The 54,037-nt window shown below is 62.1% G+C and carries 58 protein-coding genes and 1 tRNA gene; 21 read left to right on the top strand and 38 right to left on the bottom strand.

All coding sequences use genetic code 11. From position 1 onward, the window contains the following. Positions 1 to 2: 2 nt before the first annotated feature. The 5 genes from ACB030_RS13775 to glnK form a co-directional block, all read right to left on the bottom strand. A complete protein-coding gene (locus ACB030_RS13775) occupies positions 3 to 908 on the bottom strand; it encodes a Dyp-type peroxidase (RefSeq protein WP_371160508.1) in 906 nt (301 codons plus the stop codon). Between the two features lie 81 nt (positions 909 to 989). Next, complete coding sequence (locus ACB030_RS13770; protein ID WP_371160506.1) at positions 990 to 2,024, bottom strand: ABC transporter ATP-binding protein; 1,035 nt, start codon at positions 2,022 to 2,024, stop codon at positions 990 to 992. Between the two features lie 82 nt (positions 2,025 to 2,106). Next, positions 2,107 to 3,732 carry an ABC transporter permease gene (locus ACB030_RS13765; protein WP_371160504.1) on the bottom strand — a complete coding sequence of 542 codons (1,626 nt, stop codon included), beginning with the start codon at positions 3,730 to 3,732 and terminating at the stop codon, positions 2,107 to 2,109. Between the two features lie 39 nt (positions 3,733 to 3,771). Next, positions 3,772 to 4,779, bottom strand: a complete 1,008-nt coding sequence (locus ACB030_RS13760; RefSeq protein WP_371160502.1) for a Fe(3+) ABC transporter substrate-binding protein — start codon at positions 4,777 to 4,779, stop codon at positions 3,772 to 3,774. 242 nt (positions 4,780 to 5,021) lie between these two features. Then, positions 5,022 to 5,360, bottom strand: a complete 339-nt coding sequence (gene glnK / locus ACB030_RS13755) for a P-II family nitrogen regulator (protein ID WP_005332325.1) — start codon at positions 5,358 to 5,360, stop codon at positions 5,022 to 5,024. Positions 5,361 to 5,561: 201 nt separating this feature from the next. Between glnK and arfB the strand changes: the two genes are divergently transcribed. Together arfB and ACB030_RS13745 are read left to right on the top strand one after the other, a co-directional pair. Next, a complete protein-coding gene (gene arfB, locus ACB030_RS13750; RefSeq protein WP_005332323.1) occupies positions 5,562 to 5,978 on the top strand; it encodes an alternative ribosome rescue aminoacyl-tRNA hydrolase ArfB in 417 nt (138 codons plus the stop codon). A gap of 27 nt (positions 5,979 to 6,005) precedes the next feature. Beyond that, entirely contained in the window at positions 6,006 to 6,509 is a 504-nt protein-coding gene (locus tag ACB030_RS13745) for a methylated-DNA--[protein]-cysteine S-methyltransferase (protein WP_371160499.1), read from the top strand. Positions 6,510 to 6,742: 233 nt separating this feature from the next. On the opposite strand, the gene ACB030_RS13740 is transcribed toward ACB030_RS13745, so the two are convergent. From ACB030_RS13740 to ACB030_RS13705, 8 genes are all read right to left on the bottom strand, one after another. Continuing rightward, positions 6,743 to 7,939, bottom strand: a complete 1,197-nt coding sequence (locus ACB030_RS13740) for a NupC/NupG family nucleoside CNT transporter (protein ID WP_371160497.1) — start codon at positions 7,937 to 7,939, stop codon at positions 6,743 to 6,745. 182 nt (positions 7,940 to 8,121) lie between these two features. Further along, positions 8,122 to 9,057: a LysR family transcriptional regulator gene (locus tag ACB030_RS13735; protein WP_041204171.1), complete on the bottom strand. Its 936-nt coding sequence runs from the start codon at positions 9,055 to 9,057 to the stop codon at positions 8,122 to 8,124. Positions 9,058 to 9,139: 82 nt separating this feature from the next. Beyond that, positions 9,140 to 9,676 (bottom strand): glutathione peroxidase, encoded by a 537-nt coding sequence (locus ACB030_RS13730; RefSeq protein ID WP_371160495.1) that lies wholly within the window; start codon positions 9,674 to 9,676, stop codon positions 9,140 to 9,142. A 59-nt stretch (positions 9,677 to 9,735) separates the two neighbouring features. Next, the gene (locus ACB030_RS13725) at positions 9,736 to 10,299 is read right to left on the bottom strand and encodes an NnrU family protein (RefSeq protein WP_371160493.1); all 564 of its coding nucleotides are present in this window, start codon (positions 10,297 to 10,299) and stop codon (positions 9,736 to 9,738) included. A 202-nt stretch (positions 10,300 to 10,501) separates the two neighbouring features. Next, the gene (locus ACB030_RS13720; RefSeq protein WP_371160491.1) at positions 10,502 to 11,635 is read right to left on the bottom strand and encodes a glycerate kinase; all 1,134 of its coding nucleotides are present in this window, start codon (positions 11,633 to 11,635) and stop codon (positions 10,502 to 10,504) included. 9 nt (positions 11,636 to 11,644) lie between these two features. Continuing rightward, the gene (locus tag ACB030_RS13715) at positions 11,645 to 12,907 is read right to left on the bottom strand and encodes a GntP family permease (protein WP_025325674.1); all 1,263 of its coding nucleotides are present in this window, start codon (positions 12,905 to 12,907) and stop codon (positions 11,645 to 11,647) included. Between the two features lie 119 nt (positions 12,908 to 13,026). Then, positions 13,027 to 14,142, bottom strand: a complete 1,116-nt coding sequence (locus ACB030_RS13710) for a sugar diacid recognition domain-containing protein (protein ID WP_163135613.1) — start codon at positions 14,140 to 14,142, stop codon at positions 13,027 to 13,029. Next, positions 14,129 to 14,278, bottom strand: coding sequence for a sugar diacid recognition domain-containing protein (locus ACB030_RS13705; RefSeq protein ID WP_371160489.1), 150 nt, complete (start codon positions 14,276 to 14,278; stop codon positions 14,129 to 14,131). Before ACB030_RS13705 ends, ACB030_RS13710 begins: the two co-directional genes overlap by 14 nt. 209 nt (positions 14,279 to 14,487) lie before the next feature. On the opposite strand from ACB030_RS13705, the gene ACB030_RS13700 reads away from it, so the two are divergent. The 3 genes from ACB030_RS13700 to ACB030_RS13690 all read left to right on the top strand — a co-directional run bounded on the left by ACB030_RS13700 (position 14,488) and on the right by ACB030_RS13690 (position 16,233). Beyond that, positions 14,488 to 14,862, top strand: coding sequence for a YacL family protein (locus ACB030_RS13700; RefSeq protein WP_139436877.1), 375 nt, complete (start codon positions 14,488 to 14,490; stop codon positions 14,860 to 14,862). 50 nt (positions 14,863 to 14,912) lie between these two features. Beyond that, a complete protein-coding gene (locus ACB030_RS13695; RefSeq protein ID WP_025325671.1) occupies positions 14,913 to 15,209 on the top strand; it encodes a hypothetical protein in 297 nt (98 codons plus the stop codon). Positions 15,210 to 15,402: 193 nt separating this feature from the next. Beyond that, the gene (locus tag ACB030_RS13690) at positions 15,403 to 16,233 is read left to right on the top strand and encodes a lysostaphin resistance A-like protein (protein ID WP_371160486.1); all 831 of its coding nucleotides are present in this window, start codon (positions 15,403 to 15,405) and stop codon (positions 16,231 to 16,233) included. Positions 16,234 to 16,311: 78 nt separating this feature from the next. Here ACB030_RS13690 and ACB030_RS13685 read toward each other — a convergent pair whose 3' ends face one another. From ACB030_RS13685 to ACB030_RS13665, 5 genes are all read right to left on the bottom strand, one after another. Then, positions 16,312 to 16,731 (bottom strand): DUF4426 domain-containing protein, encoded by a 420-nt coding sequence (locus tag ACB030_RS13685; protein ID WP_025325669.1) that lies wholly within the window; start codon positions 16,729 to 16,731, stop codon positions 16,312 to 16,314. Positions 16,732 to 16,735: 4 nt separating this feature from the next. Then, complete coding sequence (gene yggU / locus ACB030_RS13680) at positions 16,736 to 17,044, bottom strand: DUF167 family protein YggU (protein WP_247627273.1); 309 nt, start codon at positions 17,042 to 17,044, stop codon at positions 16,736 to 16,738. Beyond that, positions 17,044 to 17,595, bottom strand: coding sequence for a YggT family protein (locus ACB030_RS13675; protein ID WP_202047429.1), 552 nt, complete (start codon positions 17,593 to 17,595; stop codon positions 17,044 to 17,046). The genes yggU and ACB030_RS13675 overlap by 1 nt, the downstream gene beginning before the upstream one ends. A gap of 22 nt (positions 17,596 to 17,617) precedes the next feature. Further along, complete coding sequence (proC, locus tag ACB030_RS13670; RefSeq protein ID WP_319917988.1) at positions 17,618 to 18,445, bottom strand: pyrroline-5-carboxylate reductase; 828 nt, start codon at positions 18,443 to 18,445, stop codon at positions 17,618 to 17,620. Positions 18,446 to 18,604: 159 nt separating this feature from the next. Continuing rightward, a complete protein-coding gene (locus ACB030_RS13665; protein ID WP_319917989.1) occupies positions 18,605 to 19,306 on the bottom strand; it encodes a YggS family pyridoxal phosphate-dependent enzyme in 702 nt (233 codons plus the stop codon). A 39-nt stretch (positions 19,307 to 19,345) separates the two neighbouring features. Between ACB030_RS13665 and tapT the strand changes: the two genes are divergently transcribed. From tapT to yaaA, 3 genes are read left to right on the top strand one after another with little or no spacing between them, the layout of a single operon-like run. Continuing rightward, the gene (gene tapT, locus ACB030_RS13660; RefSeq protein ID WP_139436883.1) at positions 19,346 to 20,380 is read left to right on the top strand and encodes a type IVa pilus ATPase TapT; all 1,035 of its coding nucleotides are present in this window, start codon (positions 19,346 to 19,348) and stop codon (positions 20,378 to 20,380) included. A 26-nt stretch (positions 20,381 to 20,406) separates the two neighbouring features. After that, positions 20,407 to 21,516, top strand: coding sequence for a PilT/PilU family type 4a pilus ATPase (locus ACB030_RS13655; protein WP_371160482.1), 1,110 nt, complete (start codon positions 20,407 to 20,409; stop codon positions 21,514 to 21,516). Between the two features lie 32 nt (positions 21,517 to 21,548). After that, positions 21,549 to 22,322 (top strand): peroxide stress protein YaaA, encoded by a 774-nt coding sequence (gene yaaA / locus ACB030_RS13650; RefSeq protein ID WP_371160480.1) that lies wholly within the window; start codon positions 21,549 to 21,551, stop codon positions 22,320 to 22,322. A 183-nt stretch (positions 22,323 to 22,505) separates the two neighbouring features. On the opposite strand, the gene srmB is transcribed toward yaaA, so the two are convergent. After that, positions 22,506 to 23,729 (bottom strand): ATP-dependent RNA helicase SrmB, encoded by a 1,224-nt coding sequence (gene srmB / locus ACB030_RS13645; RefSeq protein WP_371160478.1) that lies wholly within the window; start codon positions 23,727 to 23,729, stop codon positions 22,506 to 22,508. 128 nt (positions 23,730 to 23,857) lie between these two features. Here srmB and ACB030_RS13640 point away from each other — a divergent pair, with 128 nt between their 5' ends. After that, positions 23,858 to 24,568, top strand: coding sequence for a tRNA1(Val) (adenine(37)-N6)-methyltransferase (locus ACB030_RS13640; protein WP_371160476.1), 711 nt, complete (start codon positions 23,858 to 23,860; stop codon positions 24,566 to 24,568). 191 nt (positions 24,569 to 24,759) lie between these two features. Next, complete coding sequence (brnQ, locus tag ACB030_RS13635; RefSeq protein ID WP_371160474.1) at positions 24,760 to 26,067, top strand: branched-chain amino acid transport system II carrier protein; 1,308 nt, start codon at positions 24,760 to 24,762, stop codon at positions 26,065 to 26,067. 86 nt (positions 26,068 to 26,153) lie between these two features. Here brnQ and ACB030_RS13630 read toward each other — a convergent pair whose 3' ends face one another. The 3 genes from ACB030_RS13630 to zur are packed head-to-tail and all read right to left on the bottom strand — an operon-like array spanning position 26,154 to position 27,296. Next, positions 26,154 to 26,381: a hypothetical protein gene (locus tag ACB030_RS13630; protein ID WP_371160472.1), complete on the bottom strand. Its 228-nt coding sequence runs from the start codon at positions 26,379 to 26,381 to the stop codon at positions 26,154 to 26,156. 5 nt (positions 26,382 to 26,386) lie between these two features. Next, the gene (locus ACB030_RS13625; RefSeq protein WP_025325657.1) at positions 26,387 to 26,848 is read right to left on the bottom strand and encodes a chemotaxis protein CheX; all 462 of its coding nucleotides are present in this window, start codon (positions 26,846 to 26,848) and stop codon (positions 26,387 to 26,389) included. Next, positions 26,838 to 27,296, bottom strand: a complete 459-nt coding sequence (zur, locus tag ACB030_RS13620) for a zinc uptake transcriptional repressor Zur (protein ID WP_025325656.1) — start codon at positions 27,294 to 27,296, stop codon at positions 26,838 to 26,840. Before zur ends, ACB030_RS13625 begins: the two co-directional genes overlap by 11 nt. Positions 27,297 to 27,432: 136 nt before the next feature. Here zur and dusA point away from each other — a divergent pair, with 136 nt between their 5' ends. After that, complete coding sequence (dusA, locus tag ACB030_RS13615) at positions 27,433 to 28,419, top strand: tRNA dihydrouridine(20/20a) synthase DusA (RefSeq protein ID WP_371160469.1); 987 nt, start codon at positions 27,433 to 27,435, stop codon at positions 28,417 to 28,419. A 2-nt stretch (positions 28,420 to 28,421) separates the two neighbouring features. Further along, complete coding sequence (locus ACB030_RS13610; RefSeq protein WP_371160467.1) at positions 28,422 to 28,571, top strand: hypothetical protein; 150 nt, start codon at positions 28,422 to 28,424, stop codon at positions 28,569 to 28,571. A 76-nt stretch (positions 28,572 to 28,647) separates the two neighbouring features. Here ACB030_RS13610 and ACB030_RS13605 read toward each other — a convergent pair whose 3' ends face one another. Together ACB030_RS13605 and hupA are read right to left on the bottom strand one after the other, a co-directional pair. Next, positions 28,648 to 29,073, bottom strand: coding sequence for a hypothetical protein (locus ACB030_RS13605; RefSeq protein WP_205643102.1), 426 nt, complete (start codon positions 29,071 to 29,073; stop codon positions 28,648 to 28,650). A 113-nt stretch (positions 29,074 to 29,186) separates the two neighbouring features. After that, entirely contained in the window at positions 29,187 to 29,459 is a 273-nt protein-coding gene (gene hupA, locus ACB030_RS13600) for a nucleoid-associated protein HU-alpha (RefSeq protein WP_005305063.1), read from the bottom strand. 338 nt (positions 29,460 to 29,797) lie between these two features. Here hupA and rsd point away from each other — a divergent pair, with 338 nt between their 5' ends. Both rsd and ACB030_RS13590 read left to right on the top strand, forming a co-directional pair. Continuing rightward, complete coding sequence (gene rsd, locus ACB030_RS13595; protein WP_205643101.1) at positions 29,798 to 30,280, top strand: sigma D regulator; 483 nt, start codon at positions 29,798 to 29,800, stop codon at positions 30,278 to 30,280. 102 nt (positions 30,281 to 30,382) lie between these two features. Beyond that, positions 30,383 to 30,766 (top strand): PilZ domain-containing protein, encoded by a 384-nt coding sequence (locus ACB030_RS13590; RefSeq protein WP_371160590.1) that lies wholly within the window; start codon positions 30,383 to 30,385, stop codon positions 30,764 to 30,766. A 57-nt stretch (positions 30,767 to 30,823) separates the two neighbouring features. On the opposite strand, the gene radA is transcribed toward ACB030_RS13590, so the two are convergent. Beyond that, a complete protein-coding gene (gene radA / locus ACB030_RS13585; RefSeq protein ID WP_025325651.1) occupies positions 30,824 to 32,188 on the bottom strand; it encodes a DNA repair protein RadA in 1,365 nt (454 codons plus the stop codon). 100 nt (positions 32,189 to 32,288) lie between these two features. Between radA and ACB030_RS13580 the strand changes: the two genes are divergently transcribed. Next, positions 32,289 to 34,658 carry a PilZ domain-containing protein gene (locus ACB030_RS13580; RefSeq protein WP_371160464.1) on the top strand — a complete coding sequence of 790 codons (2,370 nt, stop codon included), beginning with the start codon at positions 32,289 to 32,291 and terminating at the stop codon, positions 34,656 to 34,658. A gap of 92 nt (positions 34,659 to 34,750) precedes the next feature. Here ACB030_RS13580 and ACB030_RS13575 read toward each other — a convergent pair whose 3' ends face one another. Together ACB030_RS13575 and serB are read right to left on the bottom strand one after the other, a co-directional pair. Continuing rightward, entirely contained in the window at positions 34,751 to 35,656 is a 906-nt protein-coding gene (locus ACB030_RS13575) for an alpha/beta fold hydrolase (protein WP_106885027.1), read from the bottom strand. A gap of 29 nt (positions 35,657 to 35,685) precedes the next feature. After that, positions 35,686 to 36,690, bottom strand: a complete 1,005-nt coding sequence (gene serB, locus ACB030_RS13570; RefSeq protein ID WP_371160461.1) for a phosphoserine phosphatase SerB — start codon at positions 36,688 to 36,690, stop codon at positions 35,686 to 35,688. 126 nt (positions 36,691 to 36,816) lie between these two features. Between serB and ACB030_RS13565 the strand changes: the two genes are divergently transcribed. The 3 genes from ACB030_RS13565 (at position 36,817) to ACB030_RS13555 (ending at position 40,549) form a co-directional block, all read left to right on the top strand. Beyond that, positions 36,817 to 37,455, top strand: coding sequence for an AhpA/YtjB family protein (locus ACB030_RS13565; RefSeq protein ID WP_371160459.1), 639 nt, complete (start codon positions 36,817 to 36,819; stop codon positions 37,453 to 37,455). Positions 37,456 to 37,931: 476 nt separating this feature from the next. Beyond that, positions 37,932 to 39,608 (top strand): DUF3300 domain-containing protein, encoded by a 1,677-nt coding sequence (locus ACB030_RS13560; protein WP_371160457.1) that lies wholly within the window; start codon positions 37,932 to 37,934, stop codon positions 39,606 to 39,608. Between the two features lie 11 nt (positions 39,609 to 39,619). After that, complete coding sequence (locus ACB030_RS13555) at positions 39,620 to 40,549, top strand: DUF2950 domain-containing protein (protein ID WP_371160455.1); 930 nt, start codon at positions 39,620 to 39,622, stop codon at positions 40,547 to 40,549. A 293-nt stretch (positions 40,550 to 40,842) separates the two neighbouring features. On the opposite strand, the gene deoD is transcribed toward ACB030_RS13555, so the two are convergent. From deoD to ACB030_RS13520, 7 genes are all read right to left on the bottom strand, one after another. Then, complete coding sequence (gene deoD / locus ACB030_RS13550) at positions 40,843 to 41,556, bottom strand: purine-nucleoside phosphorylase (protein ID WP_139436901.1); 714 nt, start codon at positions 41,554 to 41,556, stop codon at positions 40,843 to 40,845. 77 nt (positions 41,557 to 41,633) lie between these two features. After that, entirely contained in the window at positions 41,634 to 42,842 is a 1,209-nt protein-coding gene (locus tag ACB030_RS13545) for a phosphopentomutase (RefSeq protein WP_371160453.1), read from the bottom strand. 14 nt (positions 42,843 to 42,856) lie between these two features. After that, the gene (gene deoA, locus ACB030_RS13540; RefSeq protein WP_025325641.1) at positions 42,857 to 44,188 is read right to left on the bottom strand and encodes a thymidine phosphorylase; all 1,332 of its coding nucleotides are present in this window, start codon (positions 44,186 to 44,188) and stop codon (positions 42,857 to 42,859) included. Between the two features lie 82 nt (positions 44,189 to 44,270). Next, a complete protein-coding gene (gene deoC, locus ACB030_RS13535; RefSeq protein WP_303809455.1) occupies positions 44,271 to 45,044 on the bottom strand; it encodes a deoxyribose-phosphate aldolase in 774 nt (257 codons plus the stop codon). Positions 45,045 to 45,433: 389 nt separating this feature from the next. Then, positions 45,434 to 45,604, bottom strand: a complete 171-nt coding sequence (locus ACB030_RS13530; RefSeq protein WP_042652065.1) for a XapX domain-containing protein — start codon at positions 45,602 to 45,604, stop codon at positions 45,434 to 45,436. Between the two features lie 123 nt (positions 45,605 to 45,727). After that, positions 45,728 to 47,002 (bottom strand): NupC/NupG family nucleoside CNT transporter, encoded by a 1,275-nt coding sequence (locus ACB030_RS13525; protein ID WP_205643093.1) that lies wholly within the window; start codon positions 47,000 to 47,002, stop codon positions 45,728 to 45,730. Positions 47,003 to 47,211: 209 nt separating this feature from the next. After that, a complete protein-coding gene (locus ACB030_RS13520; RefSeq protein ID WP_371160450.1) occupies positions 47,212 to 48,003 on the bottom strand; it encodes a TatD family hydrolase in 792 nt (263 codons plus the stop codon). 40 nt (positions 48,004 to 48,043) lie between these two features. Between ACB030_RS13520 and tppF the strand changes: the two genes are divergently transcribed. After that, positions 48,044 to 48,658 carry a type IVa pilus pseudopilin TppF gene (gene tppF / locus ACB030_RS13515; RefSeq protein ID WP_371160588.1) on the top strand — a complete coding sequence of 205 codons (615 nt, stop codon included), beginning with the start codon at positions 48,044 to 48,046 and terminating at the stop codon, positions 48,656 to 48,658. Here the strand turns inward: tppF and ACB030_RS13510 are convergent. The 3 genes from ACB030_RS13510 to amt all read right to left on the bottom strand — a co-directional run bounded on the left by ACB030_RS13510 (position 48,627) and on the right by amt (position 52,002). Further along, on the bottom strand, positions 48,627 to 48,800 hold the full coding sequence (locus ACB030_RS13510; RefSeq protein ID WP_371160448.1) for a hypothetical protein: 174 nt from the start codon (positions 48,798 to 48,800) through the stop codon (positions 48,627 to 48,629). The two genes, tppF and ACB030_RS13510, sit on opposite strands and share 32 nt — an antisense overlap. Positions 48,801 to 48,987: 187 nt before the next feature. Further along, positions 48,988 to 50,340 (bottom strand): 23S rRNA (uracil(1939)-C(5))-methyltransferase RlmD, encoded by a 1,353-nt coding sequence (gene rlmD / locus ACB030_RS13505; protein ID WP_371160446.1) that lies wholly within the window; start codon positions 50,338 to 50,340, stop codon positions 48,988 to 48,990. Positions 50,341 to 50,574: 234 nt separating this feature from the next. Further along, positions 50,575 to 52,002, bottom strand: coding sequence for an ammonium transporter (amt, locus tag ACB030_RS13500; protein WP_371160444.1), 1,428 nt, complete (start codon positions 52,000 to 52,002; stop codon positions 50,575 to 50,577). Between the two features lie 560 nt (positions 52,003 to 52,562). Between amt and ACB030_RS13495 the strand changes: the two genes are divergently transcribed. Then, the gene (locus ACB030_RS13495) at positions 52,563 to 52,931 is read left to right on the top strand and encodes a VOC family protein (RefSeq protein ID WP_371160442.1); all 369 of its coding nucleotides are present in this window, start codon (positions 52,563 to 52,565) and stop codon (positions 52,929 to 52,931) included. A 210-nt stretch (positions 52,932 to 53,141) separates the two neighbouring features. Here ACB030_RS13495 and ACB030_RS13490 read toward each other — a convergent pair. Continuing rightward, positions 53,142 to 53,226 (bottom strand) — tRNA-Leu (locus ACB030_RS13490). Positions 53,227 to 53,368: 142 nt separating this feature from the next. Between ACB030_RS13490 and ACB030_RS13485 the strand changes: the two genes are divergently transcribed. Next, the gene (locus ACB030_RS13485; protein WP_289978797.1) at positions 53,369 to 53,887 is read left to right on the top strand and encodes an RDD family protein; all 519 of its coding nucleotides are present in this window, start codon (positions 53,369 to 53,371) and stop codon (positions 53,885 to 53,887) included. The last annotated feature ends 150 nt before the right edge of the window (positions 53,888 to 54,037 follow it).

Here is a 54,037-nt window from a genome sequence, read left to right as displayed (position 1 = left end):
GCTTAGTTGCCCCGGGCGACCAGAAAATCGATGGAGGGGGCGAAGAAGGCGGCCCCTGTCACCGCCCTGGTGAAGCGCAGCAGGTGATCGAAGTGGCTGCCCTCCCCCTTGTACATGCTGGCCAGCATGGCGTTGAAGTGCAGCGGGGTGCGGCAGCAGGAGATGAAGTAGAGCCCCTGCTCGGTCATGGTGCCCCAGGGCATGCTCTGGCGCAGTATCTCCATGGACTCTCCCTTCGGAGTCTTGAGGTTGACCCGCTTGATGTGGGAGGTCAGGGGTTTGTCGGCCGACTCGTACTCGATGTTGTCCGCCTTGGTACGGCCTATGATGTCCTCCTGCTCCTTCAGCGCCAGCTTCTCCCAGTCGCTCATGGCGTGCACCCAGCGCTGGACATGAACGTAGGAACCGCCGGCAAACTCACCCCCGTCGATCAGCGCCACTTCGGCCCTGTGCTCACCCTGGGGGTTCTCGGTACCGTCGACGAAACCGGTCAGATCACGGCAATCCTGGTTGCGAAAACCGCGGACTTCCTCGGCCAGCTCCACCAGTCCGGCCAGCAGGGCCATGACACGATGGCCGGCGTGATGGAGGACGTCCACCCGATCGGCGCGCAGCTGCACGAACAGATCGAACGGGGTGTTAGGCGCCTTGTTGCCATTGGCCTCCTGCGCCATAAAGCCACGGAACTGGGGCGGACGGGCGGCCGGGTAGATGGCATCCCAGCCCTCGGCGCCGACGGCGACCAGACCGCTGAAACCGGCGTCGGGGAAATCGGCGCTCACCGCATCCCACAGAACCGGCAGCCTGGCCAGACGGGTGGCCAGCTCGACACCGTCACCGGTGCGATTGAACATCAGATAGAGGGCATGCAGATTCGGCTCTGCGCAGATCCCGGCTTGGGCTTTCATTTCTCTCTCCAAAGACATTGGCTATGGGCGTGGCGCGATTATAAACCGGAACGGGGTCAATTCCTTGATTTCACATCACTATCAAGGCATCTGTTCGAACAGCACCAGGGCATGGGGGGCCACGGTCACCCGCGCCCTCTCCCCTTCGAGAGGCTCCCCTATGCTGGCCTCCAGCACCTGGCCGGCGCACTCCACCAGCACCCGGCAGTGATGGCCGAGGAACTGCTGCTCCCGCACCAGCAAGTCGCCGTCGGCGGCGGCCGCCAATGCCAGCTGCTGGGGCCTGAGCATCAGCTGCAGCCGCTCTCCCGGGGCGCGACCGTGCGGCTCATGGCCACAGATGACCCCGAGCGCTGTCTGCACGCAGTGGCTGTCCGCCACCTCGGCCGCCAGATAGTTGACCCCGCCGAGAAACTCCGCCACGAAGCGGTTCTCGGGGCGGCGATAGAGTTGCTCCGGCTGACCCACCTGCTCGATGCGACCGGCCCGGAACAGCGCCAGCCGATCGGCGAAGGCGAACGCCTCCTCCTTGCTGTGACTGACGAAGATAGCGCCTATCCCCTGACGCTTGAGCAGGGTGCGGATCTCCAGGATCAGCTTCATCCTCACCTGGGTATCGATGTTGGAGAAGGGCTCGTCCAGCAGCATCAATCTGGGCTTGCAGACCAGGGCGCGGGCAATGGCGACCCGCTGCTGCTGACCACCGGAGAGCTGATGGGGATAGCGATCCCCCAGCCCCTGCAGGTTGACCAGGGTCAGCGCCTCGTCGATCTGCTGCTGGCGGCTGTCGCGAGGCGCCCGGGTCAGCCCGAAGCCGATGTTCTCGGCCACCGTCAGGTGGGGGAAGAGGGCGTAATCCTGAAAGATCATGCCGATGTGGCGACGCTCAGGCGACACCGTCACGCCGGGCCCGTCCAGCAGGGTCTCACCGAGATGAATACGGCCTTCCGCCAGCGGCAGCAGACCGGCGACCGCCTTGAGCAGCGTTGTCTTGCCACAGCCACTCGCTCCCAGCAGGCAGACGATCTCGTTGTCGTCCACCGTCAGGGAGAGCTGCTCCAGCACGTTCTGGCCGTTGTAACGGCAGCTAACCTTCTCTACTTGCAAGCAAGACACGACTGACTTCCTCTCGTTTCTGGCGGTGCGCGGCCTTTCGGCCAAGCACACCGTATGCAATTTCATTGGCCGGCGTGGCGACTCAGTGCCCCGGACTGTCCAGGCTGCGGTTGACCCAGATAAGCGGCACCAGCCCCACCAGCACGATGACGATGGCGCCGAGCGCCCCCCGCTCCAGCATCTCGTCCGAGACGAACTGGTAGACATGGGTCGCCAGGGTCTCGAAGTTGAACGGCCGCAGCAGCAGGGCCGCGGGCAGCTCCTTCATGGATTCGATGAACACCAGCATGGCGCCGGCAAAGAGGCCCCGTCGCACCAGGGGCAGATGCACCCGGCGCAGCATGCCCCCCGTCCCCTGCCCCAGGGAGCGGGCCGCCATGTCGAGGCTGGGGGAGATCTTACCCATGCTGCTCTCCACCGAGCCGATGGCGATGGCCACGAAGCGCACCAGGTAGCCGAATACGATGGCGGTGAGGGTGCCGGTCAGCAGCAGACCTGGCCCCTGCATCCCGAGCCACTCGGCCAGATCGTTGAGACCAAAATCCAGCGCCGTCAGCGGCACCAGCACCCCGATGGCGAGCACAGTGCCCGGCATGGCATAGCCGGTGGCGGCGATACGCAGGGGCAGCAGGCTGCGGGTGCCGCCATCGAGGCGGCGGAAGAAGCCGAGCAGCAGGGCGATGGCCATGGCTAGCAGGGCAGTCAGGGCCGAGATAGCCAAGCTGTTGCCAGCGAAGCGCACGAATTCCGGCGTCCACGAGAGTTCGAAATAGCGCACCCCGTAATCCAGCAGGATCACGAACGGCAGGCCAAAACCGGCCAGCACCAGTCCCCAGCACCAGAACCCGGCCAGCAGACGGCTCGCCCCCTTGAGGGGGTAGCGCAGGGGCTGCTCATGGCCCATGGATTTCTGGAATACCTGCTGGCGCTGGCGGGAGCGGCGCTCCAGGGCGATGAGCAACACCACCGCCAGCAGCATCAGGCAGGAGAGCCGGGCTGCGGTGGCCAGGCTGCCGTAACCGAGCCAGGTGTCGTAAATGGCCGTCGTCAGGGTGTTGATGGCAAAGAAATGGACGGTGGCGAAGTCCGCCAGTGTCTCCATCGCCACCAGCGACGCCCCCACCATGATGGCGGGACGGGCCAGGGGCAGGCTGAGGCGACGAAAGCTCTGCCAGGGGGTGCAGCCGAGCAACCGGCTGGAGTGAATGAGGCTGACCGACTGCTCCAGGAAGGAGGCGCGCGCCAGCAGATAGACGTAGGGGAAGAGCACCAGCGCCAGCACCCAGGCGGCACCGCCGAGGGAGCGGATGGCCGGGAACCAGTAATCGGCCGGACTTTGCCAGTCAAACAGGGATCTCAGCCCCGCCTGCAGCGGGCCCGAGTAGTCGAGCAGGTCGGTATAGACGTAAGCCACTATGTAGGAGGGCATGGCCATGGGCAGCATCAGCGCCCACTGCAGGGCGCGGCGCCCCGGCACCTGGCACATGGCGACCAGCCAGGCGGTGGGCACCCCAAACAGCAGGCTGAGCAGCACTACCCCCAGCACCAGCCCTGAGGTGTTGCCAAGGTAGTCGATCAGTACCGTATCGGCGAGGTGGCGAAACAGCTCTCCGTCTGCCGAGAAGGCAGAGAAGATGAGGGCAAGCACCGGCAAACCCAGCAGCAGGGCGGTGGCCCAGCTGCCGGCAATCCATCCACAATTTTTCATGAGTCCACAGCGATTGATGGGGCCTTAGGCCCCATCTGATTACAAGTCGAATTTCACTTCATCCAGCAGCTGCAAGGCGTCCTTGCGGTGCTTGGCATAGTCGCTGACCGGCATGGGGTCAGACTTGAAACTGCCCCAGGACTTGACCATGGCAGAAGGCTCGACTCCGGCCTTGACAGGATACTCGGCATTCACATCCGCATACATGTGCTGGGCGGTGTCGCCAGAGAGGAATTCCATCAGCTTCTGGGCGGCTTCCTTGTTCTTGGCATACTTGGTCATGGCCACGCCGCTCACGTTGACGTGGGCACCGCGATCAGCCTGGTTCGGGAAGTTGATCTCGACCGCGTCGGCCCAGGACTTCTGCGCCGGGTCTTTCAACATGGCGCCCAGGTAGTAGCTGTTGCCCAGGGAGACATCACAGATACCGTCCTTGATCGCCTTGACCTGATCCCGGTCGTTGCCTTGCGGCTTGCGCGCCAGATTGGCCTTGACCCCTTCCAGCCAGGTCTTGGTGTCCGCCATGCCGTGATGGGCGATCATGGACGAAACCAGCGCCACATTGTACTCGTGCTTGCCGCTGCGGGTACAAATTTTTCCTTTGAATTCAGGCTTGACCAGATCTTCGTAGCGGATGGTGTCGAGCTTGCCGAGACGATCCTTGCTGGAGTAGATGGCGCGCACCCGGGTAGTCAGGGCGAACCACTTGTTGTCCGGATCGCGATAGATGGCGGGGATGTTCTCCTGCAGCGTCTTGCTGTCCACCGGCTGCACCAGATCCTTGTCCACCAGATCGGTCAGACGGCTGATGTCGACAGTCAGCATCAGATCCGCCGGGGAGAGCTTGCCTTCGCGCTCCAGGCGCTCGTTCAGCCCCTCTTTGGCAAACACCACATTGACCTTGATCCCGGTCTCTTTCTCGAACTGCTGGATGATGGGCTTGATCAGCTCATCCTGCCGATTGGAGTAGACATTCACTTCAGCGGCGGCAAAGGCCGACTGGGCGATCAGCGAGGAGAACACCAGCGCCAGCATCTTCATTTTCATCATCCATTCCTTGTCTGTGCATAAAGTGATAACCATTTTCGTTTGCATTCTGCATGAATCAGGATGAGAGGATCAAGGCGGTTTGCAGAGGTAGGGCCACATATTTAATCACTGCTAAAACAAAAAGACCGGATGGAATCCCACCCAGTCTCTCCATGATCACGCATTCTCTTTTGCTATCGACCCGGCAGGGCCTGAGCGCTCAACCCGGTCGGCTCAGTGGCCGGGGCCCTGGCGCGGGATCACAGCGCCTCGTCGTCGCTCTCGCCGGTACGGATGCGCACTGCCTGCAGCAGGTCATAGACGAAGATCTTGCCGTCCCCTATCTTGCCGGTATAAGCCGCCTTGCAGATGGCCTCGATCACCCCTTCCACGTTCTCGTCGGCGGTGGCGATCTCCAGCTTTACCTTCGGCAGGAAGTCGACCTGGTACTCGGCCCCCCGGTATAATTCGGTGTGCCCCTTCTGGCGACCAAAGCCCTTGACCTCGGACACGGTCAGCCCCTCGACGCCCAGGTTGGCGATGGCCTCGCGCACATCGTCCAACTTGAAAGGTTTGATAATCGCAGTAATCAGCTTCATCTGGTTGCTCCCAATCCATGGTATGTCATGAAGAGGTCATCAATTCTTGTGCCAAGTATTTTTATTGTTTATTTTCATAAAGATAGCCATTAACCCTTGGGCCATTTCGGCTCAGGATCACCAAGGAAGCGCATCTCGCCCCATAATGAGGCACCAAGCTGCACCAGACTCCCTTGATGCACCAAATGAGAGCATCACCCCATGTTAGTCATCTCCAACAGCGTGATCATTCCCTGGCATGAGCTGCAGTTTCAGACCATGCGCGCCCAGGGTGCCGGGGGCCAGCACGTCAACAAGACGGACTCCGCCGTCTGGCTGCGCTTCGATTATCGCGACTCCCCCAGCCTGCCGGATCTCTACAAGGAGGGGCTGGAGAAACTGAGCGACAGCCGGGTCCACGATGGTTTCATCCAGATCAGGGTCGAGACCCACCGCAGCCAGGACATGAACCGCAAGGAGGCCATGAGCCGCCTGACCGAACTGCTGAAAAAGGCCGCCTGGCGTCCCAAGGCCCGCCATGCCACCAAGCCGACCCGCAGCTCCCAGCGCAAGCGGGTCGACGCCAAGAAGCGCAAGGGCGAGATCAAGTCGGCCCGTGGCAAGCCCGGGATGGAGTGAGCCGTTCAGGCCGAGGAAAAGAGACTCATGAGATACAGCTTTTGTGACAGCGCCCAGGGCCCCCTGCTGGTCGCCATCGACCAGGATGGCCTGCGCTTCGTGGAGTTCGTGCGAGGGGAGCAGCCAGTGACCCCCAGAGCGCAGTGGCAGCGGGACGATGTGGCCCTGGCCCCCTACCTCGAGCAGTTCGAGGCCTATTTTGTCGGCCGGCTGCAGCACTTCACGCTGCCGCTCGCCGCCAGAGGCACCCCCTTCCAGCAGTCGGTGTGGCGCGCCCTGTGCGACATCCCCTACGGCGAGACCGTCAGCTACCTCGAGATTGCAGAGGCCATCGGCAACCCCAAGGCGGTGCGGGCCGTCGGGGCGGCCAACGGCCGCAACCCGCTCAGCATCATAGTGCCCTGCCACCGAGTGATAGGCAGCAGCGGCGCGCTGACGGGGTACGCTGGCGGCATCCCCATCAAGCGCTGGCTGCTGGCATTGGAGCAACAGACTGTCGACAACTTCACGCTGACGCCACCGGGCGTTTAGCAAAATGAACACAGCATGAAGAATCGCCTCAGAAGGGCTTCAGACTGGAAAAGGCATGATGCACTCACACTTGGATGGCACGGCTCATCCCTCATTCAAGTGGCACCCATGTGACGCTTCCAATCTGTCTTTTTCCCGCGCCTCCTCTGAGGCGCTTTTTTTTTGCCCGACAACGACCACAACAAAGCCCGCCGAAGCGGGCTTGGATCTGAAGGCACGAACCTCGAGGCCACTCAGAGGGCGAGGAACAGGCCAGCGAGCGAGGCGCTCATCAGGTTTGCCAGCACCCCCGCCAGGATGGCGCGCATGCCGTAACGGGCGATGAAGGACTTGCGCTCCGGCACCATGGCCCCCAGGCCGCCGATCAGGATCGCCATGGAGGAGATGTTGGCGAAACCGCACAGGGCGAAGGTGACTATAGCCTTGCTCGACTCGTTCAGGGTCTGATCCTGCACCAGGGCGATGAAGGCGACGAACTCGTTGATGACGATCTTGGTACCGATCAGGGCGCCGGCCGCCTGAGCCTGATCCCAGGGCACGCCGATGAGCCAGGAGACGGGGGCGAACAGCCAGCCCAGGATGATCTGGAAGCTCAGATCCAGCCCCACCAGATCACCGGCCCAGCCCAGCAGGCCGTTGAGCATGGCAATCACACCGACGAAGGCCAGCAGGGTCGCGCCCACCGCCACAGCGATATTGAGGCCGGACATGGCGCCATCAGCCGCCGCTTCGATCACGTTGGTGGCGCGAGGGATCTCCACATCTTCATGGTGATCTTCCTCATCGGCACCGGGCGGCACCAGGATCTTGGCCATGGCCAGACCGGCAGGCGCCGACATGAAGGCGGCGGCGATCAGGTATTTCAGCTCGACCCCGATGCTGGCATAGCCCACCAGGGTGCCACCGGCCACCGAGGCGAGACCGCAGCTCATCACCGCGAAGAACTGGGAGTCAGACATCCTGGAGAGGTAGGGCTTTACCACCAGGGGGGCCTCCACCATGCCGACGAAGATGTTGGCGGTGGCGGAGAGACTCTCGGCACGGCCGGTGCCCAGCAGCTTCTGCAGGCCACCTCCCAGCAGGGCGATGACCCGCGGCATGATGCCTATGTGGTAGAGGATGGCGATCACTGCGGAGAAGAAGATGATGACCGGCAGCACGTTGAACGCGAAGATGAAGCCCAGCTTGAACTTGGCCAGGTCGCCGAACAGGAAGGCAATCCCCTCCTGACCGTAGCCGATCACGCTGCTGACGCTCTCACTGACGCCGTTGAGCACGCTCTGACCGGCGGGCAGCCAGAGCACCAGGGCGGCGAAGAGGACTTGCAGGCAGAGGGCGAGACCCACTGTTCTCAACGGGATACGACGACGATTATCAGAGCAGAGTGCGGCTAACACCAGGATACTCAAGATGCCGAGCAGGGCGATCATAGGGATTCCATCTAGTGGGACTGAAGATGGTCGCGGATTCTGCTCCCCTGCCCCCATCACTGCAAGTCCACCTGGTTACAGCCCTGTTAGCAAAAACGTTTGCACGATATCGGTTGCGCCAACTGGCTGATTTGGCTCGTGTTTGGTATCAGGCGAAAGTCAGTGTTCTTGTATGGAAACGATTATTCCTCCACACCGGACAATCTGCCCCCCAGCCAGGGGGCCAGCCGCTGCGCCCAATAGGGTTCGGGGCCGAAGCTCTCCTTGAGGAAGTCGATGAAGAGGCGGATCTTGGGATCCAGGTGCTCCCGTCTGGCGTAGACGGCGTGCACCGCCATCTTCTGGTTCGGGCGCCACTGGGGCAGCAGGGGAATGAGCTGGCCGGATTGCAGCTCCTTGTCCAGCAGGTAGTTGGCAACATAGGCGATGCCAAGCCCGGCCAGGGCGGCATCCCGCACCGCCTCCGCCAGATCCACCCTGTAGTTGCCGGCCACCTGCACCGTCTGGCGCTCCTTGCCCTGGCGAAACGACCACTCGTGGTAGCGCCGCTCCCGGCTCTGGTAGGTGATGCAGTTGTGCCTGGCCAGATCCCTGGGGTGCAGCGGGGTGCCGTGGCTCAGCAGATAGTCCGGCGAGGCCACCAGCACGAAGCCGATGTCCGCCAGCCGCTGCCCCACCAGCCCCTCGGGCTTGTCCTCGTAGGTGGTGATCCAGAGATCCAGCCCCTCATCCACCAGGTTGGTGCGGTGATCGAACAGGGAGACTTCCAGCTCCAGATCGGGGTAGCGCGCCTGGAATGCCTTGAGCCGCGGGATCACGTGCAAGCGGCCGAAAGACTGGCCCACCCCCAGGTGCAGCACGCCGCTCACCTTGCCGCGCCGCTCCGCCACCATGGAGTCCGCCTCCAGGGCCACCGCCACCAGGGCACGGCAGTGGCGGGCATACTCCTGGCCGAGTTCGGTCAGGGAGAAACGGCGGGTGGTGCGCTGCACCAGCTGGGCGCCGAGCTCGGTCTCAAGCTGGGCCAGCTGCTTGCTGATGTGGGACTTGGAGACCCCGAGCCGCCGCGCGGCGGCAGAGATGCCCTGCTCGCGGACCAGGGCATCGAAGATCACCATTTGGGGAAGACGTTGCAGCACGGGATAACCAGAGTGAGTGGCGGGCCCCCATTATTCCAGAGCCGCCCGCCAGGGGGTAGGGTCAGCGTCCCAGCGCCTGGATCAGCTGCTCCTTGAGGGGATCATCGGCCGGATTCTGATTGGCGCCATAGCTCGCAATCAGCTTGCCATCGCGGCCCACCAGGTATTTGTGGAAGTTCCAGTTAGGCGCATCCCCATCGGCGGCGGCCGCCAGCCCCTTGAACAATGGCACCGCATCGGCGCCACGCACCGAGACCCGGTTGAACATGGGGAAGGTGACCCCGTAATCCCGGCGGCACACCTCGGCGGTCTTGTTCTCGTTGCCCGCCTCCTGCCAGAAGTCGTTGGAGGGGAACCCCAGCACCATCAGCCCCTTCTCCTTGTAGCTCTGATAGAGCGCCTCCAGATCCCGGAACTGGCCGCTGTAACCACAATAAGAAGCTGTATTGACCACCAGCACCACCTTGCCCTCGGTCAGCTGGCAGAGGTTGTGGCGCTGGGTGTTGTTGAGCTCCCGCATCTCCACATTGAAGTAGTCGGGACAGGCGGCAGATGCAGCGCCAGATCCGAGCAACAGCAGCAGGGTGAACCATTTCATTGACGTGACTCCTCGGGTTTTCTCCATCATACGCGAGATCCCCGAACAAGGTTCAGGGATCAGTGCAGCGGGATCCCGGTCAACCAGCCGTGGCCCCAGAAGATGAGCAGGGCCGTGAGCGCCAGACCGGCGCCCACGCTGATCCCCGTTCCCTGCCAGGTGGCCGCCGGCCTCGGCTTGGTGCGCCAGTCCCGCACCGAAATCCAGACGATGCTGACCAGCGCCCAGGCGCCCAAGCCCCCGAACAGCACCAGGGAGCGTGCCTCGCTGTTGACCGCCAGATGGGCGCAGGCCCAGAGCAGGGTGCCGAGCAGCTGGGGGTGTACCAGCCAACGCCTCAGGTGGTTGGGCCCCTGGCCTGCGCAGAGCAGGATCAGCGCGACCGGCATGGCCGCCATCACCAGCATGGGCCCCCAGGCAGGCAGGAAGTAGAGCGGCATGGGGCTGGCGCTGCGCCAGCCGGCGAGGATGCAGCCGATGGCGACGAACACCAGCAGCGAGAAGAGTCCCTTGTAACGGTTCTCCCCCAGCCGATCCCGCAGGCGGGCACGGTGCGCCACGGCGAAGCAGGGATAGAGATGGATCAGGGTAAATAGCAGTACCCCCAGGGTCAGCAAGATCATGGGTTGCTCCTTGTACTATGGGGGATCACTATGCCGCAAAGGCCCCTGGCAGAATACAAAAACCATATACAAGACAGCAGGATAATAAAAAAGCCGATCCTGGGATCGGCAAGGTGCGTCAGAGGGTCCGCCCTCAGGCGAGCAACCACATCCGCTACACGGGGCGGGGTGCGGCCGGTGACGGGCACCGGCCAGAAGAGGATTAACGACGCAGCAGATAGAGGGCGGCGACGTTGCGGGCCGTGAGCTGCAGGTTGGTGGTGGCGGTTGCGATCGCCTCCGGCAGGGACATGGCCCGGTTGACCACGGCGAACACGGCGTCGATGCCATGGTCATGGACCACGCCGCAATCGTCGGTGAGGCAGCCGGCGATGCCGATCACCGGTTTGCCAAACTGCTTGGCGCAGCGTGCGACACCGATTGGCGTCTTGCCGTGGATGGTCTGGCTGTCGATGCGCCCTTCCCCTGTGATGACGAGATCCGCGTCGGCTACTTCATCGGCCAGCTTCAAGGCTTCGATCACTATCTGGATGCCGGGCTTGAGCTCGGCCCCGAGCAGGCCGACCAGGGCAGCGCCCATGCCACCAGCGGCGCCCGCCCCCGGAATATCCTTCACCCGGCAGCCGAGGGCCTGCTCGATGCAGTCGGCGTAGTGGGCCAGATTGGCGTCCAGCTGGGCCACCATCTCGGGGGTCGCCCCCTTCTGCGGGCCGAACACGGCGGAGGCACCTTTCGGGCCGCACAGCGGGTTGTTCACATCGCAGGCCACCTCGATGACCAGCTCGCTCAGGCGGGGGTCCAGCCCGCTCAGGTCTATGGTGGCAAGCTCGGCGAGACCAGCACCGCCCAGGGCTATGGGGGTGCCATCTTCTTTCAAGAGCTTGCCGCCGAGCGCCTGGATCATGCCGGCACCACCGTCGTTGGTGGCACTGCCACCGATGCCGAGGATGAGGTGAGTGACCCCCATCTCCAGCGCGGCCAGGATCAGCTCGCCAGTGCCGAAGCTGGAGGTGAGCAGCGGATTGCGCTGCTCCGGTGCCACCAGATGGATACCGGAGGCCGCCGCCATCTCGATGACGGCACGCTTGCCATCACCCAGCAGGCCGACGAAACCCTGCACCTTGTTGCCAAGGGGCGCGGTCACCTCGACCGGCAGTATGTGACCACCTGTGGCATCCACCAGGGACTGCACAGTGCCCTCGCCGCCATCGGCCATGGGCAATTTGACATAGGTGGCATCCGGCAGCACCAGCTTGAAACCGGCCTCGATGGCATCGGCCACCGCCATGGCGCTCAGACTCTCCTTGAATGAATCGGGGGCAATAACAATTTTCATATCAATTCCTTAGGCGAGGCCAAACACGCCAAACATCAGGGTGGAGACAGTTGCAATGGTCAGACCGACCGCGGTTTCGTACGGGATGAGCTTGAGGCGCTCACCCACACCCATGTGGACGCTGCCACCGGTGGCATGGAAGAAGGAGCCGTGGGGCATGTGGTCAAATACGGTGGCACCGGCATGGATCATGGCGGCCCCCGCCAGACTGCTGATCCCAAGTTCAATCAGGGTGGAGCTGAACACGTTGGAGGCCACCACAGTGCCGGCCGTGGTCGAGGCGGTCGCGAGCGACATCAGGGCACCTGAGATGGGGGCCAGCAGGTAGGAGGGCAAGCCGGAGGCGGTCAGGCCGCTGATCAGCACATCCTTCAGACCCGAGTTGGCTATGATGCCCGCCAGGGTACCGGTCCCTAGCAGCATGATGGCCACCGGTGCCATGCGGGCCAGACCCGAGACCGCAAACTGGTTCACCTTGCTGAACTTGCCCATCATCAGGGCGCCGACCAGGCCGCCGAGGGGCAGGGCGATGAGGGGATCCACGACTATGCCGGCCACCGGGCGCAGGGCCAGCAGCAGTATGGCGACCAGGGGGGCGCTGATGGCGGCGAAGAAGCCGGGCAGCTTGCCACCGTCAAAGTTCACCACCTCGTCGGCCGCGACCTTGCTGCCCCGTTTGTTGAGGCGCTTGGCGAGCCAGTAGGCCATCACCAGACCGAACAGGCCCGGGATGATGCCAGCCGCCATCACAGAGGTGAGGGGCAGATGGAAGGCGTCGGACGCGGCTATGGCATTCGGGTTGGGGGACATGACGTTGCCCGCCTTGCCGCCCCCTATCATGGCCAGCAGTATGGCGGCCTTGGAGAGATCGGCGCGACGGGCGATGGCGAGCGCTATGGGGGCGACAGTGATGACGGCCACGTCCACGAAGACGCCGACCGCGGTCAGGATCAGGGTGGCCAGCGCCAGGGCCAGCAGGGCACGGGTCTCGCCGAGCTTGCGGACTATGGTCTCGGCGATGGTGGTGGCGGCCCCCGATTCGATCAAGACGCCTGCCAGCACACCGGCCGCCAGGATCCGCATCACGGCCGTGGTGATCCCCTGGGCGCCGCCGATCATCAGGGCGACGGTCTGGGTCAGGTCGGCGCCGCCGATCAGGCCACCGGCCAGGGCACCGACTATCATGCCGTAGGCGGGCGGCACCTTCTTCAGAATGAGGAAGATGGCGATGGAGAGCGCAGCGAGAGCACCGAGCGCGGATACAGGGATCATGACGGGCACCTTGAGTGGAAGTAAGTGGTGGCCATTATGGTGATCCCCACCCGGAATGCTTTGGCTGAAAAGCCAAAGCTTGTGCTTCAGGAGCCTTCTATTTTGTTCATATGAACAAATCAGCCGTCGAGATTAAGCCCGAGATAGAGCAGAAACTTGTCATCTAACTTGTTGAAATTTAAGCCAGTTATCTGCTCTATCCGGGTCAGTCGGTAACGCAGGGTATTGGGGTGGATGAAGAGCGTTTCGGCACAGGGATGCAGATCACAATCCTGCAAGAAATATTGGCGCAGTGTCTTTTGCAGCGTTCCCTTTGCATCCTCCTTTGCCAGCTTGAGCAGGGGGGCCCGCAGCTGATCCGCCTGCCAGGAGTCCGCCAGGCTCCCGAGCAGCACCGGCAGGCGGTAATCCTCGAAGAAGTAGACCTGCTTGCGCGGTGCCTGGCTCATGCCGCGGCGCAGGGTGTCGCGGGCGGTCTGGTAGGAGCGCGCCAACCCGCCCGTCCCGCCGAAGTAATCACCCACCCCGATGCGCACCTTGAAATGGGGTATGCGGGCCAGCAGCTGCTTGATGCGGTTGCGCTCCTGCGCCGATTGCCAGATGCCGTCGCTAAGCTGGGCCGGCTTGAGCACCACTATCTCGTCCAGGCCGTTGATGGCCACCAGATTGTCCCGCTCCGGATTCTCCAGCAAGTGCACCAGCTCCCGCAGCCGGGCGGGATCGGCCTCCTCCAGCGCCAGCACGGCGACGACGCGAGGCTGGGCCAGATCGAGATCGAGGAAGCGGGCCGCCTGCAGCAACTGATCGGCCCGCCCCTCGCCGCGGATGAGCTGCAGCACCAGCTCCTCCTTGTGACGCTTGTCCCACTGCAACTGCTCGGTGAGCGCCGCCTGCTCCAGAATGAGCTCGGCCGTCATCCGCACCAGCTCGGCGTAAGCACGCACTTCCTCCGGATCCCCCGAGATGCCGATGACCCCGAGCAACTCCCCCTGATAGGCGATGGGCAGGTTGATGCCGGGCCTCACCCCCTTGAGCTGCTGGGCGGTCGCTTCGCTTATTTCCACCACCCGATTCTCGGTCAGCGCCAGCACGGCCCCCTCGTGACGTTGATGGAGCCGCTCCGGGTTGCCGGAGGCGATGATGAGGCCGCGCTCGTCCATCACGTTGACAGAGAACGACAGTATCTTCATCGCCCGGCTCACTATCTGACGGGCAAGGGTGTCATTGAGCTGCATAACATCTCCGGATAGATGGCAGAGGGTTTCCGGAGGCGATGATAAGGCCCCTTTCGTCCATCACGTTCACCGAGAACGACAGTATCTTCATCGCCCGGCTCACTATCTGACGAGCAAGGGTGTCATTGAGCTGCATTGCCTCTCCATACCATTCGTTGACAGGGCCCCCGGGTGGCCTGGTTCGGGGGGACAGACCCGTTAAAGATCCCACATCATCAAGACAAGCGCGGGGGGGATCGCTAGAATAGGCCACTTTACGCTATCTGTGCCCCACCCTGGATCATGGATCCGGCGTCACGCCGTTCCGTGTTGTGGTGGCTCCACCCTTCCGATAGGGACTCCGCTATGGACTATGAATTTCGCCGCGACCCGTTCGGTGGCTATCGCGCCCGGTTCTCCATGGGCCATGAGGCCATAGGTCAGTGGCTGATCGATGAAGTTGGCAAGGATGAGGATACGCTCGACGAGCTCTTCTCCATCATCGACCAGCTCTCCAATCGAACCCGCACGGAGTACAGGCGTCACGGCGGTGACTATTCGCTGCTGCTCACCCCTGAGGAGGCCGAGGTGAAAGCCAACGTCCTCAATATCGAGCTGGATGAGGATCTCGACGATCTCGCCTACTACGATGATGAGCAGCTGGCCATGTGCGGACTGGAAGACTTTGCCCAGGTGCTCGGCTCCTGGCGCGCCTTTATCCGCAACGAGGATATGGGCTGAATACCCACATTTCGGGCGAGCATGCCCCTTGCAACCCAACAGGATTGACTATGTCCATTTACGATTTTGATGACGAACTGCCGGAAGACGAAGAACAGGAATCCAGCCAGAAAGCCGCCGTGCCTGCCAAGAAGAAAGGCAAGCAGGTGATGAATACCCAGGTCAACCTGAGCCCGCGCGATGCCAGCCGCCTGAACGGTCTGCACGTCGAAGCCATCACCACCCTGGACGACGTCAGCCTGCCGAAGAACGTCATCTTCAAGGCCGGCCTCATCGCCCTGGGCGAGCTGGAAGCGAGCAAGCGCGCCGACATCATAGCCCGCGTCATCGCCGAATCCGGCCGTTAATCTGGTCTGGGCCCCTTCACTCGGGCCACCACCTATCCCCAAAGCCGGAGCCTAGCTCCGGCTTTTTATTGCCCAGGCCGGTCAGCGCTGTCGGCAAGAAGGAGCCTGCCTGGGCTCCGACCAGTCCATTGCGCCTTGTGCCAGAGGCGAAGGCTCGTTAAGGTGCGCCCCTTGCAACCCACAAGGAGACTCAATGTTACCACTCCCTGACACCCTCATCTGGCTCGCCCTGGGACTGGCCGTGCTGCTCTGCCTGGCCCGCCAGCAGAAGAGCGGCCTGATCCTGCTGGGGGTCGCCCTGCTGACCGCGCTCTGGCTGGATCGACTCGGCCCCGTCGCCGCGCTGGTCAGCCTCGCCGGTCTCTTGCTGGCCTGGCGCACGCCCACCCTGCCCCAGCCCTGGCGTGGCGTCGCACTGACGCTGGTGCTGCTGTGGGCCCTGGCCCTGACGCTGCACCTGGTGCCGGGCTTTGACAACCTCAAGGTGCTGGATCGGGTGCAGGCCGGTCCCGCCAGCGTGCCGTTCAACATGTACCTCAATCTCGACAAGCCGCTGATCTTCTTCGGCCTGCTGCTGGCCTGGCCCGCCCTGCTCGGCCCGGGCGGCGCGATACGCTGGCGACCGCTGGCCCTGCTCATACTGCCGCTGGCGGCCCTGCTGATCGCCGCCTGGCAACTGGGGGCCCTCAAGCCCGAAGTGGGGCTGCCCCACTGGTGGTGGCTGTTTGCCTTCAACAACCTGCTGTTCAGCTGCGTGGCGGAAGAGGCGCTGTTTCGCGGCCTCATCCAGCAAGGGGTGGCGAGCCGAAGCAAGCCCTGGGTAGGTCTCCTGATCGCCAGCCTGCTGTTCGGGGCCGCCCACCTGGCCGGTGGTCCGCTGCTGGTGCTGTTTGCCGCCCTGGCGGGGGCCTGTTACGGCCTGGCCTTCCTGCTGAGCGGGCGCCTCGGCGTCGCCATCGCGATCCACTTCCTGTTCAACTTCGCCCACCTGGCCCTGTTCACCTACCCGCTGGCCAGCCGCTAACTGCGAAGGCTGGTTCTCGCCGGATAAAAAAATGCCCCGAACCTGCGGGCTCGGGGCATTTTCATCGCATCCGGACAGCTAGTCGACGTAGAAGGTCTGCTGGAAGGTGAGCGTCTGCTGCTGCCCCTCCCCCATGATCTTCAGGGTGAACTGGTAGGTGTCCTCGTTCCGGTAGGGCAGCACCGCCAGGTAGTAAATGGAGTCCCCCTCCTTCACCTCCTGGAAACTCAGGGTACGTATGGTGCCGGTGAGGTTCTTGGCCTCGCCGCTGATGCCCACCGCCTGAGCCACCCCTTGCTTGTTCTGCACCGCAATGTTGACGATGCCGTTGTAGCGGCTGCGCTCCAGGCCATAGGCCTTGGCCACCTCAGGGGTGAGGAAGCTGGAGTTGAAGGCGCTGTAGTGAACCTGCCAGGGGCCCAGCTCCTTCATCTGCTCGGCCCGCACCGGCAGCGTCATCAAGAGCGCCAGCAGGCAGCTCATCCAGACTGTTTTCATGATGTCATCCTTTTCCTGTTCCACTCTCCAGCAGGGCGGCGATCTCGGCGGGGATCTGTCTTGGTGCCTCGATGGCGACCGTCTTGTGCCGTCCCAGCTCCCCCCGCACTATGCGGACCTGCCCCTTGGCCACCTTGCACTGCTTGGCCAGATACTTGATCAGATGGCTGTTCGCCTGGCCATCCACCGGCGGCGCCGTGATGGCCACTTTCAGCTCGTCCCCGTGCAAGCCGACGATCTGATCCCGGCTCGCCTTGGGCTGGATCATCAGGTGCAGTATCAGCGCGTCCCCTTCCAGCAGGACGGCTGGCATCAGATCATCCACCACAGCTGACCGAACAGATCCCCCAACAGATAGTTTATGGCCTGCAGCGCGATGAAGGCGACCAGCACGGAGAGATCCAGGCCACCCAGCGCCGGCAGTATGCGGCGGATAGGGGCCAGGAAGGGTTCGGTCAGCTGATGCATCACATACTCGATGGGGTTGCGGCCCTGACTGACCCAGCTCAGGATGGCGCGGATCAGCAGCACCCAGAAGATCATGGAGCCCGTCTTCTTCAGCACAGTGAGCAGGGCAAACAGGCTGAGGGTCAGCCAGTCGGTCAGCAGCACGTTCATGCTCTTGAGCAGCGCCAGCTTGGCGAAGGCGATGATGAGCGCCAGCAGCACCGAGGCCATGTCCAGCCCGCCAAAGCCGGGGATGATGCGACGCAGCGGGATCACCAGGGGATTGGTCACCTTGACCACCATCTGGCTCATGGGGTTGTAGAAATCGGCGCGGGCCCACTGCAACCAGACGCGCAGCAGCACCACCATGAGGTAGAGATCAAAAATCGTGTTAATCAAAAAGTAAGCCGTGTTCATCCGGGCTCCTTGCTAAAAAGGTTCAGAAAAGGGTTTCCATCTCGGCGGCCCGGGTGACGGCCGCCTGCATGGCACGAGCGGTCAGTGGCTTCAGCCCCTGCTCCTGGAATGTCCTGACGGCCTCGGCCGTGGTGCCGCCCTTGCTGGTGACCTGCTCGCGCAGGGTCTGCAGGGAGAGCTCGGGGTTCTGCTCCACCATGGCGGCGGCGCCAAGGGCGGTCTGCTGCACCAGCAGACGGGCCTGCTCGGGAGTGAAGCCCATGGCCTCCGCCTCCTCGGCAATCCCCTGCATGAACAGGAAGAAGTAGGCCGGGGCGCTGCCCGCCGCGGCGATGACGCCGTTGATGCCGCTCTCCTGCTCGACCCAGAGGGTCTTGCCGACGGCCTGCATCATCTGCTCGGCGAAGTCGCGATCCGCCTGTTCTATGCCGCTCGGGGCATAGAGGCCCGTCATCCCCAATCCCAGCAGGGAGGGGGTATTGGGCATGGTGCGGATGATGCGGCCGTGGCCCCCCGCCATCTCCTGCAACCGCTCGACCTTGATGCCGGCGGCGATGGAGACGAGCAGCTTGCCCTCGAGGGAGCCCAGCTCGGCCACCAGCGCCTCCAGCATGGCCGCCATCAGCTGGGGCTTGACCGCCAGCACTATGACCTCGGCCTCACGGGCCGCCTCGGCGTTGTTCTGGGTGATGCGAATGCCGAACTGGTCGGCCAGCGCGTCCAGCTTGGGGCGGCTGGGGTTGGCGGCAGTGATCCGCCCGGCCGGATAACCGGCCTGGATCAGACCGGCAATGATGCTGCGGCTCATGTTGCCCGCCCCGATGAAGGCGATGGTTCTCTTATGCTGCATCTTGCACTCCTGCTGATGAAATGACTGCGGAGCCCTGCGTGCTCGCCCCGATAAAGGCGAGGGTTCTATGTTGCATCACACACTCCTGTTATTGGCTTCCAATACGGCGGTGTGCCCGCGCCGGCGAAGGCGGGGAGAGGCGGCACCGCGTGCTTCTGTTTATGAATAATCACGGGCACCGAAGATGGCGGTACCGACCCGGACCATGGTGCTGCCATGGGCGACGGCGGCCTCGAGATCCTCGGTCATACCCATCGAAAGGGTGTCGACGCTCGGGTATTGTTGCGCAAGCTCGGTGAACAGAGCCTGCATGCGTAGCATCTGCGCGGCCAGCACCGCCTCGTCGCGGGTGTGCTCCGGGATGGCCATCAGGCCACGCAGCACCAGTCGCCCGCTCTGGGCAACCAGGGCGGCCAGCCGGAAAATCTCTTGCTCCGACGTACCGGATTTGCTGCTCTCTCCGCTAATATTGATTTGCAGACAGACATTTAGCGGTGCCAACCCGGCTGGACGCTGGTTGTTGAGGCGCTCGATGAGTTTGTCACGATCGACGCTTTGCACCCAATCGAATCGCTCCGCCACCAGCCTGGATTTGTTCGATTGCAGCGGGCCGATAAAGTGCCACTCTATGTCTTGGCAGGCGGCCTGCTCACGCAGGGCATCAATCTTGAGCGCGGCCTCCTGGGCATAGGATTCGCCAAAGCGGCGCTGACCGGCGGCATAGGCGGCCTGGATGTCTTCAAGCGGCTTGGTCTTGCTGACCGCAAGCAGCTGGATATGATCGGCGCCACGGCCAACTCGCCGTGCAGCCTCTACAATACGTTCCTTTACCTGAAGCAGGTGCTGGGCAATCTGGCTCATATTTCGTTCGTGATCTTGTGATGGGAGAATAACAAATCTATGGATATCACAGAGTTATTGGCTTTCAGTGTAAAGCATAAGGCCTCGGATCTACACCTCTCGGCCGGGGTTCCCCCGATGATCAGGGTTGATGGGGAGGTTCGCAAGATCAATTTGCCCGCCCTGGATCACCGTGAAGTACATGCCCTCATCTACGACATCATGAACGACCACCAGCGCAAGGAGCTGGAGGAGAATTTCGAGGTGGACTTCTCCTTCGAGGTGCCCGGCATGGCGCGCTTCCGGGTCAACGCCTTCCAGCAGGCGCGGGGCTCTGGCGCCGTGTTTCGTACCATACCGAGCACAGTCCTGACCCTGGAAGATCTGGGGGCGCCGGAGATGTTTCGCAAGATAGCGGAGTTTCCCCGCGGCCTGGTGCTGGTCACGGGCCCGACCGGTTCGGGCAAGTCCACCACCCTGGCGGCCATGGTCGATTACATCAACGACAACTTCCACCACCACATCCTCACCATCGAGGATCCCATCGAGTTCGTGCACGAGAACAAACGCTGCCTGGTGAACCAGCGCGAGGTGCATCGCGATACCAAGAGTTTCGCCAACGCCCTGCGCTCGGCTTTGCGTGAAGACCCGGACATCATACTGGTGGGGGAAATGCGCGATCTGGAGACCATACGCCTGGCCATGACGGCGGCGGAGACGGGCCATCTGGTGTTCGGCACCCTGCACACCTCGTCGGCGGCCAAGACCATAGACCGTATCATCGACGTCTTCCCCGGCTCGGAGAAGGACATGGTGCGCTCCATGCTCTCCGAGTCCCTGCGGGCTGTCATCTCCCAGACCCTGCTCAAGCGGATCGGCGGCGGCCGGGTGGCGGCCCACGAGATCATGCTGGGGATCCCGGCGGTGCGAAACCTGATCCGGGAAGACAAGGTCGCCCAGCTCTACTCCATCATCCAGACCGGGATGACCCACGGCATGCAGACCATGGATCAGAGCCTCAAGCAGCTGGTCAACCGGGGCGTGGTTGCCGCCCTGGACGCCAGGGCCAAGGCGGCCGATCCCAACAGCATTTAAGACACTTTCACACCCAAGGAGTCGCTATGAACATGGATGTTCTGCTCGCCGCACTGGTTGAACAAAAGGGCTCGGATCTCTTCATCACGGTCGATGCCCCTCCCACCCTCAAGGTCAACGGGCGCCTGGCGCCACTCGGGGGGAGCCCGCTGGACAAGCAGGCAGCCCTGGCCCTGGTCAGGGAGAGCCTGGACGAGGCGCACTTCGAGCGCTACCTGCGCACCCGGGAGGCCAACTACGCCATCCACCGCGAGGGGCTGGGGCGATTTCGGGTCAGCGCCTTCTGGCAGCAGGACCTGCCGGGCATGGTGCTGCGCCGCATCGAGACCCGCATTCCCACCTTCGAGGAGCTGACGCTGCCCCCCATACTGCAGGAGGTCGCCATGGCCAAGCGCGGCCTGGTGCTGTTCGTCGGCGCCACCGGGGCCGGCAAGTCCACCACCCAGGCGGCCATGATCGGCTACCGCAACCAGCACGGCGACGGCCACATACTGACGGTGGAGGATCCGGTGGAGTTCGTCCACCAGCATGGGCGCTGCCTGGTGACCCAGCGGGAGGTGGGAATCGACACCGAATCCTTCGACGTGGCCCTCAAGAACTCCATGCGCCAGGCACCGGACGTCATCCTCATCGGCGAGATCCGCACCCAGGAGACCATGGAGCTGGCCATCCAGTTTGCCGAGACGGGCCACCTCTGTCTCGCTACCCTGCACGCCAACAATGCCAACCAGGCGCTGGATCGCATCCTCCATCTGGTGCCAGAGGCGAAACACCGCCAGTTCCTGTTCGATCTCTCCTTCAACCTGCGCGCCATAGTGGCACAGCAACTGCTGCCCTCCCTTCACGGGCAGCGCCGTGTCGCCGCCTTCGAGATACTGCTCAACACCCCGCTCATCACCGACATAGTCCGCAAGGGAGAGGTGCACAGGCTCAAGGAGGTGATGACCAAATCCGGCGAGCTCGGCATGCAGACCTTCGATCAGGCGCTGTTCGCCCTGTTCTGCGCCGGCCAAATTGGCTACAGTGAGGCCCTTGCCCATGCCGACTCCGCCAACGACCTGCGACTGCTGATCAAGCTGTCGGGTCGCGAGCAGCTGGGTGCAGGCACACTCGACAACGTGACCCTGGATGAATGAGGGGCGTGCGTCACCGCTAGTAAAGGACAGTTATGCTGATTGTGGTTTCCCCGGCCAAGACGCTGGATTACGAGTCGCCGCTGGTGACCTCCCGTTTCACCCTGCCCGAGCTGCTGGATCACTCCGCCCGGCTGATCCAAAGGGCCAGGCAGCTGGCCCCGGATCAGATCGCCAGCCTGATGAAGATCAGCGACAAGCTGGCGGGACTCAACGCCGCCCGGTTTGCCGACTGGCAGCCGGATTTCACCCCGAGCAATGCCCGCCAGGCGCTGCTGGCCTTCAAGGGTGACGTCTACACGGGTCTTGCCGTGGAGGATTTCAGCGAGGCCGACCTCGACTTTGCCCAGGGGCACCTGCGCATGCTGTCCGGCCTCTACGGGGTGTTGCGGCCGCTGGATCTGATGATGCCCTACCGACTGGAGATGGGGATTCGGCTGGACAACGAGCGCGGCAAGGATCTCTATCAGTTCTGGGGTGACATCATCACAGAGCACCTGAACAAGGTGCTGGCCGCGCAGGGCAGCGAGGTGCTGATCAATCTGGCGTCTGACGAATACTTCAAGTCGGTACGACCGAAAGCCCTGAAGGGCAGGATCGTCACCCCGGTGTTCAAGGACGAGAAGAACGGCCAGTTCAAGATCATCAGCTTCTACGCCAAGAAGGCCCGCGGCATGATGGCCCGCCACATCATCAAGCACCGGCTGACCGAGGTGACCCAACTGACCGGGTTCAATGAGGCTGGCTACTATTTCGTGCCACAAGAGTCCGACGATCGCACCCTGATGTTCAAGCGCGCTGAAAATTAATTACAAATGGAGGGAACCAAGTTCGGGATCCCCGGGTCTGAACCCATGAATCCTCTGTTGTAAGCACTTTTTGTTGGCCGACGTTAATGCGTCGGCTTTTTTCTGCGCGTCTATCTCCAAGGGCCCGGGTGACAGGCAGCAAAACGGCCATCCGAGGATGGCCGTTGCAGCGTCAATGGGGCATTACTTCTTTTTCTTCTTGGCGCTCTTTTTCTTGCCATCCTTCGGCTTTTTCTTCTTCACCGGCACCCGCGCCTCCTTGTGTCTCGGGCGCAGCTCGTCGATCACCCGTCGCTTGAGACGCTCCTCGGTGTAGCGCTCTATCTTGGCCACCATGGCCATGTCGTGGGCTTCTACCAGGCTGATGGCGCAGCCACGGTTGCCGGCGCGGCCGGTACGGCCTATACGGTGCACATAGACGTCGGTACCGTAGGGCATGTCGTAGTTGATGACGTGGCTGACGTTGGGCAGGTCGATGCCCCGGGCGGCCACGTCGGTGGCGATGAGGAAGGGTACCTCCCCTTCATGGAACTTGCGGATCGACTCGACGCGCTTGCTCTGCTCCATCTCGCCACGGATCCAGGCACAGGAGACACCGGCGGCCTGCAACTGGCCGGAGAGCTCCGCCAGCCGCTCGCGGGTCTTGACGAAGACGATGGCCTTCTGGGTCTGCGGATCCTTCAGAATGTGGATCAGCAGCGCCAGTTTGTGGGCGGCGTCATCGGCCAGGTGCACCCACTGGGTGATGGGGCGACGCTCGCTGCGGGGCGGCTCGGCGTGCAGCTCCACCGGATCTTTGAGGATCTCGTTGGCAAACTTGGTCAGGCCGGCTCCTTCCAGAGTCGCGGAGAAGAGCATGGTGTGCTTGCGGTAACGGGCCTCTTCCACGATGCGGTTCACATCCTTGATGAAGCCCATGTCCAGCATGCGGTCCGCTTCATCCAGCACCAGCACCTCGATGTCGTGGCTCTCGAACTCTTCCTTCTCTATGTACTCCAGCAGGCGACCCGGGGTGGCCACGACGATGTCGGTGGTCTTGGTCAGGGCCGGCAACTGCTCTTCATGGCTGACGCCGCCGATGATGGTCTCGATGCTGAGATGGGTATGCACCGCCAGCGCCCTGGCATGGGCACTGACCTGCAGCGCCAGCTCGCGGGTCGGGGTCAGGATCAGCATGCGGCACGGGCCCGGCTTGCGGCGCGGGAAGTCCAGCAGGTGCTGCATGGCGGGCAGCAGGAAGGCGGCTGTCTTGCCGGTACCGGTCGGAGCGGATGCCAGAATATCGCGGCCGTCCAGGGCTGGCTCCAGCACCATCTGCTGAATGGTGGTGGGGCGGGTGAAACCCATCTCGGCCAAGGCCCGGTTGAGGGCTGGATTCAGGTCGAAATCATCAAAGGACTGGCTCATGGCAATACTCGGTCATTTAGGAAACGGCAGATTATAGGCGATTATGCCGCCGGCTCCTATGGCGACTGTGGCTTAGCCGCTATAATCGCCGACCATTTTCGCCATGGCAGACGAGCAACGAGGGTCAGATGGGGCGTAGCAGCGGTTTTACCTTCAAACAATTTCACATCGACCATGACCGCTGTGCCATGAAGGTGGGCACAGACGGCATACTGCTGGGGGCCTGGGCCCCCGTTGCCGATGCGCGGCGAGTGCTGGACATAGGGACCGGCAGCGGCCTCATCGCCTTGATGCTGGCCCAGCGCAGCACGAACGACTGCCGGATCGACGGGGTGGAACTGGATAAGGATGCAGCCGAGCAGGCCAGGGATAATGTGGCGGCGTCTCCCTGGGCCGCCCGGGTCAGCATCATAGAGAGCGCCATTCAGGATTATCAGGCGGCCCCTTACGACCTCATCGTCTCCAACCCGCCCTATTTCGTTGCAGGTCAGGTATTTAGCGATCCGGCCAGGGCGCTCGCCCGCCACACTGGCGCGCTCGATCCCCATGCACTGCTGGCGGCAAGCCGTCGTCTGCTGAGTCAGGATGGGCGGCTGGCGCTGGTGCTGCCCACCGCCATGGCTGATGAAATTTTATGCATCTCGGCAGATTATGATCTGTACAGCCTTTGTTATACAGCTGTTATCACCAGGGAGGGGAAAGAGGCAAATCGCGTTTTATTGCTACTTAGCAGAGGATTAAGCAGGTGCGAGCAGGGTGAAATTGTGATCCATTCTACTGCCGGAGGCTATTCCGACAGATACATCCAACTAACCCACCCCTTCTATTTGAAGATGTAAATTTCGCCTTGAACTATTTTTTCACATCATTATGCTGACTAGCAAACGAGCGCCCGCTCAAGACCAGCTCAAACCACTGGTGGCGATGAAAAAAGCAGCGGGGCTCCTTTTTTTTACCCCTGAACAACGCCGGTCACTGACCAATAAAAAACTATAACAAGCAATAGTTTACAAGACAGACGAGGTGGAACTTGACGAAATCACTCACATTGTCCGATGTACTCGGATTGGGCTTCATGACCTTCGCCTTCTATCTGGGCGCAGGCAACATCATCTTCCCGCCCCTGGCCGGTTACATGGCGGGTGAGCACCTCTCCCTGGCCATGCTGGGCTTCCTGGTGACCGCAGTGGGCCTGCCCCTCATCACCATTCTCGCCGTCGCCAAGGCCGGCAACGGCTGGGCCGGCATGACCAAGTTGCTGCCCACCGGCGTCGCCACCGCGCTGGCCGTCGCCATCTACATCATCATAGGCCCGGCCTTCGCCGCCCCCCGTACCGGCCTGGTGGCCTACGAGATGGGTCTGAAACCCTTCCTCGGCGACATGGGTCAATCCGGACTGGCCGTCTACACTGTGGTCTTCTTCGGGATCGCCATCCTGGTCTCCCTCAATCAGGGCAAGCTGATGGATGCCATCGGCAAATACCTGACCCCGATGTTGATGCTGCTGCTGCTTACCCTGGCCATTGGCGTCTTCGTCGCACCGCAGGGCACCATGCCCGCCGCGTCCGGCGACTATCAGCACAGCCCCCTGGTGAAAGGGATCCTGGAAGGCTACAACACCATGGATACCCTGGCGTCCCTGATGTTTGGCGCCCTGATCGTCGATCTGCTGCGCAAGAAAGGCATCCAAGACTATCAGAGCCAGTTCAAGTACCTGGCCATCGCCGGCATCATCTCTGCCATCGGCCTGTCCGTGGTCTATGTCTCCCTGTTCCAGCTGGGTAACACCGCGGCCGGGGTCGCCACCGACGTCAGCAATGGCGGCGCCATCGTCAACGCCTACGTGCTGAGCCTGTTCGGCCAGCCGGGTCAGTTCATCCTGGCGGCCATCATCACCCTGGCCTGTTTCACCACTGCCGTGGGCCTGATCTCCGCCTGCTCCGACTTCTTCCACAATCTCACCGGCGTGAGCTACCAGAAGCTGGTGGTACTGCTGGGGGTCGTCTGTGCCGTGGTGGCCAACGTCGGCCTGAGCCAGCTCATCAGCCTCTCCATCCCGGTGCTGGTCGCCATCTATCCGGTGGCCGTGGCCCTGGTGCTGGTCACCTTCCTGAAGGGTTATTTCGGGCGTCCCCGCCTGGTGTTCCGCTCCGTGCTGCTGGTTGCCTTCCTGTTCGGTTGCCTGGACGGTCTGGGTGCTGCCGGCATGAAAATGGATGCGTTCGCCTTCCTGCCGCTGTTCGACAAGGGCCTGGCCTGGTTGCTGCCCACCCTGCTGGCCTGCGGCCTGGGCACCCTGGTGCGCGGTGGTGACAAGCTGGCCGCCGAAGCCGCCTGATCCTCATCCCAACGACATAAAAAAGAGGCCAGCTTTCGCTGGCCTCTTTCATTTCTGCAACTGTGCATGGCAAATCGGGTTTGTGCTCAGAGCACGGATGCCGGCTTGGGTTTGCCGGCCAGGCCGTACCAGTGGCTCTCGACCTGGCCGGCATGCCAGCGCAGGGTGCCCCAGGGCTGCTCACCCTGCCAGCGCGGGAAGTTGATCTGCACGCTGTTGTCTTCATACTTGTAGAGCGAGGTGCTGATCTGGATATCCGACAGGATAAGCAGCACGACTCCCCCGATGACACTCCATTTCAGCATCGTCCACATGGCGGTTACTCGAAGCAGATCTCTATGGTGGCACGGCCGTACTCGGAATCGAACGGCATCATGATCTTGGCACCGTCAGCCCTGTGGGTGATGGTGTGATTGGGGCCGGAGACGATGATGGGGGTCGCCATGTCGAACTCATAGCCCTTCTCCCCCAGCATGCGCTTGGCGCCACCGGTCACCATGTTGGTGATCTCGCCCACCATGTCGGTCACCTCTTCGTTGATGGTGGCCGGTGCCTCCCCCAGCATGCGGCGCATGATCTCCAGCGCCAGCCCCTTCTCGAAGCTGATGGAGAGAGAACCCCGGGTCTGCGGACCCACCATGCCGATGAGACCGGAGACATCCCCCCGCGCCAGCTCGTCCGTCTTGCGCTTGGGCGCGCCGGGTTTGAGCTCCAGTTGTGCCATGGTGGAGAGCACATTGAGCAGGGAGAGCAGGAACGGGTTTACAAAATCAGCCTTCATCTTCACTTCCTAGGGTGTCAGAGCAACGAGCACATTGACCATGGGCCTCTATGGTCTTGTTGGTAATAGTAAAACCATGCTGGTGAGCCTGCTCGGAAAAGGCGCTGTCGATGGCCGGATCGTGCAGTTCCACCACCTCCTTGCAGCGATCGCAGATCAACAGCTGCATGGGGTGGGCATGGTCAAAGTGGCAGCAGAAGATGAAGGCGTTGAGCGACTCCACCTTGTGGGCGAACCCCTGCTCGAGCAGAAAGTCGAGCGCCCGGTAGACGGTGGGGGGCTTGGCATGGGCCTCGGTCTGCTGCAACTGGGCCAGCAGATCGTAGGCGCTGATGGCATTGCCATGGGCGGCAAGCAGCCGGAACACCTGGCGCCGGGTCGGGGTGAAACGGATCCCCCGCTGGTCGCAGAGACGTTCCGCTCGTTGTAGAAGTAGGTCTTGATTCATGATCACGCAGATACCCTGTCAATTAGCCGGATACTATCACAGGGCCCCCTGTGCGCGGCGACAAAATTCATTTTCTGAGGCTGTCTCACCTTGTGGTAGAATCCGGCCCCTTATTTTGCCAACCCGGATGATTTTTATGCAGGCGCAGCGCTTCTCCATCGCCCCCATGCTGGACTGGACCGATCGGCATTGCCGTTATTTCCACCGTCTGATGACCCGCCAGACACTGCTCTATACCGAGATGGTGACCACGGGCGCCATCATCCATGGCAAAGGGGATTATCTGGGTTACAGCGAGCAGGAACATCCCCTCGCCCTGCAGCTGGGTGGCAGCAACCCGGCGGACCTGGCCCGTTGTGCCAGGCTGGCCGAGGAGCGCGGCTATGACGAGATCAACCTCAACGTGGGTTGCCCGTCGGATCGCGTCCAGAACGGCCGTTTCGGCGCCTGTCTGATGGGGGAGCCCGCCCTGGTGGCCGACTGCGTCAAGGCGATGCGCGATGTGGTGGGCATTCCGGTCACCGTGAAGACCCGTATCGGCATCGACGACCAGGACTCCTACGAATTCTTGCAGGCCTTCATCGAGCAGGTGCGCGATGCCGGTTGCGAGACCTTCATCGTCCACGCCCGCAAGGCCTGGCTGAGCGGCCTGAGTCCGAAAGAGAACCGCGAGATCCCGCCGCTGGACTACCCGCGCGTCTATAGGGTCAAGCAGGACTATCCCGAGCTGACCATAGCCCTCAACGGCGGGGTCAACTCCCTCGAGCAGACCCTGGAGCACCTGCAGCAGGTGGACGGGGTCATGATGGGGCGCGAGGCGTACCAGAACCCCTACATCCTGGCCGAGGTCGACAACCGGGTATTCGGTCTGGGGGGCGAGGTGCCGAGCCGCCACGAAGTGGTGCGGATGATGCTGCCCTACATGGAGCAGGAGCTGGCCAAGGGCAACTACCTCTCCCACATGACCCGCCACATGCTGGGCCTGTTCCAGAACATGCAGGGAGCCCGTGCCTGGCGTCGTCACCTGAGCGAGAACGCCTGCAAACCGGGTGCTGGCATCCAGGTGGTGCTGGACGCCATGGCCAAGGTGCCCGAGTTCGCCCCAACAGAGTCGGTGGAGTAAGCATGTATCGCTTCACCGGTTCCTGGCTGCACAAGGCGCTGGTTCGCCTCTGTGCCGGCCTGCTGGCCATCCTCGGCATCAAGCTCAGCGCCTTCTATTTCATCGGGCTCCTGATAGTGCTCGGTCTGCACAGGGAGCAGTTGCTCGGCTGAATCCCGCCAGCCACTCAGGCAAGAAAAAGCCGGAACAGCGATGTTCCGGCTCTTTTATCTGGATGGTGGCGCCCGTTCACTCTTCCTGCGCCACAAACTGCAATTCAGGAGGGGAGGAGGTCAGCACGTCGGCGCAGTAATCCCAGGTCGAGATGCGATAGTGCTGCAAGTCCTCATCCAGGTGCAGGCCATCAGACTCCTGATGGAACCAGCTGGCGAAGCGGGACGGCGTGATCAGCTGGATCTGCTCCTCGATGACGTGGCTGTCACGCCCTTCCGCCAGATCGCAATCCTCCATCACCCGCACGGCGAAGATATGGCGGAAACTGACCCGGCACAGCGGCTGCGGCGGCAGATCTATGCTGCGGGCGCGCCCCAACACGACCGTCAGATTGTCACTCCAGATATCCTGATGCAGTTCGGCCACAACCAGGCCGGGGGGAAGTTGGCGGGAGGGTGCCCAGGGCACGGCCACCTGCCGGATGGCATTCTTCTGTTCCATATCCACCTCACTACAGCGCATGCCATATCCTGAGTGTATCTGAAACAAATTCTAACGAAGATGGCAAGAAAAAACCCGGCAGGTGCCGGGTTTCATTTGATTACTTTACGCGATTACTTGACGGCGTCTTTCAGCGCCTTGCCTGCCACAAAGGACGGCACATTGGCGGCTGCAATCTGGATCTCTTTACCAGTTTGCGGGTTGCGACCGGTGCGGCCCGCGCGATGGTTGACCTTGAAGGTACCAAAACCCACCAACTGAACGGCATCGCCCTCTTTCAGGCTCTGGGTAATACCATTGATGATCTCTTCCAGAGCGACTTTGGCCTGAGCTTTGCTCAGGTCTGCTTTGGCGGCAATTGCATCGACAAGTTGAGCTTTGTTCATAACATTTCCTTTATGATCGGGCATTTAGCACCGGGCCACTCTATTCAAAAAAAAACACTCAGGCAAAGGCTTTATCAGCCGGATTGGCTTGAATGCTGGGGTTTTCATCAAGATCTGCGGAAATAGTCACATATCTCGCCCCTGCGCCCTCCTGACAGGGGACACGGGACCAGAAACCGACGGAGACTTGTATGCAAACCCCCGCCTGATGTAACAATATCCCCACACTCCTATTGACGGTCAACAGGATTTTCCCTAGTTATAGGAGTGTCGTCAGTCGCTGAGAATGACCGAAGGCCTGCAGCCATCGCGCTTCATGCCATGCCCATGGAGGGACTATGTTAACTGAACTGGAACAAACCAAGCGCGCGTTGGCAGGCAAGCACAGGGCAATCGATGACTGGCTGGATGCCAGGCAGGCATTGCTGGTCGAGTACATGCGACTGGCCGGGCTCATGCCCACCAAGTCCAAGCAACGCTCCCTTCCCGGTCATGTCGAACTGCAACGCTTCTGCGAGCAACTGGTCGACTACGTCAGCGCCGGTCATTTCGAGATCTACAACCACGTGGTCACCGCCTTCGAGCAAGCCAGCGGTGACAAGCTGGAACTGGCCAAACGCATCTATCCCCATATCCGTGCCTGCACCGAGTTTGCCCTGGAGTTCAACGACAAATACAGCAATGCCGACGAGGCCCAGCTGTTGCAGCTCGATGAAGATCTGAATCAGCTGGGTCCCGTGCTGGAGGACAGATTCAAGCAGGAAGACAGGCTGGTCAAGGCGCTTCAGGTGGTCGAATCCCTCAGTCACCAGCGGGTCTGATGCTCAATATCGGAGCCAGTTCAACATCCTGGTGCACCAGCTAGATTACACTCTGGGGCACGGATGATTAGCACTGTGCTCCCACGCAGACCGGAGATGAACATGGCCGAGCGCCGCCACTTTACCCGAATTTTCTATTTGACCGCCGCCAAACTGACGCAGGGGGTGCGCCAGTGGCATACCCAGCTGGTGGATGTCTCCCTGCAGGGCGCACTGCTCATCAGGCCCGAGGATTGGGTCGGCAGCGACGACAAGGAGTACGAGATCTGCTTCATGTTGGGCGGCAGTGACATCGAGATCAAGATGCAGGTCGAACTGACCCACGAGGCCAGCAAGAAGCTGGGTTTCTATTGCCATCACATCGACATCGACAGCGCTACCCATCTCAAGCGGATGATAGAACTGAACATAGGTAAAGAGCAGCTGCTGCATCGCGAGCTGGAGCAGCTGCTGCAAGAGCACAGGGAGCACAATTCCCCCTCCTGATCCGCCATCAATGAAGAAGGAGCCTCACAGGCTCCTTTTTTGTGCTCTTTTGCGCTGTTACAAGGCCTCGAGGGCGTCGGACAGCTTCTTCACCGGCACCACTTCCATCCCCTCGATGGGATGCTTGGGCGCGTTGGCATGAGGCACTATGGCACGTCGGAAACCGTGCTTGGCCGCCTCCTGCAACCGCTCCTGGCCAGAGGGCACGGGCCGGATCTCCCCAGACAGCCCCACCTCGCCGAACACCACCAGATCCTTGGGCAGGGGCTGATCCCGGAAGCTGGAGACCATGGCCAGCAGCAGCGCCAGATCCGCACTGGTCTCCTCGACCTTGACCCCGCCGACCACGTTGATGAAGACGTCCTGATCCGCCATCTGCAAGCCGCCGTGACGGTGCAGCACCGCCAGCAGCATGGCGAGGCGGTTATGATCCATGCCCACCGCCACCCGGCGCGGGTTGGAAACCTGGGAGTAGTCCACCAGCGCCTGCAACTCCACCAGCAGGGGGCGCGTCCCCTCCCAGATCACCATGACGATGGAGCCGGGTGCCTGCTCCTCGCCACGGCTCAGGAAGATGGCGGAGGGGTTGCTCACCTCCTTCATCCCCTGCCCCGTCATGGCGAAGACGCCAAGCTCGTTGACCGCACCGAAGCGGTTCTTGTGGGAGCGCAGGGTCCGGAAACGCGAGTCGTGGGCGCCATCCAGCAGCACCGAACAGTCGACGCAGTGCTCCAGCACCTTGGGGCCGGCCAGGGTGCCGTCCTTGGTGACATGGCCCACCATGAAGATGGCGACATGGTTCTGCTTGGCATAGCGGGTGAGCAGGGCCGCAGATTCGCGCACCTGGGAGACTGAGCCGGGGGATGACTGCACATCCGCCACATGCATCACCTGGATCGAGTCGATGACCATGATCTGCGGCTGCTCCTGCTGGGCGATGATGCAGATCTGCTCCACGCTGGTTTCCGACAGCATGCGCAGCTTGTCGGTGGGCAAGCCCAGCCGGCCGGCCCGCATCGCCACCTGTTGCAGGGACTCCTCCCCGGTCACATAGAGGGTCTTCATCCGCTGGGCCAGGCCGCACATGGTCTGCAGCAGCAGGGTCGATTTGCCTGCCCCCGGGTTGCCACCGATGAGGATGGCCGAGCCCGGCACCACACCGCCGCCAAGCACCCGGTCCAGCTCCTTGAAGCCCGAACTGAAGCGAGGGATCTCTGTGGTCGCCACTTCGGCCAGGGTCTGCACCTGGCTGCCGACGGCGCCGGCATAACCTGTGTAGCGGGCACTCTTGCCGGGGGTAGTGACGCCCAGCCGGACCTCGGTGATGGTGTTCCACTCCTTGCACTCGCTGCACTGGCCTTGCCAGCGGGTGAAGTCGGCGCCACATTCGGAACAAACATAGGCGGTTTTGTTTTTGGCCATGGATAACTCGGGGACAGGATGAATTCCTGCTTGATATACTGGTTTGCGACCGGCAGATCAAACCCAGAATCGGAAAAATGACTTTCCGCGGCAGGAATACATGGATTCAGAACAACCACTCCACCTGATAGAACAACTTGTCCCCCTGCTCCGGGAAAAGGACTTCGACGAGATCTTCAACCGCCTGACCCAGAACGAGAATACCAACGGCCGCTTCCTGCTGAAGATGGAACTCAAGCGCAAATGCACCCCCTGTCGGCGGGTGATCGACATGCGCAACGAACTGGGCCCCCTCTGTCAGGTGCACGAGTTCGAAGGGGTGACCCACTTCATGCCCGTCGAGGCCGTCGAGCAATTCCAGTCCCAGTGCTACCTCTACCGGGACAGCTACACCCTCGGGGTCTACGAGGCGCTGCAAGCCTGGTACAAGCTCAATCAGGGGCGCAGCGAGAGCCTCTCCCTGCCCGTCAGCCCGTTCAGCCCCTTCGACGTCAACGCCATCCCCTTCGCCAGCCACTACGGCCGGCAGGAGGAGCGGATGCACTTCAGCTCCCCCATGGTGCTCAAGCTGGCGAGCGGGGAGAAGCTGCAGGCCAAGAGTTCGGACATCTCTCTGGGCGGGATCCGGGTCTCGGTCCCCTATCTGCCCGACTACCAGATGGGCGATCACATCGAGGTCTTCTTCACCGGCCTGGAGCGCGAACATCCCCACCCCCTGCTGCGTAACTCGATCAGCTACCAGATCCTGGGAGAGGAGCAGAAAGAGGGGAAATTCTGGCTGCGGCTGGTGAAAAGCGGCGAGCATCCCGCCTTCGACGAGTTCCTGCGCGACTTCATCGAGCGCAACCGCAGCCGCTATCGGGTCAGTGTCGATTACCTGCTGTCGGCCGCCATCATCAAGGGATACGAGCAGTTCTACCTGCCGCGCATGACCGGCATGCCGCTCTACTTCGGCCAGGGCGACGCCCCTCGCCTCGAGATCGCCCTGCGCACCGAGAACAACCAGCACATCCTCGAGTACTGGCGTGACGCCAAGAACCGCGACATGCTCGCCAGCCTGTTCACGGCTGCGCGCATGCCCTCCCTGTTGCCCGCCAAAGGGGGGCTGCGCGAGACCCTGATCTACAGCTTCACCCACTCGGTACGCAGTCACCTCTACTTCTTCTCCGCCACCCGCGAAGAGTTGCAGCAGAGCGGCCTGGCCGCCCTCTTCTTCCAGGTCGGTGCCCGTCGCCCCAGCTGGCGCGTCTACAAGTTCAGCCTGGAGGCCTGCACCCTGGCCGAGGCCGACCTCGACAGCCAGCAGGGAGAGTCGCACCAGTTGCAGGACTTACTGCTGCGCGAGCGCCTCGGCCAGATAGGCTATGTCGGCCTGCTGCAGGAGATAGGGCTGGACCACCAGCGCGGCGAGTTCCGCTACGATAACCAGCAGCCCAACGCCAACGCCTTGCAACGCTTCGGCCACGACACCCAGGCCGCCCCCTTCGAGATAGAGACGCTGCACTATGTGCAACTGCGCAAGGAGGCCCGCTACGTCCACAAGACGGCGATCGTGCTCAGGCACAAGGATCGCGCCTGGATCGGCTGGACCCGTGACATCTCGGCCCATGGCATGCAGATCGAGCTGGAGGAGGCATTCGAGGGGGAGAAGGGAGAGACAGTCACTGTCGCCCTGCCCAGGTTGCAGGAGCTTGCCAAGACCATGGACTTGCAGCGCCTGCCCTATCGGCTGGTCAGCCTCAATTTGAGCCGTACCGTGCTGCATCTGTGCATCGAAGGCACGGCGGAGCGCCACATCGGCCATCAGTTCTTCAGCCTGCTGATCGAGAGCAACCAGAACAAGCTCAAGACCACCCGGGAGCACAAACGCTACCGCGGCATGGCACGGGCGCTGCGCAACCTCTATACCCACCACCTGTTCAACTCGCCGGTCTATGTCAAGAAGCTCAAGGCGGCTGCAAGGCCTGCCGCCGTGGGCATGGCCCCCCGACCGCGCAGCCTCTCCCGCCTGCTGCAGGCCTGCGCCGGGCAGGAGAAGCAGCTGAACCTCTACCCCCTGTTCCAGGGTGCCCTGCTCAAGACTGTGCTGCTCGACCCATTGCGCACCCTGGCGCGGGAAGACAAGCCGGAGGAGGAAGAGGTCTACATCGCCAGCCTGCACTCCCAGGGCGGCGCCCCCCTGTTTCGCAGCCACCTGGCCAGCAGCTTTGCCTCGCCGGAGCAGAAGCGCCGCTTCATCGAGCTGGCCCTGCAGCAGGGCGAGTTCTATTCGGTGCTGGTCGGCATCTCCCGCACCGGTCGCCCCGACACCAGCTTCATCGCGGGGGAGCTGGACTACATCGCCAAGTTCGCCATTCACAAGGCCAAGCAGCTGGAAGAGGAGCTGTGGAGCGTGGTGGGGGTCGGTGAGCTGACCGATACCACTGAGGCCACCCTGTTCCGGCTCGGCATCAAGCCCCCGGCGAAGTAGCCCAAAAGAAGCCGCCCCCGGGTGACCTCAGCCATCAGGTGTCGGTATCAGGGACAGGTAGTGGGCAGATGGCTGCCCGTTTCAGCTAGCGCTCAGGCCGCCTGGGGGTTGAGCAGCCAGGCGAGGATCTCGGGGAAGTGATCCTCCTGGGCCTGGGGCGCCGTCAGCATGTTGATGTGATCGTAATCGAGCCGGTTGCCGTTATCCCGACCGAGGCGGGTGTGGCGGGTCGCCGACCCCATCTCGGCACTGAAGCGGCGCACGTCTGTGGGGTGCCCCAGCACCTTGTCCGCCTTGGCCGAGATCATCCAGAGCGGCGGCCAGCTCACCCTGGCGGCGGCCTCGTCATAGGCAAAGCCGTCGTGGGGATCCTGCCAGGGCCCGCATTTCACCCAGGGAATGGTCTCCTGCAGGTAACGCAAGGGCTCGTCATCGGCCCCTATCTTCAACTTGCGGGCAGCCAGAAAACCCTGGCGGCGCGCCAGCCAGGGCGCCAGCCGGTTCCAGATCAGGTCCACCTTCAGCCAGCGCTCGGGGCTCTGCACCGAGACCCCCCGCTTGGTGCCGAAGAACACCAGGCTCGCTATCTGATCCGCCAGCTCGGGGAAGCGCACCAGGGTCGAGGCCATGATGACCCCGCCCCAGGAGTGGGCCATCCAGTGCACCCTGGCCGCGGGATGACGCGCCGCCACCCAGTGCTGCAGCGCCGGCAGATCCTCGGTGATCAACTCATGCTGGCCGTGGCCGGCACGCTCGGCGATGGCCGGTGTGCTCTGGCCTCGTCCACGCAGATCGGCCACGTACACCTGATAGCCGTGTCTGGCCAGAAAACAGGCCAGCCCCTTGCCGGATTCGGTGTAGAAGATACGCCCGTTCTCGATGGCGCCGTGCACCATCAGGATGGGATCGGCATGGACGGCGACACCTGGCTGAATATGGCGCACGTGGAGCCGATGTTCGCCACAGGGGACAAACAGGGATTGTTGCAACAGTTCCATTTTGTTTTCTGCTCCTCCTTGAGCGGGTTTCAACTCCAGCGCCGGTCGCGGCAGGCGAGCGCACCGAGCAGGCAGAGCACCCCTTCCAGATCATGGTGATTGAGGGTGGCGGCCGCCTGGGCTCGCACCAGGGGCTTGGCGTGGATGGCGATGCCAAGCCCGGCCACCCCCATCATCTTGAGATCGTTGGCGCCATCGCCGACCGCCACCGTCTGGCTGGCGGGGATCCCATGCTCCTGTGCCAGTTGTAGCAGCGCCTCGGCCTTGGCGGCGGCATCCACTATGGGGCCGCTCACCTGACCGGTCAGCAGGCCCCCCTCCACCGCCAGCTCGTTGGCGAAGATGGCGTCCAGCCCCAGCGCCTGCTGCAGTTCGCCGGCGAAACGGGTAAAGCCGCCGGAGGCGATCGCCACTGTCCAACCCGATTGCTTGAGGGTGTCGACCATCAGCTGCAAGCCGGGCATCCAGGGCATGGCGGTCGCCACCTCATCGAGGATGGCGACAGGGGCCCCCTTCAGCAGGGCGACCCGGTTGCGCAGGCTGTCGGCAAACTCCAGCTTGCCCTGCATGGCCGCCGCCGTCACCGCCGCCACCTGCTCACCCACCCCGGCCAGACGAGCTATCTCATCGATGCACTCGATCCGGATCGCGGTGGAATCCATGTCCATCACCAGCAGCCCGGGGATCGCCAGGGTGGGCAAGGCGGCGAGATGGCAGGCATCTATGTCCCACTCCAGCCCCTTGAGGGCCTGCACCAGCTCGGGGGAGAAACGGCTGGCGCCGAGCAGCAGCAGGGGCACACCGGCCTGCTCCCCCAGGGGATAGAGGCTGGTCTCGACTCCATGGTCTGCCAGCAGCCTCGCCACCTGTGTCAGGTGGCGGGCACAGAGCGTCTTGCCAAACAGCACCAGCCAGGCGCCGTCATGGGCACTGGCCGCGGGCAACAGGGCCTCGGGGGTGAGCTGCCAGCAGGGAGCACCGCACAGAGCCTGGGACCAGTCGTGCGGGGAGCGGGGAAGTTGGGACAACAACATAAGAGAGACGCCTTCCTTGGGGATCATGGGGTTCATCATGCGGGCCCAGAGTAGCGTATTGCTTTTTGTACAGGCAAGCGCCAAGATCCCTCACCATTGTTCATCCACCCCGAGAGGCTCAGCGCTGTGCGTCATCTCCCCATCAAACGTGTTATCAGCCTGGCGGCAGGGATCCTGCTCGGTCTCTGGGTGCTGGTGCTGATGGTCCACATGCAGGGAGCAAGCCAGGCCGCATTGCACAGCGCGGCGCGGGACAGGGCCCAGGCGCTGGTCGCCTACGCCGCCCGGGACATGCGGCGCTGGCTCAAGGAAGACAAGGAGAGCGAGCTGGAGCGGCTGGCACAGGATCTGGCCGCCGAGCCCGAGATCCTCGACGTCACCCTCTACGACGCCCGCGGCATTCCCCTCGCCCAGTCGGATCAGGCCGTTCCCCTCGAGAACCTGTTGCCCATCGGCACCGACAACAAGTCCCTGCCGGAGCAGGGCAAGGGGCGCACCCAGTTCGTGCAGGAGATCCAGGAGGGTAACCTGACCCTGGGCTACCTGAGGATCACCCTGGAGGAGCAGAAGCTGCTCGCCGCGCAGGATACTCATCTCAAGGTGAATCAGGAGAAACAGCGGCTGATGCTGCTGGTGATGCTGCTGGCCGGCCTGCTCATCTCCTACGGGGTGCGCCGCAACTACATGCGAGTGCGCAAGCACAAGAAGCGATCGGTGCAGAGTCAGACCTCTGCCGACAACGCCCCGCCACCCGGCATCGAATAAGGCGCCGTTCGCGAAACCCCTTGGTCCTGTTATTGCCCCCAGCGGTTCGAGTCTCTGCTCGAACAGGGCATCGTGACGCTTGGCGCCGCTGAAGCGCTCGTTAACGACGTGACGTGCCACGATCACCTCATGCCGTAGTTCCTCGACCAGCCTGTCCAGCCAGCTGTGCTGCGCCTCGATCTGCTCCATCCCCAAGTGCCTTGATTGAATCTCGATCACCACCGAAGGCGGTATCCCATAACCCTTAGCTTCTCAGCTCTGCCCACCTGACCTTGGTGACATCCAGGATGTCAGGCGTAGCTTGAGACAGAAGCAAAGGAATTTTTTACCCCTTTCCAGCCGGTTTGGGGTGTGAACTCGATTCGTGGTTTATGTTTTCGGTATGAGACGCCCGCATTGAGTGCAATGAGATACAACGTTTGTGGACATCTTCAGGCAAAGGCGCATCAGCCACTCCAGCAGAAGGAAACAAGGTCATGAAGCACCCCCTATTTCGCCGTAGCGCGTTGGCGGCCGTGATCGCCCTCGGCACGATATTGGCTGCCTGCAAGGAGGAGCCCCCTCCCGTCACGCAGAGTGTCCAGCCCAGCGCGGCCTCCAGCACAACCAGCGCTGCGGTCGCACCGCAAGGGCAGCCTCAGCCTATTGGCACACAAGCATCCAAATATACCCCAGAGGCGCTCGAGACCCTGCTTGCGCCCATAGCCCTTTACCCCGATGCGGTATTGGCTCAGGTGCTGGCCAGCGCCACCAATCCGCAAGAGGTGCTCGATGCCGGCAACTGGCTGGTCGCCCACCCCAATCTCAAGGGGAAAGAGCTGACCGCCGCCATTGCGCCGCTGGGCTTTACGCCGCCCACCATGTCGTTGATGCACTTCCCGACCGTCATGGACATGATGTGCTTGAAGATGGAGTGGACGACCGAGCTGGGCAGTGCCTTCCTGGCCGATGAGCCGGGCGTATTGGCAGCCGTTCAGCGTCTGCGCCAACAGGCGATGGAGGTGGGCAACCTGAAAGACTCAGAGCAGATGAAAGTGGCCAAGGATGAGCAGAACAATCAGCAGATCGTCACCATTGCGCCTGCCAACCCTGACGTCATTTATGTCCCGCAATACGACCCAACCGCCGCCTATAGCCCGCCGGCTGCCGGACCGGCTGCCGCGCCGGTGACCACAGCAACCACGACAACGACCGCGCCTGCGACAACCACCACGACAGTGGTGGAACATGATGACGACGACGAGGATGAATACGACCGCGGCGATATGGTCTTGACGGGCTTGCTCGCCTTTGGTGCGGGCATGTTGGTCAACGAGGTCTTCAACGACGATGATGATGAGGGCGATTACTATTACCCGCGGTGGGGTTCGGGTTATCCCGACGGCTATGTTCCCTATCGGTATAACCCCAACTATGGCAATGGTTTCCGTCCCGCCAATGGCTACAACCGTCCGGTCAACTATCAGCGGGGCTCCAACAACAATATTTATATCAACGCCCAGGGGGACGACTACTTCAACAAGTTTGAGCGCGGCCCCAACAACTACCTGCGCCAGGCCGACAGCCCCATCACGGCGGCGCGCCCCCAGCGCTCTGAGCTCGCTACCCTGGAACAACGCCCGCTGAGTAACGCGGCAGGAACGGCCCGACGAGATGCCGCACCGAAGGGGAGTTATGCGGGGGCCAATCGCCAGCCTGAAGGCGAATACGCCGGCGCACCGCGCGCGGTCAACGAGGCGAACAGAGAGGCTCGCGCAACCGCGCCGAAGGGAAGCTATGCGGGAGCCAACCGCCAACCCAAAAACGAAACTGCCAACGCGACGCGCGACGCCAGACAGGCGAACAGGGAGGCGAATGTGGCCCAACGCACGCCGCGCCAGGGCGACTACGCAGGAGACAGGGTCAAGCGGCAGCAAATCACACCACAGACCGCTGGAGCGCGTGATCGCGGCCATGTCCAGCCACGCGCCACTCACAGCAAGAGCGCAGCACAGACGGCGACGCGCAGAGCACCAGCTGCCTCAAAGAGTGCCTTCCAAGGGGTACAGAATACGGGTAGAACCGAGCGCGCCGCCAGCCAACGTGGGCGCGAGAGTGTGGCTAGTAGCGCGCATGCCGGGCGCAACACTCAACCCAGACGGAGTACGCGATAATGAAGCCTTTGTTGAAATGGAGTTGGGCCCCCTCATGGGCGTTGGCCCTGCTGGCTCTGACCGTTGCCTGCAACGCAAGCGCCATGGCACAGCGCACCTTCGCCACTCCGGATGAGGCGGTGCAGGCCCTGTTCACGGCCCTGGAGCGGAACGATGTCACCGCACTGACGCTGTTGCTCGGCGAAAATAGTGCGGAGGCCATCACCTCGGGGGATGAGGTGGCCGATGCCAATGATCGCGCCGCCTTCGTCGCGAGCTTCAAGAGCAAGCACCAACTGGTGGCCGACGGTAAGGATAAAATGATCCTGGTCGTGGGGGAGTCGGATTGGCCACTGCCCATCCCCCTCGTGGCAGCAGATGGCAAGTGGTATCTCGATGGCGCCGCAGGGGCCAAAGAGATCGTCTATCGCCGCATCGGCCGGAATGAGTTGGGGGCGATTGCGGTGTGCCGTGGTTTTATCGACGCACAGATAGAGTACGCCGCCATGGGGCATGATGGCCAACCCGCGGGACTCTTTGCGGCAAAACTGCGCAGTGATGCAGGCCAACAAAATGGACTCTATTGGCCCGTAGGCGAGGGGGAACCAGCCAGCCCGGCCGGAGAGGAGGTCGTCAGTGCCGCTGCAGAGGGCTACAAGGCCGTGGTCGGCCAACGTACCCCCTATCATGGCTACTACTACCGTATCCTGTATGCCCAGGGGGCTGCGGCCAATGGGGGGAGTAAAGAGTACTTTGTCGAAGGGCAATTAAGAGACGGTGTCGCCCTGATCGCCTGGCCAGCCGATTATGCCAACAGCGGGGTGATGACCTTCATGGTGAATCACGAGGGGCGGGTTTATCAAAAGGATCTCGGGGCTGACACGGCAACGGCCGTTGAGGCAATTCAGCTGTTCAATCCCGATGAGAGCTGGTCGCTGGTGGTGAGCGAAGAGGGTGATTAGGGCTCTTTATCCACCATCGAATTTTGGCGAATAGCATGGGTCGAGAGCGGCGTGATTGAGATCACAGGAGGGGATGCAGGACCAGCCGCTCCCTCGCTGGCCAACGCGATGTTCGGCATCAGAATGACGAGCAACTGAGTCAGAATATGCCGTCGTTTCATGGTGTTGAACTCGTGGTGGGCGGCCAGAAAAGATAGATGGCACAGCGGGCCCTCCGGGCTGACTCCCCCAATGAGGCATAAAAAACGGCGACCCCAGGGTCGCCGTTTTGCATGGAAGCCGAAGCCGCGGGATCAGTCACCCAGCAACACGGAGTCCAGCGCGATTTCGATCATGTCGTTGAAGGTCAGCTGACGCTCTTCGGAGCTGGTCTGCTCGCCGGTACGGATGTGATCGGAGACGGTGCAGATGGTCAGGGCACGGGCACCGTACTCTGCGGCCACGCCGTAGATGCCGGCGGCTTCCATCTCGACACCCAGGATGCCGTATTTTTCCATGACGTCGAACATGGAGGGGTCCGGGGTGTAGAACAGGTCGGCGGAGAAGATGTTGCCCACGCGCACCGGCGTGCCCTTGTTCTTGGCGGCCTGCACGGCATTGGCAACCAGGTCGAAGTCGGCGATGGCGGCGAAGTCGTGATCCTTGAAGCGCAGACGGTTGACCTTGGAGTCGGTGCAGGCACCCATGCCGATCACCACGTCACGCAGTTTCACGTCTTCACGCACGGCGCCACAGGAGCCCACGCGGATCAGGGTCTTCACGCCGTAGTCGGTGATCAGCTCTTTTGCGTAGATGGAGCAGGATGGGATGCCCATGCCGTGGCCCATGACGGAGATGCGACGGCCCTTGTAGGTACCGGTGAAGCCGAGCATGCTGCGCACGTCACACACCTGCTCGACGTTCTCGAGGAAGGTCTCGGCGATGTACTTGGCACGCAGGGGGTCGCCCGGCATCAGCACTGTGTCAGCAAAGGCGCCATCTTTTGCATTGATATGAGGAGTTGCCATTCTCTTGATTCCTTCACACTAGGTTGAGTTTTATTGTTTTATAAAATTGCCCGCCGCCGAAGTGGCGGGCGGGTCAGTTACAGGAAACTGGTGCCGTATTGCAGCTTGGGCAGACCGTGGTAGGCCGCTATGCTCTGGCCGATGTCGGCGAAGGTCTCACGGCGGCCGACGGAACCGGCCTTGACCGGCTTGCCGTAGAACAGCACCGGAATGTATTCACGGGTGTGATCGGTGCCATTCCAGGTCGGATCGCAGCCGTGGTCGGCGGTCAGCACCACCACATCGCCATCTTGCAGTATCTCGAACAGCTCCGGCAGGCGGGAGTCGAAATACTCCAGCGCATCGGCGTAGCCCTTGACGTCACGGCGGTGGCCGTAGGAGGAGTCGAAGTCCACGAAGTTGGTGAAGACGATGGTGTTGTCACCGGCCGCTTTCACCTCTTCCAGGGTTCTGTCCCACAGCTCGGTCAGGCCGGTGCCCTTCACCTGCTTGGTGATGCCCTGCTGGGCATAGATGTCGGCAATCTTGCCGATGGAGACCACCTGGCCCCCCGCATCCTTCATGTAGTCCAGCACGGTCGGCGCCGGCGGCAGCACTGAGTAGTCGTGACGGTTGCCGGTGCGCTTGAAGTTGCCTTTGCCGCTGCCCACGAACGGACGCGCGATGACGCGGCCGATATTGTAGGGCTCCAGCAGCTCACGCACTATGTGGCACAGCTCGTACAGCTTCTCGAGGCCGTAGGTCTCTTCGTGGCAGGCGATCTGGAACACGGAGTCGGCAGAGGTGTAGAGGATCGGCTTGCCGGTCCGCATGTGCTCTTCGCCCAAGTCATCCAGTACCTGGGTGCCGGAGGCGTGGCAGTTGCCGAGGTAACCCGGCAGACCCGCCTTCTCGACGATGGCGTCCAGCAGCTCCTGGGGGAAGCTGTTATGGTGATCGTGGAAGTAACCCCACTCGAACAGGACGGGCACGCCGGCGATCTCCCAGTGGCCGGACGGGGTGTCCTTGCCGGAGGAGAGCTCCTGGGCGAAGCCGTAGGCACCGACTACCTCGATATCTTTCTTCAAGCCAGCCGGGAAGTAGCCGGAAGCCTGCTCCCCTGCGTGGCCCAGACCCAGCTTGTTGAGGTTGGGCAGGTTGAGGGCGCCACGGCCTTCAATGTCACCCGCAGCGCAGGCCTTGGCGATATGGCCAAGGGTGTTGGCGCCCACATCTCCGAACTTCTCGGCATCGGCGGCAGCGCCAATACCGAAGGAGTCCATCATCAGAATAAAGGTACGTTTCATGGGTCTTCCCCTTGTTACAAATCGGCCAGACCGATGCGACGGTAAACCTCGGGCAGTGCCTCTGGTCGGGTGTCACCGATCTTGACGGCTGCCTGCACCATGCGGGCGGCCTCGGCAAATTGAGCTTCTGTCTGAGCGTGGATCAGCGCAAGCGGCTTGTCAGCCTCGACGCTCTGCCCCAGGCGGATAAAGTCGGTCAGACCGACCGCATAATCGAGTTTGTCCCCGGCGGCGCGGCGACCACCGCCCATGGCGACCACGGCCAGGCCCAGTTCACGGGTATCCATGGCGGTCACGAAGCCGCTCTGCGCCGCATACACGGGGCGCACTATACCGGCCTTGGGCAGGTAAGCGTCGTAGCGCTCCATGAAGTCCGCCGGACCACCGAGGCCGGTCACCATGCGACCGAAGATCTCGGCGGCCTTGCCGTTGTCCAGCACCGCCTGCAGCTTGGCACGGGCGTCCTGCTCGTCGCTCGCAAGCTTGGCGGAGATCAGCATCTCGGCACAGAGCGCCATAGTCACTTCGTGGATGCGCGGGTTGCGATACTCACCGGTCAGATAGCGCACCGCCTCGCGCACTTCGACCGCGTTGCCTGCGCTGGAGGCCAGCACCTGGTTCATGTCGGTCAAGAGCGCAGAGGTGCGGCAGCCAGCACCGTTGGCCACGGCCACTATGCTCTTGGCCAGCTCTTCGGACGCTTCGAAGGTCGGCATAAAGGCGCCTGAGCCCACTTTCACATCCATCACCAGGGCTTCGAGCCCGGAGGCGAGCTTCTTGGAGAGGATGGAGCCGGTGATCATGGCGATGGATTCGACGGTGGCCGTGATGTCGCGTACCGCATAGATACGCTTGTCCGCCGGGGCCAGATCGCCGGTCTGGCCAATGATGGCCACACCCGCCTCTTTCACCACCTTCAGGAAGCGATCGTTGTCGACCGAGGTCTGGTAGCCGGGAATGGCGTCCAGCTTGTCCAGGGTGCCGCCGGTGTGGCCCAGGCCACGGCCGGAGATCATGGGCACGAAGCCACCGCAGGCGGCGACCATGGGGCCCAGCATCAGGGAGACGACGTCACCCACGCCGCCGGTGGAGTGCTTGTCGACGATGGGGCCGCCCAGATTCAGGTGATCCCAGGTCAGCACCATGCCGGAGTCGCGCATGGCACAGGTCAGGGCGACCCGTTCATCCATGGTCATGTCCTTGAAGTAGACCGCCATGGCCAGCGCCGCAATCTGGCCCTCGCCGATGCTGTTGTTGGTAATGCCCTGGACGAAGAATTGAATCTCTTGGGTACTGAGCGCTTCACCGTTGCGCTTCTTGCGAATAATTTCTTGAGGCAAAAACATCTTTCATTCCCTCCGTGCGCCTTGCACGAACACAGACCGAACTGGATCCGAAGAGGGGGCGGCAGGCCGCCCCCTACACCGCTTAGTAACCGCTGGTATTGGCCGGCTTGTCGCCGTGGCCCAGGGTCGCCAGCAGGCTGGCCAGCAGGCTGGAGGCGCCGAAGCGGAAGGTGCGCGGGGAGACCCAGTCCTTGCCCAGGATCTCTTCGGCCATGGCCAGGTACTGACCGGCAACGGCTGCGTCTTTCACGCCACCAGCAGGCTTGAAGCCCACCTTCGGGTTCTTGGCCTTGATCACTTCCATCATGATGCGGGCAGCGATCGGGGTCGCATTGACCGGCACCTTGCCGGTGGAGGTCTTGATGAAGTCGGCACCGGCGTCGATGGAGATCTCGGAGGCACGACGGATCAGCGCCTCTTCCTTCAACTCGCCGGTCTCGATGATCACTTTCAGCAGTGCCTTGTCGCCACAGGCTTCCTTACAAGCTTTGACCAGATCGAAGCCGACCTGTTCATTGCCGGCCATGAAGGCGCGGTACGGGAACACCACGTCCACTTCATCGGCACCGTAGGCGACGGCGGCGCGAGTCTCAGCCACGGCGATCTCGATGTCGTCGTTGCCGTGAGGGAAGTTGGTCACGGTGGCGATGCGCACGTCGGCGGCGCCGATCTCACGCAGGGTCTTGCGAGCAATAGGGATGAAACGGGGATAGATGCAGACGGCGGCGGTGAGGCCGGCCGGGGACTTGGCCTTGCGGCACAGGTCGATGACCTTCTGATCGGTGTCGTCATCGTTCAGGGTGGTCAGGTCCATCAGGTTCAGGGCGCGTTGGGCGGCCAGTTTCAGATCAGTCATTTTGTTCTCCAAAGTCTCGATAAGTCCCTCCACCCGCGATCCGCCACCACCGAACACACAGGATCGGCGAGGAAAGATCCCGGACGAACGGGATATGGAATTACAGCGCAAATGCACAGGCAATACGGCTGCAAATAAGGCAAGAGCCCTGTCACTTTCTTACAAAAGTGCGGACTTGGTTCCATGAAGACTTGAGAAAGGCCGACAACCGCAGACCCGACTTCCCAATCAATTCCATTTGACCGCCAACACCCACCTCATGTGGGTATTAGTCAATGCCAGCACCCTGCTGGCATCGCCTATTTCAGCCGAGATACCCCCTGTTTGCAAGCCGGATTTGCCAATTTCAGAGGTACCTCACACCCGGCAAATCCAGCACTGAAAGGTGCTTAAGAGAAGAAGCGGGTCAGGATCCAGGAGTAGGCAATCCCCCCCAGATAGACCCCCACAATCCCCATTACCCCCGACAGTACGGGAGGTGCCGGGATCGGCAACTTGAGGAAAGAAAACAACAGGCCAACGATAAAGCCGGCCGCAATCGCCAGTAGCACTTCATTCATAAAACCTCCGATTTGACTCATTTTATTATTAGTCTAGAAAGGAAAACGGTTGTCACCGCCCCAAACGAGAACGCCACAGCTTTTCGCTGTGGCGCTCGTTTCAACTTGTCTGTCAGACAAGCATTACATGGCTGTCAGTGCCAGGAAGAAGCCTGCGATGGTGGCAGACATCAGGTTGGACAGAGAGCCGGCCAGCACGGCCTTCAGACCGAACTTGGCGATGGTGCCGCGACGGTTCGGTGCCATGGAGCCCAGACCACCCAGCAGGATGGCAACGGAGGACAGGTTGGCGAAGCCGCACAGGGCGAAGGAGATGATGGCCTTGGTGTGGTCGGACATGGCCACGCCGTTGATCAGCACTTCATCCTTCAGATAGGGGGCGAAGTTCAGGTAAGCCACGAACTCGTTCACCACCAGCTTCTGACCGATGAAGGAACCGGCCACCACGGCTTCGCTCCAGGGCACACCGATCAGGAAGGCCAGCGGGGAGAACAGCCAGCCCAGCAGCAGCTCCAGGGAGAGCTCAGGCATGCCGAACCAGCCACCCACGCCGGAGAAGATGCCGTTGATCATGGCGATCAGGCCGATGAAGGCCAACAGCATGGCACCCACGTTCAGGGCCAGTTGCAGACCGGCGGAGGCACCGGCAGCGGCGGCGTCGATCACGTTGGCAGGCTTGTCATCCAGATCGCCATCGGCATTGTTCTCGTCGTAGCTCGGGGTCTCGGTTTCCGGTACCAGCAGCTTGGCGAACAGCAGACCACCCGGGGCAGCCATGAAGGAGGCGGCGATCAGGTATTCCATCTTGACGCCCATGGAGGCGTAACCCGCCAGCACGGAGCCGGCAACGGAGGCCAGGCCACCACACATGACGGCGAACAGCTCGGAGTCGGTCATCTTGGAGATGAAGGGACGCACCACCAGCGGGGCTTCAGTCTGGCCGACGAAGATGTTGGCAGTGGCAGACAGGGATTCGGTACGGGAGGTACCCAGCACCTTCTGCAGACCACCACCCAGCAGCTTGATCACCCACTGCATGATGCCGAGGTAATAGAGAACCGCGATCAGGGAAGAGAAGAAGATGATGACGGGCAGTACACGGAAGGCGAAGATGAAACCACCGCCACCGAACACTTCGAACATCTTGTTGCTGACCAGACCACCGAACAGGAATTCGATGCCGTTCTGACCATAACCGATGACGCTGGAGACGGCGCTGGACACGCTCACCAGAATATCCCGGCCAACCGGGACGTACAGCACGAAGGCACCCAGACCAGCCTGAATGGCAAAGGCGCCACCCACGGTACGAATTTTTATTGCCTTGCGATTGCTGGAGAACAGCACCGCAATCAGGATGAGCGTCGCCATCCCTACCAGACCCATTATCAGATTCATTATTAACACTTCCTCTTTGGTAGCACCTGCCAGCTTGTTAACGTTTTGTGTATTAAAGCCGCTAATCAAGGGTGCGCATTATACTAATTACGGTGCGACAAAATAGAATACTGGTCACATTTTATAAGCCTGAAATGGGTTGAACGTCGTTTAATTAGACCGCAAACGATTTTTATGGGCCCTGTTTTTTATCACATCGGCATCACAGGTTAATAATCCGTTAAATCCATGGTCGCCCGCGGGAAAAGCCGCAGAGTGGATTCATGTAACACCGAAATAACATCCGCCAACGGTTGCTGCCGCAATTGCGCCAACAACCGGGCTATGGTTGGCAGACTGGCTGGAGTGTTGATCTCTCCCTGGCGCCCCTGCAGCGGCATGTCGGGGGCATCGGTTTCCAGCAGCAAGGCCTCCAGCGGCATGTCGCGGATCGCCTCCCGGGTCTTGTTGGCCCGCTCATAGCTGATGACGCCACCTATCCCCAGCCTGAAACCCAGCTGCCAGAACGCCTCGGCCTGATGCAGAGAGCCGCTGAAGGCGTGGATGACGCCCCCCCTCGCCGGTTTGAAGCGCCGCAGGATCTTGGCGACAGTGTCATTGGCCCGCACCGAGTGGACGATGAGGGGCAGATCATGGGCCATGGCCAGCCTCACTTGCGCCTCGAACAGCTCAAGCTGCCCCTCCTGGGGCACCTGGGTGCGCAAGTCCAGCCCGCATTCGCCGATGGCCACCAGCTTACGGGGCTTGTCCGCCAGCAGGGCCGCCAGCCTTGCCAACGCCCCCTCCGTCTGGGCCCCCACATACCAGGGATGTATCCCCAGAGCATAACGAATATCATCATGACGCTCGGCCAGCGCCATCACCCGCCCCCAGTTTTCCTCTCCCACGGCGGGGATGATATACTCGCCCACCCCCAACTGGCGCCACTGGGCCAGCAACGCCTCCCGATCGGTATCGAAGACCGGAAAATCGAGGTGGCAGTGGGTATCGATCAGTTGCATGTCGCTTTCACCTGTTTGTCGTACTTGATGGGTCTACTCAATAATGAAACGCTCGAACCATGGCTTTACCCTGATAGAACTGGTGATGGTCATCATAGTGCTGGGGGTCCTGGCCGTAACGGCGATGCCCCGCTTTATCAATATCAAGGATGATGCGCTCAAGAGCACGGTTGCCGCCACCGCCGGCAGCTTCGCCAGCGCGGTGCAGCTTGCCCATGCGGGCTGGGCGGTCAAGGTGAAGGGGGAGCCGTTGGCACTCTATAACTTTAGCGGCATGGGCAAGCAGGATCTCGACATCAACAGCCACGGCTGGCCGGTGGGCACCAAGGAGGATCAGGATGGTCAGGGGCCTGATGTCGTATTTCCCGGTGGCGACAGCGATCAGATCTCCGTCAACAGCTGGGATGACTGCGAGAGCCTGTTCGGCGCCCTGCTCGACACCGATCTGACGGCGGCCGATGAACTCCATACCGATTCAAAGAGTGATTACATCTCCCGGCTCATCCAGGCAAACGGGCAGGCTGATGGCACGCTTCGCCACGACAACTGCCGCTATACCCTGCGCGATTCCATTGGCCGCTTCCCAGCCTACCCGGATGGATTGAGCTTTGACTACAACAGCGTCAGCGGCGCCGTGACGCGCAATTTTCAGTGAGGCCGCCCTCGCCCTTGTCTGACTTATCCTCGTCCTCATCATGACGCACCGGCGCGCAGCAGCGCCGGTTCTCGGGCACCAGTCCCCACTCCTGACACCAGGCATCGTAGCGAGCCAGCCAACGCAACAACACGCCTTTCATAAGATCCCTCCTTGCTTCGGTCACTCTCCTGACACCACCTGCCCCGGGCACCCTCACCGGGCCAGTGCTACCGGATCGGCGGCATCCTCCACCTCGGCCAAACGATGCTCATATCAGGCTCCCGGCCGGCCATAAAAAACGACTCCATTTGGAGTCGTTTTTATCAGAGCCATCTGGCTAATGCCATTTATTCCTTGGCCGGCAGGCTCAGGCGGGCGACCGCTTCCACGTGCATGGAGTGCGGGAACATGTCCACCGGCTGCACCTCGTCCAGTACGAAGCCCTGCTTGACCAGCCAGGCGAGATCCCGGGCCAGGGTCTGGGGGTTGCAGGAGACATAGACCAGACGGCGCGGCGCCATGGCGACCAGGGTCTGCAGCACCGCCTTGTCACAGCCCTTGCGGGGCGGATCCATCACCACCACGTCGGCGGTCACGCCCTGGGCGTGCAGCTCGGGCATCAATTGCTCGGCCTTGCCCACGTGGAATTCGGTGTGCTCTATGCCGTTGAGGGCGGCGTTGCGGCGGGCATCGGAGATGGCGCTCTCCACCGACTCTATGCCCACCACCTTGGCGGCCTTGCCAGCCAGGAACAGGGAGATGGTGCCGATGCCGCAATAGATGTCGAACACCGTCTCGTTGCCGGTCAGCTCGCTGTATTCCAGCGCCTTGGAGTAGAGCACATCGGTCTGGCTCGGGTTGTTCTGGAAGAAGGAGAGGGGCGAGATCTCGAACGCGAGCTCGTGGATCTTGTCGCGGATCACCCCTTCCCCCAGCAGCACGCGGTTGCTCGTCCCCAGGATGCGGTTGGTGCGCTCGTCATTGATGTTCTGCACCAGGGTAGTGATGGGCAGATCCCTCAGGGCCGCCAGCAGTTCGGCCTCGAAGGGCAGCGCCTCACCCAGGGTCACCAGCACCACCATCAGCTCGCCGCTTTTGAAGCCCTTGCGGGTCATCAGATTGCGCACGCAGCCGGTGTGGGCCACCTCGTCATAGGCGGCAATGTCATGCGCGCGCATCCAGCCGCGCACCCGGGCATTGAGCTCCACGTGCAGGGAGTCCTGCACCGCGCAGTCGTCGGCGGTGATGAGGTCATGGGAGTGCTTGCGATAGAAGCCGATCTCGGCGCCCGCCTCGCTGCCACGCACGGCGTACTGCGCCTTGTTGCGGTAGGCGAAGGGGCTGTCCATGCCGAGGATGGGGTTGACGGTGGTGTCACCCAGCCCGACCTGCTCCAGCGCGCTCTGCACCAGGGATTGCTTCAGCTTGAGCTGGGCCGGATAGGCCAGCGGGCGCACCTGGCAGCCGCCGCACTCGGTGTTGGGGCAGAAATCGGGAACCCTGTCGGCGGACGGCTGGGTCAGCTCGACCAGCTTGCCGTGCAGATAGTTCGGCTTGACCTCGGTCAACTCGACCAGCGCCTGCTCACCGGGCAGCAGACCCTCGACAAACAGGGGGCGATCGAACAGGCGACCCTTGCCATCCCCCTTGTCGGTCAGTTCCTGAATATCGATCTGATGTTGGTGTCCCACTAACGGCATGAGCGGCTCCGAAGGCATAGAAGAAAGGGTGGAAGCAGGGCTGACCCGGCTACCCCAAATAAAGGGTGGCAGAGTTTAGCGGAGATCCGGCCAAATTGCAGGCATAAAACATCCCTTGAAGGAAATAACAACGGGCAGGATCAGGGAACTCTGGATGGGCGGCGCCTCATGGGCCGCCATAAAAAAACCGCCGGACAAGGCCGGCGGCAGGTGGTCAACGGGCGCCTGAGGGGATCACAGGCTGTAGGCTTTCTCCCCATGGCTGGTGACATCCAGCCCTTCCCGCTCGGCATCTTCCTTGACCCGCAGGCCAATCAGCAGATCCACCAGCTTGTAGGCCACGGCGGAGACCAGGGCAGTCCATGCCACCGTCACCAGCACACCTATGACCTGGATCTTCACCTGGGTCAGGATGGAGTAGCCCTCGGCCACCTGGTTGGTCACATAGTCCCACACCCCGGTGCCCCCCAGATCCGGGCTGGCGAACACCCCGGTCAGCACGGCCCCCAGGATACCGCACACCCCGTGCAGGCCGAACACATCCAGGCTGTCATCGGCCCCCAGCAGGCGCTTGAGACCATGCACCCCCCACAGACCGGCCACACCGCTCAGCAGACCTATGATGAGGGCACCACCGACACCGACGAAACCGGCGGCGGGAGTAATGGCCACCAGGCCCGCCACCGCACCGGACACGGCGCCCAACAGGGAGGGACGACCCTTCATCACCCATTCGGCCAAGGTCCAGGAGAGCGCGGCACCCGCCGGCGCCAGCCAGGTGTTGACGAAGGCCAGGGCGGCCGTGCCGTTGGCTTCCAGCGCGGAGCCGGCGTTGAAGCCGAACCAGCCGAACCACAGCAGGGCGGCCCCTATCATGGTCATGGTCAGGCTGTGGGGGGCCATGGGATCACGACCGTAGCCGACCCGCTTGCCGACCATGAAGGCACCGACCAGACCGGCGACCGCCGCGTTGATGTGCACCACAGTGCCGCCGGCGAAATCGAGGGCGCCGTGCTGGAACAGATAGCCTGCGGTGGCACCGGCGGCCTCGGCGGCGGCGGCATCCGTGTAGGCATCCGGACCGGCCCAGTACCACACCATGTGCGCCATCGGAATGTAGGCGAAGGTGAACCAGATCACGGCGAACAGCAGCACGGCAGAGAACTTCATCCGCTCGGCGAAAGCACCGACGATGAGCCCGCAGGTGATGGCGGCAAAGGCCCCCTGGAACACCACATAGATGAACTCGCTGATCCCCACCCCCTTGCTGAAGGTGGCGGCGATCGACTCAGGCGTCACCCCGACCAGCAGCAACTTGTCGAAGGAGCCGTAGAAAGCGCTACCCTCGGTGAAGGTCAGCGAATAGCCGTAGATGACCCAGAGCACTGTGATCAGGCAGAACAGGGTGAACACCTGCATCAGCACGCTCAGCATGTTCTTGGCGCGCACCAGGCCACCGTAGAACAGGGCCAGCCCCGGGATGGACATCAGGATCACCAGGGCGGACGCCAGCATCAGCCAGGTGTTGTCCCCCTTGTTGATGGTCACGGTCGCGGCAGCCTGCACCACCTCGGCCTGCACGGCCACCTCTTCGGCCCAACCTGGGGCGGCCATGGTGGCGCTCAGCGCCAGCAGGCCAGTCATTACGAGTCTCTTGAACATACAGCCCTCTCCTTGTCGTCCCGGCACCCGGCCGGGTCCATTTCCTGATATGAATGTCAAACTTGGCCACTTGCACCCATCGTCACATCCAGCTTGCCCGCCCCCTCGGGCATGACGCGGCGGGCTCTTCATGGCGATATGGTTTGTTTAAAGCATAAAGCAGGCCAATAAATTTAAACCTTTATTTTCAGTTGTTTATGTAAAGGCAGCCTCATTGACGCACCATCTTGGCGCACCCTGCCCACTAACAGTCAGGGGGGCGCACTTCGGCTGTGCAGTGCCGGGGGGATGCACCAAGATGGCACAATGGCAGGACTGGCGGGGGATGGCCCGGGGCAATGGGGGCTCGGCTGGCCCGTTTTTCCCTCGCGATCATTTATTAAACAAATGAAAGATGCCTTTGCATGAAAAAATCAAATGATGGCAGCGGGTGGGCATCACCCATCTGAGGGGAAGGAGGGGATCACAGAGGGGGATGCAACGCCGGATCTGGCCTGCCCCCGATCTGCCGGGCCATACTGGCGCAACCAGGCTTGCCCTGTCAGCCGAACGAGGAACCCATGCCCAATCTCACCGTGACCGAAATCAAGGCATTCGTGCCTGCCCGCGACTTCAGCCTCTCCAGGCAGTTCTATCAGGATCTCGGGTTCACCCTGGCCTCCGACGGCGACGGGGTGGCCTACTTCCATTTCGGGGAGGTGAGCTTCCTGCTGCAGGACCATTACCACGAGGCGCTGGCCGAGCACTTCATGATGCATATCCTGGTGGAGGACGTGGCCGCCTGGCGGGCCCAGGTGGAGGCGAGCCAGGTCGCCAGTCGCTACGGCGTCCGGGTGACCGAGATCGCCACCCAGCCCTGGCGCATGAAGGAATTCTGCCTGTACGACCCCTCCGGCGTGCTGTGGCGCATCGCGCAGAATATCGACTGAGGGTCTGAGGGTCTGAGGGTCTGAGAGTCTGAGAGTCTGAGAGTCTGAGAGTCTGAGAGTCTGAGAGTCTGAGAGTCTGAGAGTCTGAGAGTCTGAGAGTCTGAGAGTCTGAGAGTCTGAGAGTCTGAGAGTCTGAGGGTACAAATATCCAGACCACCCGGAAAAACAAAAGGCCATCCGCGAGGATGGCCTTTTGTCATGGAATCTGAATGGTGCCCGGGGTCGGACTCGAACCGACACGTCTTGCAACGGCGGATTTTGAATCCGCTGCGTCTACCGATTTCGCCACCCGGGCAACTGCGAGGGATTATACGAATGGCGTTTTGGCATGCAAGGTGTTTTTCTTGTGTGGCCGCCGTTTGCTCAATTATTCAACGCCTTGCCGATGTTCGGCCAGTTACATAGAATGCCCGCATCATATTAATGGAATAATCATCATGGCCAAGCGTAAGACCCCCTCCTCTCTCCAGCCTCCCCCCCAGCACCAGCACCCTTCGGCCGGCCTGCTGCGGCGCCTGGGTGCCCTGCTCTATGACTACCTGGTGGTCATCGCCTTGCTGATCATCGCCGGCTTCATCGGCATGGGGGTGGCACAACTGCTGCTGGCCACCGGGATGGCGACAGTCCCGGAGGGCAAGGATGCGGCCTGGCTGCTGACCAGCCCTCTCTACAGCGCCTGGCTCGCCCTGGTGATCTGCGGCTTCTACACCTGGTTCTGGACCCGCGCCGGCCAGACCATCGGCATGCGTGCCTGGCGTCTGCGCATCCAGAACCTGGACGGCAGCAACATTCGCATCACCCAGGCCCTGATCCGGCTCGCGACCTCGGCCTTCGGCCTCGGCAACCTGATGTGCGTGTTCAACCGCGAGCGGCCCCGCGCCTTCCAGGACATCTGGGCCGAGTGTGAAGTGGTGGTGCTGAGCAAGCAGGAGAACCTGGAGCAGCTGAACAAGTGATCAGGTGAGTACGAGATGAGAAACAAGAAGGGCACCCAGTGGGCTGTCTCTTGATCACAACTGTTGATGCGCAAGAGACAGCGCCAGTTCATAGCCTTCAAGGAGGGTCTCTAACCTAAACCAGCCCTCCCATAACACCGCTATCGAGGC

Origin of the sequence: Aeromonas sp. S16(2024) (genome assembly GCF_041403065.1) — a bacterium.
Lineage (GTDB): Bacteria > Pseudomonadota > Gammaproteobacteria > Enterobacterales > Aeromonadaceae > Aeromonas.
This window is presented reverse-complemented; position numbering and strand designations above follow the sequence as displayed.

What these genes read in the sequence shown, in the direction of transcription:
- ACB030_RS13575 (WP_106885027.1), bottom strand. Translation starts at nt 35,656, where the DNA reads ATGGAACTGTTGCAACAATCCCTGTTTGTCCCCTGTGGCGAACATCGG.
- radA (WP_025325651.1), bottom strand. Translation starts at nt 32,188, where the DNA reads ATGGCCAAAAACAAAACCGCCTATGTTTGTTCCGAATGTGGCGCCGAC.
- zur (WP_025325656.1), bottom strand. Translation starts at nt 27,296, where the DNA reads ATGAATCAAGACCTACTTCTACAACGAGCGGAACGTCTCTGCGACCAG.
- ACB030_RS13745 (WP_371160499.1), top strand. Translation starts at nt 6,006, where the DNA reads ATGAGATACAGCTTTTGTGACAGCGCCCAGGGCCCCCTGCTGGTCGCC.
- ACB030_RS13545 (WP_371160453.1), bottom strand. Translation starts at nt 42,842, where the DNA reads ATGAAACGTACCTTTATTCTGATGATGGACTCCTTCGGTATTGGCGCT.
- deoA (WP_025325641.1), bottom strand. Translation starts at nt 44,188, where the DNA reads ATGTTTTTGCCTCAAGAAATTATTCGCAAGAAGCGCAACGGTGAAGCG.
- ACB030_RS13525 (WP_205643093.1), bottom strand. Translation starts at nt 47,002, where the DNA reads ATGAATCTGATAATGGGTCTGGTAGGGATGGCGACGCTCATCCTGATT.
- ACB030_RS13725 (WP_371160493.1), bottom strand. Translation starts at nt 10,299, where the DNA reads ATGATCTTGCTGACCCTGGGGGTACTGCTATTTACCCTGATCCATCTC.
- arfB (WP_005332323.1), top strand. Translation starts at nt 5,562, where the DNA reads ATGTTAGTCATCTCCAACAGCGTGATCATTCCCTGGCATGAGCTGCAG.
- proC (WP_319917988.1), bottom strand. Translation starts at nt 18,445, where the DNA reads ATGCAGCATAAGAGAACCATCGCCTTCATCGGGGCGGGCAACATGAGC.
- ACB030_RS13665 (WP_319917989.1), bottom strand. Translation starts at nt 19,306, where the DNA reads ATGAGCCAGATTGCCCAGCACCTGCTTCAGGTAAAGGAACGTATTGTA.
- hupA (WP_005305063.1), bottom strand. Translation starts at nt 29,459, where the DNA reads ATGAACAAAGCTCAACTTGTCGATGCAATTGCCGCCAAAGCAGACCTG.
- ACB030_RS13560 (WP_371160457.1), top strand. Translation starts at nt 37,932, where the DNA reads ATGAAGCACCCCCTATTTCGCCGTAGCGCGTTGGCGGCCGTGATCGCC.
- ACB030_RS13760 (WP_371160502.1), bottom strand. Translation starts at nt 4,779, where the DNA reads ATGAAAATGAAGATGCTGGCGCTGGTGTTCTCCTCGCTGATCGCCCAG.
- ACB030_RS13730 (WP_371160495.1), bottom strand. Translation starts at nt 9,676, where the DNA reads ATGAAATGGTTCACCCTGCTGCTGTTGCTCGGATCTGGCGCTGCATCT.
- rlmD (WP_371160446.1), bottom strand. Translation starts at nt 50,340, where the DNA reads ATGCCGTTAGTGGGACACCAACATCAGATCGATATTCAGGAACTGACC.
- ACB030_RS13675 (WP_202047429.1), bottom strand. Translation starts at nt 17,595, where the DNA reads ATGAACACGGCTTACTTTTTGATTAACACGATTTTTGATCTCTACCTC.
- dusA (WP_371160469.1), top strand. Translation starts at nt 27,433, where the DNA reads ATGCAGGCGCAGCGCTTCTCCATCGCCCCCATGCTGGACTGGACCGAT.
- amt (WP_371160444.1), bottom strand. Translation starts at nt 52,002, where the DNA reads ATGTTCAAGAGACTCGTAATGACTGGCCTGCTGGCGCTGAGCGCCACC.
- deoC (WP_303809455.1), bottom strand. Translation starts at nt 45,044, where the DNA reads ATGACTGATCTGAAACTGGCCGCCCAACGCGCCCTGAACCTGATGGAC.
- ACB030_RS13685 (WP_025325669.1), bottom strand. Translation starts at nt 16,731, where the DNA reads ATGAAAACAGTCTGGATGAGCTGCCTGCTGGCGCTCTTGATGACGCTG.
- ACB030_RS13520 (WP_371160450.1), bottom strand. Translation starts at nt 48,003, where the DNA reads ATGCAACTGATCGATACCCACTGCCACCTCGATTTTCCGGTCTTCGAT.
- ACB030_RS13510 (WP_371160448.1), bottom strand. Translation starts at nt 48,800, where the DNA reads ATGAAAGGCGTGTTGTTGCGTTGGCTGGCTCGCTACGATGCCTGGTGT.
- tapT (WP_139436883.1), top strand. Translation starts at nt 19,346, where the DNA reads ATGGATATCACAGAGTTATTGGCTTTCAGTGTAAAGCATAAGGCCTCG.
- ACB030_RS13495 (WP_371160442.1), top strand. Translation starts at nt 52,563, where the DNA reads ATGCCCAATCTCACCGTGACCGAAATCAAGGCATTCGTGCCTGCCCGC.
- ACB030_RS13740 (WP_371160497.1), bottom strand. Translation starts at nt 7,939, where the DNA reads ATGATCGCCCTGCTCGGCATCTTGAGTATCCTGGTGTTAGCCGCACTC.
- ACB030_RS13715 (WP_025325674.1), bottom strand. Translation starts at nt 12,907, where the DNA reads ATGATCCCTGTATCCGCGCTCGGTGCTCTCGCTGCGCTCTCCATCGCC.
- ACB030_RS13630 (WP_371160472.1), bottom strand. Translation starts at nt 26,381, where the DNA reads ATGTGGACGATGCTGAAATGGAGTGTCATCGGGGGAGTCGTGCTGCTT.
- deoD (WP_139436901.1), bottom strand. Translation starts at nt 41,556, where the DNA reads ATGGCAACTCCTCATATCAATGCAAAAGATGGCGCCTTTGCTGACACA.
- srmB (WP_371160478.1), bottom strand. Translation starts at nt 23,729, where the DNA reads ATGAGCCAGTCCTTTGATGATTTCGACCTGAATCCAGCCCTCAACCGG.
- ACB030_RS13735 (WP_041204171.1), bottom strand. Translation starts at nt 9,057, where the DNA reads ATGGTGATCTTCGATGCCCTGGTCCGCGAGCAGGGCATCTCTGCCGCC.
- ACB030_RS13610 (WP_371160467.1), top strand. Translation starts at nt 28,422, where the DNA reads ATGTATCGCTTCACCGGTTCCTGGCTGCACAAGGCGCTGGTTCGCCTC.
- ACB030_RS13605 (WP_205643102.1), bottom strand. Translation starts at nt 29,073, where the DNA reads ATGGAACAGAAGAATGCCATCCGGCAGGTGGCCGTGCCCTGGGCACCC.
- ACB030_RS13625 (WP_025325657.1), bottom strand. Translation starts at nt 26,848, where the DNA reads ATGAAGGCTGATTTTGTAAACCCGTTCCTGCTCTCCCTGCTCAATGTG.
- ACB030_RS13580 (WP_371160464.1), top strand. Translation starts at nt 32,289, where the DNA reads ATGGATTCAGAACAACCACTCCACCTGATAGAACAACTTGTCCCCCTG.
- ACB030_RS13690 (WP_371160486.1), top strand. Translation starts at nt 15,403, where the DNA reads ATGTTACCACTCCCTGACACCCTCATCTGGCTCGCCCTGGGACTGGCC.
- ACB030_RS13705 (WP_371160489.1), bottom strand. Translation starts at nt 14,278, where the DNA reads ATGCAGCTCAATGACACCCTTGCTCGTCAGATAGTGAGCCGGGCGATG.
- ACB030_RS13655 (WP_371160482.1), top strand. Translation starts at nt 20,407, where the DNA reads ATGAACATGGATGTTCTGCTCGCCGCACTGGTTGAACAAAAGGGCTCG.
- yaaA (WP_371160480.1), top strand. Translation starts at nt 21,549, where the DNA reads ATGCTGATTGTGGTTTCCCCGGCCAAGACGCTGGATTACGAGTCGCCG.
- ACB030_RS13640 (WP_371160476.1), top strand. Translation starts at nt 23,858, where the DNA reads ATGGGGCGTAGCAGCGGTTTTACCTTCAAACAATTTCACATCGACCAT.
- glnK (WP_005332325.1), bottom strand. Translation starts at nt 5,360, where the DNA reads ATGAAGCTGATTACTGCGATTATCAAACCTTTCAAGTTGGACGATGTG.
- ACB030_RS13720 (WP_371160491.1), bottom strand. Translation starts at nt 11,635, where the DNA reads ATGAAAATTGTTATTGCCCCCGATTCATTCAAGGAGAGTCTGAGCGCC.
- rsd (WP_205643101.1), top strand. Translation starts at nt 29,798, where the DNA reads ATGTTAACTGAACTGGAACAAACCAAGCGCGCGTTGGCAGGCAAGCAC.
- ACB030_RS13530 (WP_042652065.1), bottom strand. Translation starts at nt 45,604, where the DNA reads ATGAATGAAGTGCTACTGGCGATTGCGGCCGGCTTTATCGTTGGCCTG.
- ACB030_RS13590 (WP_371160590.1), top strand. Translation starts at nt 30,383, where the DNA reads ATGGCCGAGCGCCGCCACTTTACCCGAATTTTCTATTTGACCGCCGCC.
- serB (WP_371160461.1), bottom strand. Translation starts at nt 36,690, where the DNA reads ATGTTGTTGTCCCAACTTCCCCGCTCCCCGCACGACTGGTCCCAGGCT.
- ACB030_RS13700 (WP_139436877.1), top strand. Translation starts at nt 14,488, where the DNA reads ATGGACTATGAATTTCGCCGCGACCCGTTCGGTGGCTATCGCGCCCGG.
- ACB030_RS13765 (WP_371160504.1), bottom strand. Translation starts at nt 3,732, where the DNA reads ATGAAAAATTGTGGATGGATTGCCGGCAGCTGGGCCACCGCCCTGCTG.
- ACB030_RS13485 (WP_289978797.1), top strand. Translation starts at nt 53,369, where the DNA reads ATGGCCAAGCGTAAGACCCCCTCCTCTCTCCAGCCTCCCCCCCAGCAC.
- ACB030_RS13695 (WP_025325671.1), top strand. Translation starts at nt 14,913, where the DNA reads ATGTCCATTTACGATTTTGATGACGAACTGCCGGAAGACGAAGAACAG.
- ACB030_RS13710 (WP_163135613.1), bottom strand. Translation starts at nt 14,142, where the DNA reads ATGCAGCTCAATGACACCCTTGCCCGTCAGATAGTGAGCCGGGCGATG.
- yggU (WP_247627273.1), bottom strand. Translation starts at nt 17,044, where the DNA reads ATGCCAGCCGTCCTGCTGGAAGGGGACGCGCTGATACTGCACCTGATG.
- ACB030_RS13775 (WP_371160508.1), bottom strand. Translation starts at nt 908, where the DNA reads ATGAAAGCCCAAGCCGGGATCTGCGCAGAGCCGAATCTGCATGCCCTC.